Here is a 46,278-nt window from a genome sequence, read left to right on the forward strand (position 1 = left end):
GCGCCGTCGCGATCACCGGCGATGCCGAGCTCGGCGCCCGCGTCCTCGACTCGATCAATTTGGTCTGAGCGGCCGATGTGTGTCCGCCGATCGGCCCGGCGTGGGCGTACAGTTGGGCTTCGACAAGATCGGCCCCGGCCCCTGTGGTCCGGCGGGCCGATTCTCGATCGGCAAGAGGGGATTCGAGTGGACAGGCCAGCGTGGGCGCCCGAGGGCGTGGATATGCAGCGGCCCAGCCCGGCCCGGATGTACGACGCGCTGCTCGGAGGTTCCCACAATTTCGAAGTGGACCGGTGGGCCGCGGCGGAGGGGCGCAAGCTGGTGCCGGATCTGCCGCGGCTGGCGCTGAGCAACCGCGCTTTCCTGCGCCGAGCGGTCCGATTCATGATCGACTCCGGGATCCGGCAGTTCCTCGACGTCGGATCGGGTATTCCCACTGCCGGGAACGTGCATGAGGTCGCGCAGGACATCGATCCCTCGATCCGGGTTCTCTACGTCGACATCGACCCGGTCGCGGTCACCCATTCGGCCACCATCCTGCGCGGCAACGACCGCGCGGGCGCCATCGAGGCGGATCTGCGCAAGCCGGAGGAACTGCTCACCCGTGCTCGTAAGACCGGCCTGATCGACTTCGATCGACCCGTCGGTCTGCTGCTGGTCGCCGTGCTGCATCTTCTGCAGGACGAGGAACGTCCGCGCGAGCAGGTCGCCGCGTTGCGGGCCGCCGTGGCGCCGGGCAGCTATATCGCGATCTCGCATCTGTCCTCGGCACACCGGCCGGAGGCGGCCGCCCGGATTCACGAGGAATCGACCAGCGGCGTCGGAATCCGTTTTCGCGACCGCGCATCCATCGTCGATATGTTCACCGGCTGGGAACCGGTCGAACCGGGCATCGTCGAACTACCGCTGTGGCGCCCGGAATCCGAGCGTGACCTGCACGAAGCGCCGGGACGCTCGCTCGGTTTGGGCGGCGTGGGGCACAAGGTGTGACGGCGTCCACGGGATAGGCAGGGGTTGCAGGGTGGGTTCGCAGGAGTTGGCGGCGCGGTGGGCCGACGCACTCGACGGAGTGGTCGCGCCGACGCTGACGCGAACCGAGATCGAGGCCCTGCTCACCGGCCTGTGTGAGGAACTGCTCGGCGCACTGCGCGGCACCGTCGGCCTCGATGCGGCCCGGCTGGCCGCCTCGTCGCTGGTCGCCGCGAATTATCGCGACGATGCCGCGGTGAGCCGATCGGTCGCGGTGATCTGCCGCGATATGGTCGCCGAAATCTGCCCGAACCCCGGCGACCCTGGCTACGAGACCGTGCGCGACCGCGCCGTCACCGTGGCCGGAGAATTCGCCGCCGGATTCACCGCGGCACTGCGCGGCGCCGCCCTGGCCGAGCAGGAGACCACGCTGAGCGCCGCCCTGGCCGCGGTCCGGGAGGAACAGGCGCGGCGGCAGCTGTCCGAGGCCCGGTTCGGTGCCATCTTCGCCGGCGCCTCGGTGGGAATCGGCACCATCGACGCCGAGACCGGCAGGGTCCGCGACGTGAACGCCGCCTTCGCCGAGATGCTCGGGGTGCCGATCGACCTGATCATCGGCCGGTCGGTGGCCGCGGTGCTCGGCGAGGACAACATCGGTGAGGCCTACACCCAGTTCCAGCAGTTGCTGACCGGCGTCCTGGACCGGTTCCGGATGGAGACCTCGCTCACCCGGCCCGACGGCCACCACTCCGATATCGACCTGTCCATGTCGGTGGTGCGGGACGCGCGCGGCAACGCGCGCTTCCTCATCGGGGTGGCCGTCGACATCACCGAACGCAAGGCGCTGGCCGACCGGCTCTGGTACGAGGCCCATCATGACGACCTGACCGGGCTCGCCAACCGGCTGCTGTTCTTCGACCGGCTCACGCGGGCCGAGCCGCCCATCGGCCTGTGCTATCTCGACCTGGACGGGTTCAAGGAGATCAACGACGATTACGGCCACACCATCGGGGATCGCGTGCTGCGCACGGTCGCCGAGCGGCTGGGAGCGGCCACCGAGCCCGACGGCCTGGCCGCACGGATCGGCGGCGACGAGTTCATCGTGCTGATCGAGCAGTGCGAGGACGAGGCGCGACTGGTCGACATGTCGGCCCGGCTGCTGGCGGCGCTCGGCGAACCGGTGGAGGTGGCCGGCGGATCGATCACGGTGGGCGCGTCGATCGGAACCGCGCTGGTCACCCGGCAACCCGAGGCGGTCGACGATCTCATGCATGCCGTCGACACCGCGATGTACCGCAACAAGAGTGCGCGGCAGCGCCCCGGCAGCCGGTCACGCCTGCCTCAGTGAGCGGACAGCGTCGAGTGGGCTCGATCCGCGAGTTCGTACCGGTCTCGCTCGTCGCCGTACGCGGCGAGGAAACCGGAGCAGTCGGGGCATTCGGCGAGGATCGGATGCCGGCAGTCGAGGATATGGGCGAGGAAGCGATCGGTGGCCTCGAACAGGTCGATACGGCGGCGCAACTGGGCCCGCTCGTCGGTGATCAGGGCGCGCCGCTCGTCGCGCCCGGAGAGACCGAGCTCCCGGATCCGGCGCAGCGACAACCCGGTGCGCTGCAGGGTGCGGATCAGCCGCGCCCGGTCGAGCGTCTGCTCGTCGTAGGCGCGATGCCCGGAGGGACTGCGGGCCGGATGCAGCAGCCCGACCGATTCCCAATGGCGCAGCACATGCGCCTCGACGCCGACCGCCACGGCGGCGTCGCCGATCTTCAGTCCCTCGTCCATCGCCGGCCCCTTTACTTCATGTCGACCTTAAGTTTTATCGTGCCACAACACGTGGCGACGATCCCGTCGTTCGCGGCCCACCCACAGAACGGACGAATGACATGCCGGATCCGGCGAAGACCCCGAGTGTGCTCGAATGCTGCACTGTCGCAGTGGGTTCCGTGCGCGGCCTGATGCTGCCCCGCCGGCTCGATCGGCGTTTCCTGGCCTCGATCCCCGACGCCGGGCTGCCCGAACCCCGGGGCACCGTCTCGGTGCGCGCGCTACCGCAGGCGCCGCGGTCGGTGCCGACGGCGGCGGTCGTGGAGGGAACGTTCACCCCGCGCCGGATCGACAACGCGCTGACCGCCTTCGTCGTCGAACATCCGCAGGCCCGGTTCGTGGTCGATCCGGGCGTCTGTCTGGACGCCGAGCGGCGTGCGATCGCGCAGCTCCCCGCAGTCCTGCGGGTCGCGGTGCGGCCACCGGCCGCCACCGTGGCGACCGTCGACTCGCTGCGTGAGCACGATCCCCGGCCGCTGGATTTCGCCCTGCCCACGCACGCGCATTGGGACCATGTGTGCGGTCTGCTGGATCTGCCCGGACTGCCGGTGCACATGCATCGCGTCGAGCAGCAGTGGATCACGACCGGTCCGGTCGCGCCGGTCGGCGGCGTTCGCGATGCGCTGCGGGAGCGGCCGGTGGTCGAATACGACCTCGACGGACCGCCGGTGCTGACGTTCACCGCGAGCCACGATCTGTTCGGTGACGGGTCCGTGGTGCTGGTGGATCTGGCCGGGCACACCCCCGGCAGTATCGGCGTGCTCGCCCACACCCGGCGCGGCTGGGTACTGCTCGCCGGTGATGCCGCCTGGCATCATCTGCAGATCGACAAGGTCCGCCAGAAGGCAAGCTACCCGGGCGGTTTCGCCGATGACGATCGCGATCTGACCTTCCGCACCCTGCACCGGCTGCACCTGGCGCGCACGACGGTGACGGTGGTGCCGACTCACGACCACGCGGCCGCCCAGCGGTTGCGGGCCGAGGAGGTGGGCGCGGCGAACGACAGCTGACGTCGCGGCGTGCGGCCTTCGCTGCGGCCGCTCGCGGGAGATTCGGCACCTTCGAGCGGTCCAGCGAGCCCCGGCTGGCTATGGACCGGCGGGCCACTCGCTCGCGACCATGGCCTCATGACCTCCTCGGCGTATGTTCCCGCTCTGGCCGGCCACGAATTCGCGGTCGACACCACCTATCTCGACACCGCCTCGTACGGCATTCCGCCGGCCCGCGCCTTCACCGCGGTGCGGGCGGTCCTCGACGGGTGGGCGAGCGGACATCGCGCACCCTCACGCTACGACGATCGGGTGGATCTGCTGCGCGCCGCCTATGCCCGCCTCCTCGACGGCGCGACGGCAGCCGATGTGGCGATCGGCAATTCGGCCGCCGCCCTCATCGGACCGGCCGCGGCGGCACTGGCTCCCGGCTCCGAAGTACTGGTCGCCGCAGGCGATTTCGCGTCCGTGCCCAATCCGTTCCGCTACCGCGGGGATCTGCGGGTGCGCACGGTGGAACTGGAGCGACTCGCCGAGGAGGTACGGCCGGACACCGCGCTGGTGGCGTGCAGTCTCGTCCAGTCCGCCGACGGCCGGACGGTCGACGCGGCGCGGTTGCGCGCGGCCACCACGGCGCACGACGCGCTGCTGCTGTTCGACGTCTCGCAGGCCGCGGGCTGGTTGCCGCTGCGATTCGCCGATGCCGACATCTGGGTGTGCGCGAGTTTCAAATGGCTGCTCGGCGCCCGCAGCGTCGGGCTGCTGGCGATCCGGCCGGAGATCGCCGACCGGGTCCGCCCGCAGGCGCCGGGCTGGTACGCGGCCGCCGACCGCTGGGCGGAAATGTATGCGCCGCAACGGCTTGCCGACACCGCGCGGCGGTTCGACGCCACACCCGATTGGCTCGGTGTGGTGGGTGCGCTGGCCGGGGCGGAGCTGCTGGAGGAGTTGACCGTTCCGGCGATTCAGGCCCACGATCTGGCGCTGGCCGACCGCTTCCGCGCCGGCCTGGACGACCTCGGCTTCACACCCGTTCCCGGACGAGCGCCGATCGTGTCGATTCCGGGCGCCGCGGCCGCCGCGGACGTCCTGGCCGAGGCCGCGGTGGTGACCACGGCCCGAGCGGGTGCGCTGCGGGTGTCGTTCCACGTCCACAACGACTCCGACGATGTCGACCGCGCTCTGAAAGCCTTGGGCGACAGTCGAAGTTGATCGGCCGGGGGGTCAGAAGGTTCGGCGCAGGCGTCCCGGTGGCTGCCGTGATTCGGCACGCACGCGATCGCGCAATCCGCCCGGAATGCGATGGATGATCGCCGAGCGGTCCGCGGCCGCGAGTTTGCGGCGAATGGTCGCGACCTGGGCGTCGACCGTGCGGACCGACGTCCCGCGGCGCACGGCGACCGCACTGTTGGTCCACCCGGCGGCCACCAGAATCGCGATCTCGCGTTCGGCGGGTGAAAGTTCCTGCCACCGGGCGTCGTCCGGACCGTCCTCGGCGTCCTCGACGATCTCCAGCCGTCCGAGGAAATACCGCTGCAGTTCGTTGTCCTGCGGCCGCATCCGCCCACCGCGACGCACCGCGGCGGCGTAGCGCTGGGCGCCCAGCACCGCGGTCGCGGCCGTACGCGCGGCCAGCGATCCCTCCGCCACCAGCGGCACCCGGTCCGAGGCGATCCCCATCGAACGATGCAACGCGGCGGTACCGCCCTGCAGGTAGGCGATCTCCCGCGCGGCGGCGGCGAGTTCGCCCGGACGCGCGCCGGATTCGATACGCCGCGACAGGATCGTGGCCAGCGCGACGGTGCAGAAATGGATGATCCAGCCCGCGGTCCAGGTATCCCCGCGATCGAGATGCGCGGCCACCGCCGCCCGGCCCCGGCGCACGGCGTCCGCGGGGTCGCCGTGACGGATGGTGGCGACCAGTTCCGCGAACTCGGCCCAGGACACGGCCCACGGCGCATCGGTTTTCGCCGCGTCGTGCAGATGGCGGCGCACCACCCGCCCGGCGACCTCCGGGGTCGCCAGGCTGGCGGCCGCGAGCACGGTGAACAGATCGCTGCGCTGGGTGCCGCCGCGATCTCCGACGGCCGCGAACTTCCGGCGGGCGCGCGACAATACCTCGATCGCGCGCAGGTCCAGGCGAACCAGGAACAGTTCCAGCCCCCAGGTGAATTCGACCTGGGCGGGCAGGCCGATGTCGTCGGCGGTGTGCTCGCGCCACTCCCCGCGCAGCACCGGATCGGTGAGACATTCGGCGGCACATTCGTCGAGGAGCCGGGAGGTGTAGTCGAACCGGCCCTGCCACACCGCGATCCAGCCGATCAGGGCCTTGGCCGAGATCCGCAGCGACGACAACGCCGGATCGTCGCCGATCGCCGCGAGGGCGCGCTCCGTGAGCCCGGTGACCGCGCGGTTGGTGCCGGTGAGAAACGGCACCCGCAACGCCATCACCACGGTGGCGATCTCGAGTCCGATCACGGCCTCGCCCGGATCGGCGAGGCTGGTCTCCACCGCGAGCAGCACGTCGTTCCAGGCCGCACGGACCCAGTCGATCCACTCCATCTCGTCCGGGCCGTACCACATCGCTTGTCCGGCAACGACTTTGTCGCGGAAATAGCGGCGATGGCGGGCAGGCACGCCCAACGGTGCGGCCGAACCGTCCGGCCGCTCCTGCAGCCGGGCGCGGGCGAACGTCCGCACGCTCTCGGGCAGGAAATAGCGCACCGAGGTGGCCGTCATGCGGGTCGACACGAGCGACCGTTCGACCAGTCGCTCCAGCGTGGCGGCGATGACCGGCTCGGGCAACGCCTCGTCGGCGCAGACCTGCGCCACCGCGCTGTATTCGATTCCGCCGCTGCGGGTTTCCTCGTCGCCGGGGTCGAATCCGGCGGCGAAGACCGACATCCGGTCCAGCAGCAGGCGTTCGGCGTCGGTGCACAGCCCGTAGGACCAGGCGATCACGTCGCCGACGTTGCGATGACGCTCGTCGGCGCCGGCCCGCACGCCCGACGACCAGCGCATCCACGCGTCGGAGTCGGTGCCGGTGAGATCGCGCAACACCTCGGCGACCGGACGGTAGCGCAGCCGGGCCGCGGCGAGCCGGATGAACAGCGGATTGTTGTCCACGTGCCGGCAGATCCGGGCGGCCAGTTCCAGAGTGGCGGGCTCCGCGCCGATCGGCCGGCCGGTCAGTTCCGCGCGCCGCCGGAACAGTTCCAGCGCATGGTCGTTGGTGAGTGGCGGCACCGGCACCAGCCGCTCGTCGGTCCAGCCGATCGGTTCCCGGCTGGTGGCCACGACGGTGACGTCCGGATTCACACTCAGCAACTCGACGATCAGCCGCGCCACCGGATGCAGGACGTGTTCACAGTTGTCGAGAACCAGGATGGTGCGAGCGGGGCCGAGCGAGGCGAAGGCGTCGAGCAGGCAGTCCTCGGCGCTGCGGCCGGTGGGATCGGTCGGTGCGACGGTTCGCACGATCTCCTCGGCGACCGCCTCGACATCGGCGCCGGTTTCCAGCCGCGCCAGCCGCACCCACAACACCTGATCGCGACCGGGTCGCTGGGACCTGCGCAACGCCTCGGTGGCCAGCGTCGTCTTACCGATCCCACCCGGCCCGAGCAGAGTGATCAACCGGGGCCCACCAGGGTCGAGCAGTTCGGCAATGCTGCGCAGTTCCGCGGTCCGGCCGACGAATTGGGATATCCACGGTGTGGTCACGACCGCGCCGTCTCGCGCCGGGCTCGCGCCTCGGATCGCATCCGCTCCCGGGCCTCGGCGGGCAGATGCCGGGCGATCTGGCCGCGAGAGGTGATCTGTAACTTCTGCCGGACCATCGCCACCTGCGCATCGACCGTGCGCACCGAACTGTGGCGGCGCACGGCGATGGCGCTGTTGGGCCAGCCCGCGGCCGCCAGCACCGCCACCTCACGTTCCGCCCGCGACAGGCTCTCCCAGCGATCCGATTCGGGCCGCGGCGCCGCCACCGCGGCCACCGGCGGTTGTGCCGTGGCGACACACGGCTGCTGCGGCAGCGCCGACCCCTCGGCGCGGCGCACCTCGAGCCGGCGCAGCTGCAGATGCCGGGCCGCGAGCCGATTGGCCTCGACCGGATCACGCCGATGCAGTTCGGCGCGCGCGACGAGACGCACACATTCGGTGAGATACCACCGCGCCGAGGTGGCCGTCAGCCGCACGATCACCAGCGAACGTTCCACCAGCCGATCCAGTGCCGATTCGATCGACGCGGCCGGCAACGCGTCGTCGGCGCAGAGCGCCACGATCGCCTCCCGATCGGCTCCGCCACCCGCGGAACCGCCCGGAAACACAGACATGCGTTGCAGCAGAAGAGATTCCGTCGGCGTACAGCGACTGGTGGACCACGCGATGTTGGCGCCGATATCGCGGTGGCGCGCTTCGACCCCCACCCGGGCACTGTCGGACCACTGCAGACGGCGGTCGTAGGCATCGCCGCTCACCTCGTGCAAGACGGTGGTGGGCGGATTGTGCCGCAATCTGATCGCGGCGAGCCGCAGGCCGAACGGATTGTGGCTCATATGGGCACAGATCCGCCGGAGGATATCGTCGTCCGCACCGCCCGCGGGGCGGCCGGTGAGCTCCATACGAATGCGCAACAGCCGCAATGCCTGTGCGGGATCGAGCGACGGCACCGGAACGAGTTGTTCGTCGATCCAGCCGATCGGCTCGCGACTGGTGGCGACGACGGTCAGGGCGGGGTCGGCTTCGAGCAGGTCCGCGAGCTCGGTCGCGAGGGCGGTCACGAGGCGATCGCAGCTGTCGAGGACCAGGACGTGCGGGGCGCCGTCCGGCCGGGGCGCGAAATCGCGGAGTTCGGCAATCGCCGTCTCGGCGTCCAGTTCCGCCAGCGCCAGCCAGCGCGTGGGTAGTTCGACATCGCGGCGCAGCGTTTCGATGGCCAGCCTGGTCTTGCCGATGCCGCCGGGACCGGTCAGGGTGATCAGCCGCGCGCCGCGGGCGATCAGCGCCGCTATCCGCTCCCGCTGCGCGGACCTGCCCACGAACTCACTGCTGGTGGCGGGCAGTACACCGATACGCGATCGCTGGAACATAGTAGGAACAAGTTAGCCCACCGCGCCCCCGTCGCGTGTCCGGATTCGATACCGCGATCTGCGGCTACCCCATTCGGGCGACCGGCGTGGCCTGCTGATAATGCATCTGCACGACCGCACTGTCGAAGGTCATGATGTCCACCAGCTGCAGTCCCGCCGTGTCCAGTGGTTTCGGGAACAGCGGCACGCCCCCGCCGAGCAGCAGCGGATGCACGAACAGCCGGTATTCGTCGACGAGATCGTGTTCGAGGAAGTACGAGGCGGTCTGGGCGCCGCCGAAGACCACGACGGGTCCGGTGGAGGCCGCCCGCAGCGCGCCGATCTCGGCGATCGGATCGGCACCGACCACTCGGGTGTTCCAGCCCGGATCACGCAGCGTGTGGGAGAACACGAGTTTCGGCGTCCGCTTCCAGCACCGCGCGAATTCGACGTAGAACGGCGAGATGGCCGGATCGGCATCGGCATAAGGCCAGAACGCGGCCATGATCTCGAATGTCTTGCGCCCGTACACGAATACCTCGGCCGCCCGCAGTTCGTCCAGGAAGGACTCACACAGCTCTTCGTCCACTACCGGCCAGTGAATTTCCTGGTCGGGCCCCTCCGCGTATCCGTCGAGCGACATCTGCATCCACAGTGTCACGCCTGCCATCGCTCACCCATCTGCCGTTACCTGCCGACGAGTGATTGTTCCCCCGGGTGGGGGCGGCGCGCATCGGTAATGTTCGGGCGCACCTACTTAAGTAGGTCGCGCCCGATACCCGGAGTTGCGGATCAGAGCAGTTCGCCGTCGCGGCACAGACTCGACGAGCGCCAGGTCGGCGCCGGACCCTGGCCCTCGAAACGCCACTGGGAGATCGGCCCGGCCGCGCGCCAGTAGAGACCGCCCGAGGCCGGAACCGCCTCGTACACATCCTCGGTTCCCGCGATCAGCTGATCGCCCACGCAGTAGTCGTTGTAGGAGGTGCCCGGCTGGCGCGCGCCAGGACTGAAGCGGCCGGCCGGATTACCGAGCGCGCCCGGATTGGCCACGGTGTCGGCGCGGTGGGACGGACCGTCCGCATTCCATCGGGCGGCGCCGAAAAGGTCACTGCGGCAACTGAATGCCCAGCCGCCGGCATGCACCTGGGCCCCGGGGGCGAAGGCGGCGCCGGCCCACAGACAGTACGAACCGGGTGCCTGCGCCGCGGCCGGACCGGCGGACAGACCCACGACCGCCGCGCCCGCGACGGTCGCGGCCAGCAGCAGGGATCGGGCGGTGCGGGCAAAGGTCGCTGCGGTCATCGGTGTGTCTCCGTTCAATCGTGCACTTCCGACGCTGATGGTCGGAAGTATCGGCCACACCGATAATGTACCGTTGAACAACGGCACGTTATATCGTGAAAACTTCCCAGGGTTGGGGGGGAAAGATTGTCGCGACGAACGCTCAGGAGTCGGCGAGCGCTTCGTTCAGCGCGGTGTCCTGGTCGAGGTACCGGGCCACGAAACGGCCGATCAATTCGGCGCCCGCCTGCGCCGGGACGGTCCGGATCACCTCCGAGCTCGCGGCCAGCCCGGCCACATCCGCGGGTGCGCCCGCGGAGTCCTGGAAGCCGGCCCACACCGTGCGCTGGAACAGGTCCGCGAAGCGACGCGCGATCCGGTCGCATTCGGTCGCCAGCCGCTCGAACTCGGCGATGATCTCCGGCTCCGGCACGCCCGCGGCGGCCAGCCGGTCGGCGGCCTGCAGCAGCACCGGATCGGCGGCGCGGTAGGTGCTGGCGTCGACCGGTTCGTAGAGGCCGAGCGCCACGACCCGGGCCAGCCCGTTGGGTACTTCGTGTAACCGCTGCGCCAGATCGGTCGCGGCGATCGACGCACCGGCGGGCGTTTCGGCGCCCGACGACACATCAGGCTCCGCGACGCCGAGGATGTCGCCGAGATCGTCACCACGGTCCCAGGCGTTGAGCAGTTCCTTGATGCCGTTGAGCTTGATGCCGCGGTCGAGCAACCGGCTGATGGTCCGCACCCGGTTGAGGTGTTCGGCGCTGTAGAAGCCGGTACGACCCTTGACCTGCGGCGGCGGCAGCACACCGCGCTCGTGGTACACCCGCAGGCTGCGCACGGTGGTCCCCGCCTCACGCGCGAGCTCGTCGATGGTGTACTCGGTCCGGGTCGTCATACATCAAGGAAACCACACCGAAACATGCGCGGATCGAAAGCGTGCGGCGGCATGCCGGTTCCCATCTTTGGCGGTTCGATTGCGATCCGCGGGCGTAGCCGACCTATTCTGCTGTGCATGGACGATATGGCGGACGCGCGCCCCAGCGCCGCCGAGCGGGAGCGCGCACTGCAGGAATTGTCACAGCAATTGGGCGCCGGCAGATTGACCCTGCCCGAATTCGACGAGCGCACCGCACTGGCCACCCGGGCCGATACCCGCGTCGAGCTGGCGGCGCTGTTCACCGATCTGCCCGTCGTGACCCCCGATCCGCCCGCCGCACCCGCGCCCGCCAATCCGCTCCCCTCCCTGGCCGTTCTGGCCGGTGCCATCACGGTCTTCGCGGTGGTGTCGGCGTGGGCGGCCGGAAATTGGCTGTGGCTGTTGCTGATCGCCGCGGCGCCGGTGGCCGTCGTGCTCTGGCGCGTGCGCGGAGTCGCCTGAGCCGGTTCACCATCGGGTGCGCGGACGCACCTGATTGGCCAGATCGACGAGCCGGTAGCGATGCAGCCGGCCCGGCGCCGTGCGGGCGAGCGCGCGCAGGGAGGTCTCGAGCCCCAGCTGCAAACCGGATTCGGTGAGTGCGAAGCCGAGCAGGGTCGCGTCGGACCGGCGCGGCTGCCCGCCCGCGCGCAGCCATTCCAGTGCCGCGCCCACCACGACGACCTGCAACTGCAGTGCCCGCGGCTCTTCCGGCAGGGCCTCCAAGCGCAGAGCGGCCGCGGCGAGATCCTCCTCGGTCACCTCCGCCACCGGCCGGGACACGAGCAGCAGTCCACCGGTCATATGAGCCAGCGCGTAGTGCCGGGAGGTCACCGGCACCCGGTCCAGGACCGCGACGGCGTCGAGCAGTTCGCCGTCGGCGGCCAGTCGCCGCGCCAGTCCGAACGCGGCGCTGACCACGCCGTGATTGGTGCGCCAGACGGTGCGGTAGAAGTCGACCGCGGCGCGGTGCCAGCGATCCGGATCGGCCGGCAGTTCGAGGTGTTGCAGGACCAGTTCGGCGGTGGCCGCCAGCGCGAGGGCCGGGGCGATCTCCCCGGGCAGCATGGCGTGCGCGGTGTCGAACTGGGTGTAGGCGTGCTCGAAGGCGCCGTCGAGCAGATCGGCGATACCGCGGTACCAGGTCAGCCGCCAGTCGGTGTCGTAGTCGATCATCAACTCCCGCAACAGGGCTCGCGCCGGCTCCACCTCCCCCAGATCCAGATGGGCGCGCACCGCGGTGAGGGCGCCCTCGAGTTCGAAGGAGCCGGTGTCCGCGAGGACGCCGGAGGCGATCCGATCCCGGATGCGCCGCAACGTATCCAGCGCGTGCCGCGGATCTCCGTGCAACAGCGTCGACATCAGTTCGGCACTGGGATCGGTGCTGTCCATCAGCGGAACCGGCAGGGCGGCCACCACCGCGCGCGCATCGAGGGTCGGCATCCGGTGGCGGCCGTCGACGATGCCGTCGGTCTGGCCGATCAAGGTCTCGATGCCGAAATCGCCACGCATGGAACCGAATTCGACCGATGCCTGGGGATGCTCCCGATCGGTGTCGGTGGCCAGCACCATCCGGAGCACGCCGGTGAGCTGGCAGTACATCGAATAGGTGGAGGGGAACCGGCGGGCCGGGTCGGGATCGGTGGCGCGGCACAGCAGCCGATACAGCGACGGATAGCGAACCAGCAGCGGATGTGCCTGCGGCTCCGGCATTTCCGGTAGCTGATGGCCGCGCTCGTCGCGGGGCAACTGCATCACCAGTGCCGCCAGGGTGCGGCCGACGGTGTAGATGTCGGAGGCGACGGTGGGCCCGGTCTCGGTGATCTCGGGCGCCTGGAAACCCGGTGTGCCGTAGATACTTCCGAACGACTCCATGGCCGCCACCGCGCCGAGGTCGATCAGTTTGACCTCGTCCTCGCTGACCATGATGTTGTCGGGTTTGAGATCGTTGTAGGACAACCCGAACGAATGCAGGTAGTCCAGTGCCGGCAGCACCTCCATCACGTACGCGATCGCCTCGGCCACCGGAATACGCTGCGGCGCACGCTGATCGAGTACGCGCTTGAGCGACTGACCGCCGACGTACTCCATCACGATGTAGCCGTCGGCGACATCACGGCCCGGGCCGCGGTGTTTGACGAAGTTGTAGATCTTCACGATGCCGGGATAGGCGACCTCCGACAGGAACTGCCGCTCCGCCAGCGCGACCACGTGCGCCTCGAAATCCTGCGGATTCTGCAGGCCCTTCAGTACCACCCAGCGATCGCTGACATTGCGGTCGACGGCGAGGTAGATCCAGCCCAGACCGCCGTGCGCCAGACAGCCCTGCACCTCGTACTGTCCGGCGACGACCTCACCCGGTTGCAGAATCGGCCGGAAGCTGTAGGGCGAACCGCATTTTCCGCAGTCCCCCGCCACCTGCCCGGGCCCCGCGTCGCCCGCGCGCCCGACCGGCGAGTTGCATTTCCAGCAGAATCGCTTCTCCTCGGGCACTTCCGGGTCGTCCAGTACCGCCGCGCGCGGATCCACCGAGACCACCCGCGGCATCTCCACCAGGCCGGCGCCCAACCGGCGTGGACTCGGCCGCGAGCGCGCGCTGCGCCCGGACCCGGCCTCGGAGCCGAGCGTATCGACCTCGACTTCCGCGGTCACCGGCCCGGAGGGCGGATCGGACGCGAAACCCGTTGCCACACCGCCATTTCCGACAGCGTCGCCCAGCAGGTGCCGCCCGGACGGTTCGCCCGGAGATTCCACCGCGAGGCGCAGTCGTTGCGAGGGTTCTCCCCCACCGTTGCGCCGCGTCGCCCACGGATGCGCATCCGGTCCGCGCACCTCACTGCGGCGGATGCGGCGATTCGCCCACGGATGCGGAAGGGGCGTATCGGGTCGCTCCGGCATGAGAAACCTCCCGAGGCCGCTGATGAACCGGGGCCTCATTCTCGTTCCCCGGCCACGGTACCGCGCCCCCGAGCTTCCCAACGCCGGGAACAGCTCCGCCCCGGTGGTACCGGGGCGGAGGGTGCGACTACTTCTCGGCGTCGGGCGCTGATCCCGGCTCCCCGGATTCGGCTGCCGACTCGGCCGCCTCGTTCTGTAGCGGACGTTCCGCCAGCACCGGGAACTGGCCGGTGTAGCCGAGGCGTTCGGTGGCCATCGCCAGCACCTTGCGGCGGGCCAGGAACCAGCCCGCGACCAGCGCCGGCAACATGACGCACACCATGGCCAGCACGGCGAAGCGCTGCACGTCGTCGTCACTGGCGGCCATCAGGACCACCACCGCCGCCAGGAACACCAGGGTCGCGATGCTGGTGTACGGGGCGCCGATCAGCCGGAACGACGGACGCTCCGCCTTGCCGATGCGCGACCAGCGCCACAACTGCAACTGGCACAGGATGATCGCCGTCCACGCGAAGATCGTGCCCAGCGCCGACATGTTCAACACGATTTCGAACGCCTTGTCCGGCACCATCGCGTTGAGTCCCACACCGATCAGCGCGATGCAGCCGGTGGCGAGGATTCCGACGTACGGCACACCGGAACTCGACATGCGTGAGGCCAGCTTGGGCGCGCTGCCGTTCATCGCCATCGAGCGCAGAATCCGGCCCGTGGAGTACAGCCCGGCGTTCAGGCTGGAGAACGCGGCGGTCAGCACGACCAGGTTCATGATGGATCCGGCGCCGTTCACCCCGAGTTTGGAGAAGAAGGTTACGAACGGGCTCTCACCGGCGTGGAAGTCGGTGTAGGGCAACAGCAGTCCGAGCAGGACGAGCGAACCGACGTAGAACAGCGCGATCCGGGCGATCACCGAATTGATCGCGCGCGGCATGATTTTCTCGGGGTTCTCGGCCTCACCCGCGGCGGTGCCGATCAATTCGACTGCCGCGTAGGCGAAGACGACGCCCGTGGTGACGGTGACGAGCGGCAGGAGTCCGGTCGGGAACAGACCGCCGTGCGCGGAGAGCAGGCTCGGACCGGTGGTCTGGCCGTCCAGCTCGAAGCGGCCACCGAGGATGATCACACCCACGATCAGGAAGGCGACCAGCGCGATCACCTTGATCAACGCCGCCCAGAACTCGAGCTCACCGAACCAGCGCACCGAGATCAGGTTGATACTCACCACGATCGCCAGCGCGACCAACGCGATGAGCCACTGCGGAATGCTGCGGGTCCCTCCCCAGTAGTGGACATATGTCGCGATCGCGGTGATGTCTACGATCCCGGTCATACACCAGTGGAAGAAGTACATCCAGCCGACGCCGAAAGCCAGTTTCTCGCCGTAGAACTCGCGCGCGTAGGAGACGAACGATCCCGAGGAGGGGCGATGCAGCACCAGCTCGCCGAGCGCTCGCAGGATGAAGAAGACGAAGATTCCACAGACGGCGTAGACGAGGAAAAGGCCCGGGCCCGCGTCGTGCAGGCGGCCGGCCGCGCCGAGGAACAGGCCGGTGCCGATGGCACCGCCGATGGCGATCATCTGCAGCTGGCGGGGGCGCAGCGATTTGTGATAGCCCGCATCCTCGGCATGCAGCGCGTCCGCGGGCGCCGTCGCCTCCGAGGGAGGTCGAACAGTTGTCATGGGGGAGGACCTTTCACGTGACGGCGATCATATCTATGGGCAATGTACCGTCATTCAACGGCACGTTCAATACGTGGGATAGGTTGTAACACAACGGAAATCCCGCCGCCGAGGTCGGCGGTAGACCATACCGATAGGTATCGGTACGCTGGATAACGACAACGGCCGAGAAAGGGCGAGGATATGGCCTGGTTCGAGCGGGAATTCATCGCCGTCCCGGACGGCCGCAAGGACCAGCTGGTCTACAAATGGCCCGATCTGAACATCCGGCGCTACAGCCGGACGATCGTCAACGCCGATCAGATCGCACTGTTCGTCAAGTCCGGCCGGGTCGTCGCGACGATGGGACCGGGCCGCCATCGCGTCGACGCCGACGAACTGCCGGTGCTGGGCGCACTGGTGGACTCGGTCACCGGCAACAACTTCTACCGCGCGGAGCTGTATTTCGTCTCCACCCGCGAATTCGCCGGCGTCAGATTCGGCGGCCGGCTCGACGACATCGTGGACCCGGCCAGCGAGCAGATCGTGACGCTGCGGGTCTTCGGCGAATTCGCCTTGGCCGTGCGCGATCCCGCGCAACTGATCACCTCCCTCGTCGGCACCACCGATCTCACCGATCCTGCCGGAATTCAGGCCTGGTGCGCGGATTTGCTGCTCAAGTCGATGAAGATGACCGTGTCGCACGGCATCTCGCAGGGCGACTGGCAGGTGCTCGGCCTCTCGGCGCAACTGCAGTCGATCGAGTCGGCGGTGGTGCGTCAGACCAATCTCACGCTGTACGAGTACGGAATGCGGATCTCGCGCATGGGGAATTTCGACATCACCCTGGCACCCGAGGACGCCGAGCGACTCAAACGACTCGCCAAGGATGTCACCTACATCCGGCTCGCCGGCGATTTCCAGCGTTACGCCGCGGGGGAAATGGCCCTGGGCGCGGGACAGGGTCTGGCGCATTCACACGGCGGCGGTGGCGAAGGTGGATTCCTCGGCGCCGCACTGGGTCTCAACGCGATAGCGGGCATGGGACAGTCGTCGACGGTGCCGTGGGCCGCGCAGCAAACCCCGCCTCCGCCCGCGCCGCCGTTCGGTCAGCCGGCGGGCCGGCCGGCCCTGCAACCGCCACCGGACTCGAAGACCTCGGCCTCACTGCCGCCGACCCCTACCGCCGAACCCGGCGCATCCGCGACGCCCGGCTCCCCCTCGGGCGTCGGATCGGGGCCTTCGTCCACAGCGCCACAGCCCGTGGACGACGCCACCGCCTCGGACCACGTGACCTGCGCATCCTGCGCTACCGACAATCCCCGCGCCGCACGATTCTGTATGCACTGCGGGACACGGTTGGCCGCTCCCCCACGCCACTGCACCGAATGCGGCACCGAACTCCCTCCCACCGCCCGTTTCTGCGGCGCCTGCGGAACCCCCGCATAACGACGCCGCCCACCCGGATTCGGGTGGGCGGCGTCGGCACAGATTTCCGGAGCGGGTTCGGGTGTGCCGGTCCCAGTCGGCGCACCCGAACCCACCGGCAGGTCAGCTGGGCACCGTCGCCGTCGTTTCGGCGCTGCCGACCATGCTGCGGACCTGGCGTGCGGCCACCGACAGGGTCGCCAGGTCGTGGGCTTCGGAGGTGAAGATCTCCCCGAGTGCCGCGCGGGCACGGCTGAGGCGGGAACGGTTGGTCGATTCCCAGTAGGCGATCTTCTCCTCGGGGGTGTCGACCGGTTCCGTGGTGGTCAGCACGTCGGCGGTGAGCGAGCGCAGCGAATCGTAGAGATCCTCGCGAACCGCCAAGCGCGCCAACGTCTGCCAGCGATCGCCACGGTCGAGTCCGGCCACCGCGGACAGCAGCCGCTGGATGTCGAAATGGGCGTCCAGCGCGTAGTAGAGCGCGGCCACCTCGTCGGCATCGCGTTCGCAGATGTCGGCGATATCGAGCACGTCCAGCAGCGGGAACCGATGGATCAGCAGGAACACCTCCTCCGCCAACTCCCGCGGGGCGCCGTGACCGATCGGTCCGCCGGAGCGCGACATCAGATCGTCGGCGAGCGCACCGGGCCGCCAAGCAGGCACCCGCGCCGCCAGCGCGCGCACCCCGTCGCGGTAGCGCGCGATACCGGCGCCGACCGCGATCGGCTGCGGCCGGTTGGTCAGCAGCCAGCGCGCCGCCCGGTCCAGGGTGCGTTTGGTCTCCATCTCCAGCTCGTTGCGCGCCGCCGCCGGCATCGGCGTGGTGCGGATGCGCTCCCACAGTGCGCGCAGATCGAAGATCTCCACGGCCGCGGTGAAGGCGCGTACCGCGTCGTCGGTGGTGGCGCCGGCCTCCTCGGCGAGCCGGAAGGCGTAGGTGATGCCGCCGTAGTCGACCATATCGTTGACCACCATGGTGGCCAGGATCTCCCGGCGCAGCGGATGGCGGCCGATCGCGGCGCCGAAGCGTTCCCGCAGCGGTGTCGGGAAGTAGCCGGGCAGCAGGGCCTCGAACGCACTGCTGTCCAGCAGATCACCGCTGAGCAGATCCGACTTGAGCGAAAGCTTCACGTGCGCGAGCAGATTGGCGAGTTCCGGTGAGGTCAGCCCGGCGCCGGCCGCGGCGCGCCGGTCCAGTTCGGCATCCGAGGGCAATGCCTCGAGCTGCCGATCCACGCCGCGCCGCGTCTCCAGCTCCGCGATCAGCCGCCGGTGCACCCCCACCATGGCCGCCGCGTTCGACCGCGACAGACCCATCCGGAAGTTCTGGGAGATGTTGTCGCGCAACACCAGTGCCGAGACCTCGTCGGTCATCTCGGCCAGCAGGGCGTTACGGTCCGACTCCGCCAGATCGCCGGCGGAAATCGCCGCTCCCAGCAGCACTTTGATGTTCACCTCGTGGTCGGAGCAGTCCACGCCGGCGGAGTTGTCCAGGGCGTCGGTATTCATCCGGCCGCCGAGTTTGCAGAACTCGATGCGCCCGAGCGCGGTGGCGCCCAGATTGCCACCTTCACCGATCACCTTGACCCGCAACAGATCCGCGTCGACCCGTACCGCGTCGTTGGATTTGTCGCCCACGTCGGCGTGCGATTCGGTACTGGCCTTGATGTAGGTGCCGATTCCGCCGTTCCACAGCAGATCGACCGGCGCCAGCAGGATCGCCCGGATCATCTCCGGCGGGGACAGCGTGCTCACGCCCGGATCCAGATCCAGCGCGGCGCGGATCTGCGGCGTGATCGCGATGGCCTTGGCGGAGCGATCGAAGACGCCGCCGCCCTCGCTGATCAGCGACGTGTCGTAATCCGCCCACGACGACCGCGCCAACCCGAACAACCGCTTCCGCTCCGCGAACGACACCCCCGCCACCGGATCCGGATCGATGAAAATATGGCGATGATCGAACGCCGCCACCAACCGGATGTGCTCCGACAACAACATCCCGTTACCGAACACATCCCCCGACATATCCCCGACACCCACCACCGTGAACTCCTCACGCTGGGTATCGATGTTCATCTCCGCGAAATGCCGCTTGACACTCTCCCACGCACCCTTCGCGGTAATCCCCATCGCCTTGTGGTCATACCCCGCCGAACCACCCGACGCGAACGCATCCCCCAACCAGAAGTCGTACTGCTGCGCGACCTCGTTGGCGATATCGGAGAACGTGGCGGTGCCCTTGTCGGCGGCCACCACGAGATAGGTGTCGTCACCGTCGCGGCGCACCACCCGCTGCGGCGGGATGACCTCACCACCGGCGTGGTCGACATTGTCGGTGAGGTCGAGTAGTCCCGAGATGAAGGTGCGGTAGCAGGCGATGCCCTCGGCCTGCATGGCCTGGCGGTCGGTCGCAGCGTCACCGGTCGCGGCCGGCGGGCGTTTCACCACGAATCCGCCCTTCGCGCCCACGGGCACGATCACCGCGTTCTTCACCGCCTGCGCCTTCACCAGACCCAGAATCTCGGTCCGGAAATCCTCCAGGCGATCCGACCAGCGCAGCCCGCCGCGCGCCACCGCACCGAAACGCAAATGCACGCCCTCGACCCGCGGTGAATACACGAAGATCTCGAATTGCGGCCGCGGACGGGGCAATTCGGCGATGGCGTGCGGGTCGAATTTGAACGACAGATGTCCGGGCGGATTTCCGTCCTCGTCGCGGCGGAAATAGTTGGTGCGCAGGGTCGCTGTGATCAGCCCGAGAATCGCCCGCAGAATCCGGTCGGTGTCGAGGCTCACCACGGCATCGATTTCGTCCTGCAGCCGCGACGAGATGGCCGCGGCCCGCGCGGTCGCGACCGGCCCGAGGTGTTCGGGATCGAAATAGGCGGCGAACAATTCGGTGAAGGCGCGCGCGGTGCTCGGCTGCGCCAGCAGCACGCGGGTGATGTTGGCGAACGTGTAGGCGAATCCCGCCTGCTGCAGATATTTCGCATAGGCGCGCAGCATCGCGATCTGGCGCCAGTGCAATCCGGCCCGCAGGACGAGTTCGTTGAGTCCGTCGACCTCGCCGTCGCCGAACCACATCGCCGACACGGCCTCCGGCAGGCGTTTGCGAATACTGGTGTCCGGCAGGGATTCCAGCGCCACGGCGCGGTCCAGATCGGCCTCCGGATCGCCCTCGCCGCTGCCGCGCAGCGTATTCGGCGCGACCCGCAGGCCGAAGTCGTAGATCCACCGGGTGCTGTCACCGGGCAGTTCGAGCCGGTAGGGCTTTTCCTCCACGACCTCGATGCCGAGGCTGTGCAGCAGCGGCAGCACGCGGCTCAGCGACACCTCGGTCCCGGCGACGTAGAGCGTGAAGCGCCACTCGCCCGAGGGGGCGCCGGCGGTGCGGTAGAGATCGGTATCGATCTGCCCGTCGGCCAGGCGCTGCAGCCGGCACAGGTCGTCGAGCGCCCGCGCGGGCTCGTATTCCTGCTGATAGGTCGCCGGAAACGCGGTCGCGTAGTCCTGGACGACCGGCGCGGCGATCTCGGCGAGGCCCGCGGCCTCGCTGACCAGCCGGTCGCTCCAGCTGCGGGTGGTCGCGAACAGCAGGTCCTGGATGCGTTCGCGGTTGGATTCGGTGATATCCGCCGGTTCGGCGTCGGCTCCGCGGTGCACCGTGAAATAGACGACGGCGAGTTCGGATTCGGTGACGCGCGCCGAGTAGGCGATCTGCTCGGCATCGAATTCGCGGCGCAGGATCTCGTGCATCCGCACCCGCACCTCGGTCGAGTAGCGGTCGCGCGGCAGGTACACCAGGCAGTACACGGCGTTGCTGCCCACATCGCGGCGCAGGAACAGCCGGATCTGGCGCCGCAGTCCGAGATTCATGACCGCGGAGACGGTTTCGAAGAGGCGGCGCGCGTCGGTGGAGAACAGTTCGACGCGCGGGAAGGTCTGCAACATCTCCAGCAGCGCCTGGCCGGAGAACGAATTCAGTGCCAGGCCCGCCCATTCGATGACCTGGTGGACGCGGCGGGAGATCACCGGGATGTCGAGGATGTTCTCGTGGAAGCCGCTGACGGTGAAGGTGCCCACGAAAACGTGTTCGCCCACCACCTGACCGGCGACCGAGGGCGTGGTCTCGGCCGCGTAGTCGGCGACGCTGACCACGTACACATCCGGCGAGCCCGGCAGCAGCGAGTCCAGGGAACCGTTGGACAGCCGCAGGATCTGCTCGGAACCGGTCGCGGGAGCGCCCACGTCCACACCCGAACCGTTGCGCAGCACGCCGAGTCCGGTGCCCGAAACCTGTTGCGGCTCCGGACCGTCGGCGCCGGGGTGAACCCGATAGTAGCCGTATCCCAGCAGGGTGAAGTGCCCGGAGGTGAGCCAGCGCAGCAACTGCGCGCATTCGGCCGCCTCGGTCGCGGACGGTTGCGGTACGGAATCCAGCCGCGCGGCCAGCGTTCCCATCGTGCGGGTCATCGCCTCGGTGTCGTGGGCGACCTGACGGATCTCACCGAGCAGGGGTGGCAGCGCCCGCTCGATCCGGTCCAGCACCGCGTCGGAATCCCCGGCACCCAGCTGCACATGGATCCACGACTCGGTGACGACGTTGCCGCTGCCCTCCGATCGGCTCGCCGAATTCGCCTGCGCCACATCGAATCCCTCGCTGGGCGCGATCGCCCGCAACCGGCCGCGCCGATCCCGCAGGACGTCGAAGACCGGATGCACCACCTCGGTCACGGTGGCGCCCAGGCGCTGCAGCGCCGCGGTGAGCGAATCCACCAGCAGCGGCATATCGTCGTTGACGATCTGCAGCGCCGGCCCCAGATCGCTGCCGTCTCCGGCGCGATACAGCCTGGTCACCGCGGTTCCCGGCCGCCGCCCCGCGGCCAGCTCCAGATGATGCCGGAAGATCTGCTCGGCACGGTCGGTGATCGTCGGCGCCGCGGCTCCCGGCTGAATCCAGCGGAAGTACACCGCCTCCAGATCGGTCGGATCATCACGGAATCGCTTCCATGAAATCGTCTGCTGGGTTGTTGCCACCATCGACCCGTGCCTTCCCGCGATCGGAATCGGTACCGCAGTATTGCGGACTGTCTGTAACGTGCCGTTAAATAACGGCACGTTCTTCAGTGTAACAAGGATTGCGCGCCGCTACCCGGTTTCTCAGCGAACCAAACCGGATCGGAACAGAAATGTCTGCGCGCCTGCACGATTCGCGAACGTCGCCGTCTCGATGCGCAGACCGGTGCGGGTATCTGCATACCACACCGTTGCCGAAGGACCGATGGCGACGAACACCGTGCCGTCGGCGATGACGGTGCCGCCGGCCACGCGCCAGCCGTTGACCACCGCGGTCAGATTCTGCGGTGGATCGGCACGCACGGTGAAGGTCAGTTGCCGGCCGTCGGTGATACCGCCGGACAACAACGGGTGATCGGCCGCGATCACACAGTTGTCCACCGCGGGTCCGCTGTCGACATGCCGGCACGAGGAAGCGGCCCGAACCAGATCGGGCAGCGCCTCGACGGGGGTGAGCTGCCCGATCATCGGCGGTGCGTTCACCGCACAGGAACGGATGACCACGACGGCCACCACCAGCAGCGCGGCGATCGCGGCGATCGCGACCTTCCAGCTGACCTCCGGCGCGGCGATTGCGGCAGCGCCCTTTTCGGCCTCCGCGGCCGCTTTGGTCGCGCCCTCACCCACCTTCGCCACCTCGGCGCCCACCTTCTCCGCCGCACCCGCGGTGCGGGCGACCAGGCGCCCGGCTTCCAATGCGGTGTGCGCGGCGTCCGCCAGCAGCGGGTGACCGGTGGCACCGCCGTCGACACGGGGTTCGGGACCGAGCGGCAACGGGGCTCCGCAATGGCCGCAACGAGTTTCGTCTCCGCCATTGCGATGGGAGCAGTACTGGCAGATCGAATGCGGAGGTTTCAATGTCCCGTGATCACAATCGAGGAGATGGCGGTGGTGTTGATCGAGGGCTCGCCCTTGGACTGCTGAATCGTCAAGGTGATCTTCGAGGCGCTGACCGCGGGAGACATCTTGGTGACCACGAGACTGCGCTGATCCAGCGTCTGCTGCGTATAGCGCGTCGCGGTCGGATCGTCGAACAGATACGACACCCGGCTCACCGTGCGGTACTTGTTCCACTGGTCCGCACCGTCGCTGCCGACACTGTCCCAGCCGGGGACGATCCCGATGGAGTCCACCTGGTATTTCTTGCCGAGGTCGATCGTCATGACCTGCCCGTCGATCTTGAACGCCCGCACACAGGACCACGCCTTGCCCGGTTCACCGGAAAAGGCGTCCATCGCGTCCGTACTGCCGGCCGGGCAGCGCGCCTGCGCGGATCGGACCTTGATGGGGGCGCTGTTCGACTCCGAGGGGGCCGATTCAGGGCCCGCGCCCGGCTTCGACGACGTGGGTGCGGCGGCCACCGGAGTGACCACGGCCAGCTGATCGGGGTTGCTCTTCTTACCGCCCGTGGTGACCAGCACCAGCACGAGCACGAGGGCCAACACCGCGGCGACGGCCAGGGCGACCTTCGGTTTGCGCAGCTGGGCCAGCACTACCTGCGGAAATTGCGGCCCATCGGCCGAGGTGCGGCCGGCCGCCTTCTCCGGGGCTTCGGGGGCGGCGCCGGCCCGCTGTTCGGATTCCTCCGCCGCCGCGCCGAGCCGGGCCGAACGCTCGGAGAAATCCGAGGTGAATTCGAGTTGGCTGGACCCGGCGGGCGATTCCCCGCTGAGCAGCGCCATGATCCGGTCACTGGCCTTCGGCCCGGAACTCACCTTGCGCACCGACGGTACCGAATCGGAATCCGCGACGGAGTCAACGACATTCGGGTGTTCGGTAGCCGACGGACCGGCGGCCGGGCCATCGTCGGCGGTGAATTCGGGCGATCCGAAGGACGGGTCGGAGAGCAGCGTGTCCAGGACCGCGCCGCGATGGCGAAGGAAGAGATCTCCCTGGTCCTCGGCGGGCATATCCCGGATGGTAGCGACAATCACATCCGGGCCTCATCGGCACTATTCCCGCTGGGGAGAACAGTTTTCGCCGATTCAGTCCGGACGTTCGGTGACGAAGTACTCCGGCGGCACATCGAAGACCCGGGCCAGCGCGATGATCAGATCCAACCGCGGGATCGCTTCCCCGTGCACCAGCCGGTACAGCCCCGACTGCGACACCGGCACATCCGGGTACGCCAGTTCCAGGTGCTGCGCCAGCGAATACAGCGTCAGCGACCTGGTCGAGCCGTCCTCGGTCGACACCACGGATTCCGCGATCAGCTCCGACAGGCGGCGGGAGAAGATCGCCGCCGCGCTCTGCCGGGGTGTTAGCGAGTCGTCGCCGTCCGGAGGCTGAATATCACCATCGGTCTGGGAGTCCGCCACCACATTGATCAACATTACCGTCCCGATTCGTCAGTCGGCACCAGGACCACCTACCTGCGGGGCCGTGATCGCCGGTCTATCGCCTGCCGCCGCCGGGGGCGCCGGATTGTCGTAATAGCGGGTCTCGCCGCGCGGCTCGATCAGATCCACTCGCACCGTGCGCATCGGAATGCTGACATCCACCGACGTCGCGGTGACCTGGTTGATCGCCAGATCCACGGATCGGCGGCGCGAGGTCCCCGGATCGTTGATGGTCACCGTGGTCTGTGCCGTCGAGGCGCGCGGCGACATCTGGTCGAACACCGCGATGGTGGCCGGGCTGCCGGCGGCCCCGGCCTCCGCGTCGGCGAGTCCGGATTCGGGTGCCAGCCGCAGCGAGGAGGGGTCACCGACCGCGGAAACCAGCTGCGACCAGCGGTGCGGCCGGGCCGAATGCACCTCGACGTCGGCGCCGACCACCATCGCGCGCAGCACGATCTGCTGGGCCACCGGCAGATCGGCGTGCACGTCGATGGTGCGCCGGCGCGGGTTGTAGCGCGCCGGATCGAACAGCGGCAGGGCGAGCGCGTGCTGCGGCCGGCCGCTGATCGATCCCAGGATCTGCCCGTTGGGGCCGATGGTGATCGGCAGTTCCGCGAGCAGCTCCGCGGAGGCCACGTCGTTGCCGGTGTCGTCGGGCGGCAAGGCGGAGACCGGGGTTCCGGTCGGCAGCGTCGCGAGCAGCGCCGTCGACTGCCGTCCACCGAGCCGCCGCAGATAGTCGACCGGCGCCGAGGTGACCGGCGGGCCCACATAGCGCACGATGCCGCGCGGTCCGAGCGCGCCGCCGGCCAGGCTGACCACGAGAGTGGTCCGGCCGCGATTCCAGTTCCAGCAGTCGTCGAGGCCCGCACCGTGCAGCCGGGTCCAGTCGATGGAGAAACTGGTCACGCAGCGCCCGGAGGCCGGTGATTCCAGCTGCCCCCAGCGCTCCCGCAACTCCGCCGGTTCGACCCCGGCGTGCAGCAGCCGGGTCGCCTCCCGCAACGCGTCCGCGGGCAGGGCGTGTGCCGAGATACCCCGCTCGCGCAGCCGGGACGCGATCCGATGTGCCGCGGTGGCAAGGGCTTTCGGGCCGGTGACCTCGGCCGGTCCGCGGCGGGCCAGCGCGGTGAGATTGCGCTGCTGATCCAGGCGCAGCACCAGCCAGGTCATCCGCTCCCCCACCACCGGATGGGTTCCGATCAGCTGGTCGTAGAGCATGCTGTAGCTGGTGGCCGGACGGACTCGCTGGCCGGTGGTCACGATGTCGATGTCGACGGCGATCCCGTACTGGTCCAGCATCGAGACCAGCGTGTCGATCGGTACGACGTCCTCGGTGTAGAGCGTCTCCTCACCGATCACGGTGGGGAGATCCAGGTCGGGCGCCAGCTGGATCATCGCGACCAGCGTCGACTCGTCGGTGTGGATACCGCACACTCCGGCGGCGACCTCCACGTCGTGGATCTCGCGCGGCCGGGCCCGCTCCCGGGCCCGCGCCGCCATACCGGCCCGGTACGCGCACCAGTCCAGGAACCAGCGCACCGCGGTACGCCCGTCGACGCGGACCAGTACCGCGGTCGCCATCGCCACCACCACCAGGGGGGCTACCCACAGCGGCGCGCGCCCCCACAAACCGACCAGCACGAAACTGGCGGCGATCGAAGCCGTCACGATCGGCCCGCCCTCCGGACTACCGATTCGGATGTTCGCCACGCTCAACGGCGTCTCCCGATCACCGTGCCGGCGTAGCTCGCTCCCACCCCGGCCACGACCGCGGCCAGGATGACGATGCCGGCCACGATCGCCGGACGGCGGTCGGCCGCGCGCGCGGGCGGCGGCACGATGAGTTCGGTGGAGCGGAACAGGCCCGCCGGCTGTCGCGGTGCGGTCCGAAGACTCAGTGCCGCAAGCGGATCGATCATGCCCGCACCGACCGAGTTGTCGATGCCGCGAGCGGGTGCGTGCGCACTGGCCTGCAGACGGGCGGCGATCTCCTGCGGCGTCTCGTTCGGGTAGCGCGAACGCAGCAGCGCCGCCACGCCGCTCACATAGGCCGCCGCGAAGGAGGCGCCGCCGACGGCGACCAGTTTGTCGGGCGCGCCGACGCCGTTGATCAGGCCACCGCCGCCCGGACCGAGCGATTCGATTCCGGTGCCGGGCGCGGCAATCGAAACCCACGGTCCGGCAAGCGAATCCGCCATCGGGGTGCCGGTGGCGGTGGTGAATCCGACGGTCAGCACATCCGGGCCGAACCATCCGGGTGACGAAATCGTCTGCACCGCACCCCAATTCCGGGAATCGCGCGGGCGACTCGGATCGATCGGCGGATTCTGCTGACATCCCGAGCTACCGGTGTTGCCGGCCCCGGCCACGATGAGCGCGCCGCGCACGTGTACGGCGAATCCGATGGCCGCCGAGAGCATCGACTGGTCGAGTTTCGAATCCGCGGGCACACAGATCGGCAGCGACACCGTGATCACCCCGGCGCCGAGGTTCGCCGCGTGGGTGATGGCACGGGCCATATTGCGCAACTCGCGGGCCGGCGCCGCGGTGGCCTCGTCCCCCTGCGGCTGTTCCGGACTGAAGGCGCCCGACCGGTAGCGGATCGACACCAGCCTGGCGTCCGGTGCGACACCGCTGAACCCGTCGGCGGAATCCGAAGTGGCGCCGATGATTCCGGCGACCAGCGTGCCGTGCGCATCGCAGTCCGACAGCCCGTCGCCCCCGGCGGCCACATAGTCGCCACCACCGGTGAGATTGGGCAGCCGCGGGTTGGGGCCGACGCCGGTATCGACGATCGCGACGGTCACCCCGCCACCGCGGCTCAGGGCCCGCGCCTGGCGCAGATCCAGCGCCTGTTCGGGCGGCGGCGTCTGCTTCACGTCGCTGTTGGGCAGCAGGCCGACGGCCAGGCAGCCCTTGTCCTGTTTGGTCGGCACCTCGGGACCGGGCGGACCGTCGGGCGGCGCCGCGCCGACCACCACGTCCGGCGGGTCCAACGCGGCGGCCGGACCGGCGCCCAGCAGGAGGAGCACCGCGACCAGCGCCGTGCTCGCGGATCGGATCGGACGCATCAGATCTCTCGCATGGCGGTGTAGATGCCCATGATCCAGAACGCGATCACCGGGACGATCACGATCAGGGCGTACTCGATCAGATCGATGACGCGGCGGGTCACCGGCGACAGCCGCGTACCCGGAAGCCGAAGCGCCGCAACGCAGGCCGCCACCGCCGCGGCCACCGCGACGAGCACGACCACCAGCCGGGCGCCCGGGGTGTGGTAGGCACCGACCAGGACGAATCCGAGACCGGTCAGGGTGATGGCGGCGGCCGAGACCAGTGCGAGGGCCTGCACGCGATCCGGGAACCAGCGCGAGCGCAGCACCAGAATCCCGGCGACCGCCACGGCCAGCACGATTTCGCGGATCCCGCCCGGGCTCGCCGCGGCGGTGACGACCGTCGACACCGACAGCAGTACCGCGACCGCCGCCATCAGTCCCCGCAGGCTCGTCACGGCCAGCCGGGCGCGGGCTTCGATCCCGGAGTGGGCCCGGCGCCGATCGCGCTCGTCCTGCTCCTCGAGTTCGGGATCGGCCTCACGGGCGGCCTCGGCGTCGAAGATGTCGGTCAAGGTCGACGGCGCCACCTCACTGCCCGGATCGGGCAGATCCGGCGGGCGGATGCGCGCGATCACGACCGCCAGCCGGGGCGCGGCCGTCAACACGATCAGGCCCGCGAAGACGAGACCGGCGGTGACCTGCCGCAGCGCGATATCGAGATAGGTGGCCGGGACCGCGGCCGCGGTGATCACCACGCCCAGCACGGTGACCGACATCAGTGTGGCGATCCCGAACCGGGTCACGCGCATCATGGTCGCCGCCGATACCGCGGCCACCACGGCCCCCGCGGCGATATTGGCCGCGGCGAACGCGCCCGGCTCGCCGTAGGCGGGCGGCACCAGCATCGCCCCGCCGGCGGACAGCAGCGGCACGGCAGACAACGCCAGGCCCAGCGAAATGCCCGGCGCCACCCGCCGCCCGCGCACGACCAGCGCCGCCACCCAGTACGCCACGCCGAGCAGCAGTGCGGGCAGCCCGCACCACCACACCGAACCGGTCTCGGTCCACGACCAGGCCAGCATTCCGGCCGCGGCGACCGCACCCACGCCCAGCGCACTGACACCCACGATCGCGATGGTGCCGCGGTCGAATTCGGCGAATTCGCGTTCGTTGATCATCGCCAGGGCGTCGGTGATGTCCTCGACGACCGGGGTGAACATCTCCGCCGACTCCACCGCGGTGAGCATGAGCACGGTGCCGTCGACCACGTCGTGATCGGCGAGGCTGCGCCACCGGGGAATCGGCGGCTCGCCGGGCCGGGCCAGACTCCACTGGCCGCTGGGCGGAGTGAAATCCACGTTCTCGTCGTCGATCGCGCGCGACAGGACGCCGAGCAGATCGTCGATGAAGGTCTCGATGGTGAATTTGGTCGGCACCACCACATCGACCTGGTAAGTGGCGACCATGATCGCGATCCGGGCCCGCGCCACCTCGGCCGTGGGCGCCGCCGCCGCGGGGGCGGTCGCGTAGGCAGCGGTCATCGCCACCCTCCGCGATCGCCGCCGGCCATCGGCGAACCCGGGAAGCCGTCGGCCAGCGCGGCGGCGAGTTCCTCGAACGCCAGGCCCGTGTCCTCGTCGAGCAAGCGAAGGTCGATCTCGCCGCCCTCGGACAGATGCGCGTCGTAGGGCAGTTCGAAGGTGGGCCGCTGCGCGGTGGCGAAGAGCTTCTCGATCTGGTCGACCTCGACGGTCGGCTTCACCGGATGATGGTGGACGATCGCGACGATCGATTTGGCGATCAAATGTTGCATCCCATGCGAATTCAGCCAGTTGAGGGTGGCGACCGCGCCCTTCACCCCGCCCACGGTCGCGGGCGTCACGACCAGCACCGCGTCACTGGTGTTCAGAACGCTCCCGGTGGCCGAATCCAGTACTCCGGTACCGCAATCCACGAGCATCAGGTTGTAGTGGCGGCGCAGGATCTCGACGGCGGCGGAGTATTCGCCACCCGAGAGCGCCTCGACCGACTCGGTATTCCACGGCGAGGCCACGACGGCCAGATCGGCGTCGTTGATCGAGGTGAACGAGTGCACCGCCGAGAACGCCTCGAGATTCGGCGAGCGAACCAGATCCCGGAGCGTCAGACCGTAGGGATGCGGCCGGGTCCGGGTCGGCAGATCGCCGAAATCGGGATTCGCGTCGATCGCCACCACCCGGTCCGGGCGCAGGCGGGCGAAGGTGGAGCCGAGCGCCGCGGTCACCGTGGTGCGCCCGACGCCGCCCTTCACACTGATCACCGCGATCTGGTAGGTGCTGTTGAGCTGACGGCGGATACGCCCGCGACGATCCTGCTTCCGTTGTTCGGACGGCGACAGGCCGAGATTGAAACCGACCTTGTTCAGCGCGCCACGCACGCCGCTGGTGGACTTCAGCTGGGCGCGATGGGCCGCGGCGATATCGGCCAGCAGCTCCGCGGAAGTCAGTGCGGCGGGCAGGATCTCGACGCGCTCGGAACTCTGCACCCCTCGCTCGACGCGGTCCGGGACCCGGGCGGCGGCCGGTGATGTCCCGGAGTAGGAGGCGGGCGCGGCGGTCTGCGGCGAGGTCGCGGCCTGCTGCCACGTCGCCGGCGCGGCCTGGGTTGCGGAATGCCAGCTGGCAGCGGATGTTTCGGCTGGTGGGGCCGTACGGGAGCTCGGGGCGTCGGCGGTGGGTGTGGGCGGTTCGGCACCGGCGCGCATTCCGGCCGACTGCGCCGGCCCGGGCTGTACCGAACCCGGCTGCGCCGCTCCCGATGGCGCGGCGCCCGATGGAGTCACTCCTTGGTGCGTGGATCCCGGGTGCACCGTACTCGGAGCCACCGGCCCCGTCTGCGCCGGTCCCGTCGCTGCCGAGCCGGACTGCGCGGATCCGGTTACCGCCGAACCCGGCTGCACGGATTCCGGTGGTACCGAACCCGGCTGCGCGAAACCGGTTGCCGCCGAACTTGTCTGACCGGGACCCGCTGGCACCGCGCCCGGCTGCGGTGCGCCGGTGGCTCCGGAGCCGACAGCCGCCGATCCGGTCGGCGCCGCACCCGGTCCTACCGGGGGCGCGGCGGGGCGTGCGGGGTCGGCGGGCATCGTATTGCCGGCCGGTTCACTCGACGGCTGCATTGCGGCGCCCGCGGCGGAACCGGCCGGCGCGGGCGCATTTGCGGCCATCGAGGTCGAGGCCGGTGACGTCGAGGCCGGTGACGTCGAAGCCCCGGAGTCACCGGTGGGCGCCGGGCCCGGCTGATCGGGCACCGCCGCGAAGAAGGCGTCGTAACCGCCCCGAGCCCGGACGGCCTCGGCCGCATGCCCATTCGTACTCGGTGCTCGGTTCATGTCCCTCATCCTCTCCAAAAACGCCCGGCCGGCACTCTCATTCGGCGCGACTGGTTTCGAACCAGCTGCGGCCGGGTAGAAGGTCGACCAGTGCCGCGACGCCGGCGTGCAGCGCCGCGTCGTCCCCGGGCGCGTACGTCGCCCGAATCCGCCCGTCCAGCGCCATACTCGGAGTCACGACGATCCGGCCCGACACGGTGTCGAGCACGGTCATACAGACCTCGGGTCGCGGCGTCGTACCGTCGTGGTGCTCGGTGACGACGATCTCCGCGCGCCGCACGATCTCGTTCATCACCCGGGCGAGCAGGCTCGCCGTCCGCGATTCGGCGCCGAGTTCGACCAGTGCCCGGCGTCGTTCGGCCGGCTCGGCCGGAACCTCGGTGAAGTCCTCGGCCCACGCCGACAGCGGCGTGAACTCCAGGGCGTCGGCCGGTCCCAACGCCGCCGACAACGCGCCGGTCAGCGCGTCCAGGCGGCGCTCGCCCGCGGGTACCGACTGGATGACGACGTGGTCGTCGGACCGCACCGCGAGCACCTGGGTCTCACCGGAACGAACCAGCGACAGCCGCAGCATATCCTTCGGGCCGCCGTCCAGGCCGGTATCGATGATCCGGGCGACCAATTCCACATCCGGCCGGTACAGGCATCGCAGCCAATGCTCGATGGTCGGGTGCACCCGGCCATCGATCACCATCCCGGCCTCGATCAGCTGATCGGTGACCACGGCATGCACCCGGTCCCGATCCTCGACCCGGTAGATGTTGGGCATCAGTGCCAGCACCGGAGGATAGGAGTCGATGCCGACCAGATGCCGAAGCACCAGGGCGGCATCGACATTCAGATCGATCGCTACCGGATCCTCGATCGCATCATCCACGCATGCTCGCGGCACTGGCCTTGTCGGCAGTCTGGACCATACCCTGGCTACCGGCGGCGAAGTGGATCTGCGTGTTCAGCTTGACCAGGTTCGCCTGGTGGGCCGCCAGCAACTTGTTCAGATTCCCCGAGACCTCCTGGTATGCCTCCGAGGTAGCACCGCCGAGGAGGCTCGCCAGCGTCTGCTGCAGGTTTCGCAGGTGGTTGACATTGTCCTCCATCGCCTGACCGAGTCCCTTGAGCGTTGTGTGGTGCTCATCGACGTGGGCGAAGTTGAAGTACATATTTCCGGCCATGATTCATCGAACCTTTCGTATTGTCGAAGAATGAGATCTGCTGGGCACCAGGGGTTTACGTGAGCGAGGTCAGGGAGATCTTTCCGGACGAGGCCGGGCCGGAACCATCGGTGGCGTTGAGAACGCCGTCGCTGCCGTCGTGGGCCATGACCTTCTGCGCGGCGTCGAGGTCGTCGTAGTCGACCTGGCCACCGCGCTTCTGGATCTGGGTCTGGATCCGATCCAGTTCCCGCCAGAGGTTCGTCCCGCTGGTGTGCAGATCGGCGAGGGTGCTGTCGATCGCCGTACCGGTGTGCTGACTGCGCACCGCGGTGTTCAATCCGTGCCGAGTCGCATCCAACGTCCGGAGCTGATTCTCCAGCTCACCGGCCGCCAGGGCGGTCTTGGTGGCGGCGGTGTTCCAGTCGTCCGATGTACCCTGCATCACATTGGGATTGGTCATTTCTCATTCCTTTCGAGGTTCGATTCACAGTCGGCTCCGCACCTGGCGGAGACGTTGAGGGGAGGCCCGTCGGCTCCCGGCGTACTAGTCGCGGCTCCGGTATTCACCGGGGACATCCATCGAGACCGGAACCGGCTCGTCCTCGACGCGTTCGAGTACACCGAAGGCGGGCACCAGTTCGGGTACGGCGTCGATCGCGTGGTCGTCGTCGGCGTATTCGATGACCCCGACCACGGGCGCCTGCTCGAGCACCGGCACCTCGTCGTGCTCACCGGGTACGAAGACCTTCGAGGGCTTCTTCTCGTCGTCGCGACGCCGGCGCATCCGCGCTTTGGGCGCCACGGCTCCCCGCGGGACGTTCCGCGGCGGCACCGGCCCGGTGGACGGTTCGGTGGGCAGCGCGCCGAATGCCCGCGCGCCCATCGGGTTCCAGTTGGCCGGCATCCGGAATCCGGCGCCGGAGGCGGGCACGGCACCCAGCCCACTGCGGGCCATCGAGAACGTGACCGCGCTGCCCACACCACCGTTGAGCCCCATGAGGGTGGTCGAATACGGTGACGTTCCGTAGAAGCCGTGCTGTTCCTGGGTCAGATAGTTACCGTCGCCGCCGGAGTTACCCAGCGAATCGGTCATCGACGACATGGCGTCGTTGACGTCGGAGACCGCGTTCTCGGCCTCGGTCCCGCCCGGTGGGGTCTGGGTGGGATCGACGCCGGTATCGGCCGGGTCGGTGGAGCCGCCACCGGGTGACGTCGGGTCGTGGCCGCCACCCATGTCTCCCGACCCGTCGCCGGGACCGCTGCCCGGGCCGTCGCCGGGACCGCTCGGCCCGCCTCCGGGACCGCTCGGCCCGGTGTGGCCTGCGGGACCGCCACCCGGGGTCTGCGGCGGATCGAAATACGTCGTGCCGGAAGGCCCGCCGAATTCACCACCGTCGCCGGCGATCGTGGGCGCCACCGTCGGCGGCGGCAGCGCGCCGATCAGGCCGCTCGAGATCCCCTGGTAGGTGTACATGGTTTCGGCGGCCCGCTCCCACATGAAGGCATAGGCCAGCTCGTTCGCCGCGATGAGCGGTTCCGTGGCGCCCATCGACACACTGCTCGTCGCCGCCAGTGCGACGCTCATGGCCCGGTTGGCGAGGATCATCGGCAACGGCGGCATCGCCAGGCGCGCACCGTGATTGGCGGCCGCGGCGGCGCCCACGATCATCGAGGTCTGCTTGGCGACGACCGCCTGTTGCCGATACCACTCGGTGTGCCGGCTGAACGCGGTGTGCGCCTTGGTGCCGGCCTCGCCTTCCCAGGCGACCTGCATGACACCGTTGGAGCCCTCGAAGCCGGTCGCCGCCGCCATCAAGGCTTCCGAGACCGCCTCGTACGCGATCGAGGTCGCCTCCATGGGCTCGGGCCCCGGCCCCGCGAACAACCGGGCGGAGTTCACTTCCGGTGGGAGCGCGGCGAAGTCGAACCCCTCGATAAAACTGACGGCGGCACCGGCCATGCCGGCCAGCGAGGCCGCGGCCTCCGCACTTGCCTTCACATCACCGGCGACCTGGCCGAGTCCGGCGGCCGCGCCGGTCACTGCGTCCATCGCGAACTCCCGAAGGGTGGGTCAGATGTAGACGATGCCGGGCTCGGCCGACTTGACCCGGGCCCCGCCCGCCGAATCGCCGAATTCGTATCTGTGGATCGACTCGGGCAGTTTTCCGTTGCCCTCGTGGAACTTCGAGATGCCGTTGTCGGTGATGTTGTAGTAGCCGGACTTGTAGCTCTTGAAGGCCGCCGACAGGCCGACGCTGACCGGGTCCGCACCGGCCGGGATCGGTTCACTGGCCACCGATGCCAGGCGCATGAGTTCGGCCAACGTCGAGGCGGTCGCGGTATTGGTGGTGTACACAGCCGCGATGACTTCCGGACTGAACTGGAGATACATGGAGGTCTCCTAACGAGTGCCGCCGACTCTGGTGTGAGCGGTTACAGAAAGAACGCTATGGCATTCCCGCCCTTGGGAATGTTGTGCGGGATAGGCCACATCTTCCGGTCTATTCCGGCCGTGGCACCCATGCGGCCTGGACCAGATCCCGGCGCGACTGCAGCGGCTCGACGAAGATGCCCCGGCCCACCGGTTGTTTGGTCGCCTTCACATCACCGATCAGCATGCCGTCGAGTTTCGAACCGTCCATGATGAATCCGGAGCTGTTCAGATTCTTGATCTGGCCGAGAACGTTGTCGTACAGGGCCATATCGGCCTGTGCGATATTGCGCGCGACGATGAGATGGAATCCGGTGTCGCGGCCGTCGACGATGAGGTCCTTCAACGGATCCAGCGGATTGAGCCCGCCGCGCGCCGAGACCATGTGATAGTCGTCGACCACCACGAAAACCTCGGGGCCGTTCCACCACGAACGTTCCCGCAACTGCTGGGGAGTGACGTTGTCCGGTGGGCGCCGGGCACGCATCGTCTGAGCGAAGCCGGGCAGGCTGTCGATGAGATCGCGCTCGCTGGTCAGATAACCGATCAGCTGCTCGTCCGGAATCGCCTCCATATGCTGGCGCCGGTAATCGACCAGAACCACCACCGCCTGGGCGGGGGTGAACTGGGTTCGAATCGATTCCAGCAGCGCGGCCAGTACCGTCGACTTGCCGCAGCCCGGCGAGCCGATGACAGCGAAATGGGTGGAAGTCCCGAAATCGACTGTGGCGGGGCTCAGATCGGATTCCCGGACCCCGAACGGCAGCTGCAGTCGTTGCGCGAGGGTCTGCGGCGCCTGCCGCCCCGTGACGATCTCGGCCATGGTGATCTGGGCCGGCAGCAACTTGACCGCGGGCGCGCGGCGGCCCTCGAACCGCCGCTCCAATTCCGCGATCGCCGCGCTCATACCCTGCGCCGCGGTTTCCGCGTCGCCGGAACCGTCGATGCGGGGCAGTGCGGTCAGCATGTGCAGGCCGTCGGCCGAAATGCCGCGGCCGGGACGGTCGGGCGGAATGGAGGCGACCACCGCGCGGTGATTGTTGAAGACGGTGTCGGTGAGATCGCCGAGCCGCAATTCCAGCCGGGTCTGCAGCAGATCTTTGACATTCGGCCGGATGGCCGCCCATCGCGAACTGCTGACCACCAGATGGATTCCGTAGTTGAGGCCTTGCAGCGCAATGGTTTCCATCACGGGCAGATATTCGTCGAAATACGGCCCGTTGACCGAGAATCCGATATCCCACCCGTCGATGACGAAGAAGACGTCACCGTGGGCGTCACCGCGCGCGGTCAACTCCGCCGATTCCGCCGGGGACTGACGCCGGCGGCGGAATTCACGCATGCTGTCGATTCCCAGCTCGCTGAACAACGTCTGCCGGTGCGCGATCAGATTGGTGATCAACGCGAAGGTTCGCCGGATCCGGTCCCCTTCCCGCGCCGAGGCCACCGATCCCACATGCGGCACCCCGCGCAGACCGGACAGACCGCCGGAGAAGTCCAGGCAGTAGAACTGCACCTGTTCGGGGCTGTGGGTCAGCGCGGTCGCGATCACCAGGGTTTGCAGCGCGGTCGATTTGCCCGACTGCGGTCCACCGACCACGGCGAGGTGACCGCCCGCGGCCGACAGGTCCACCGTCCACACGTCCTGACGCTGCTGACGCGGCTTGTCCACGATCGCCAGCGGAATCTGCAGTTGCCCGGGCTGAACGGCGGTCACCAGGCGTTCCAGGGTCGGCGGCACCCCCAGCGGCGGCAACCACATCTTGTGTGCGGGACGCCCGTGCCCGGCCAGCTGCGCGAGCACGGTCTCCATCAGCGTCACCGCGTCGTTCTCGTCCTCGGATTCGGGCAGGACGAGCCGCGGCTCCACGACCGGTTCCGGGCGGGCGGCCACGACATGGGCGGTGGTGAACCGTTGCGGCGGTTTGTATCCGCCGCCGGGGCGCCGAGCCCGCTGCGCATCGGCCGGGGAGGCCGCCTGCGCGGGGGGGATATAGGGCGAGCCCACATACGCGGCCTGGAAACGCTGCAGATCGCCCGCGCCGACCCGCAGATATCCCGAACCCGGCTTCTTGGGCAGGTGGTAGGCGTCGGCGGTGCCGATGGCGTCGCGGGAATCGCTGGTCTGGTTGGTGCGCAACGCGATTCGGTAGGACAAATGGGCCTCGAGCTCACCCATCCGGTTGGCGGGCACCTTCTGCGAGGCGAGCAGCAGATGGATGCGCAGCGAGCGGCCCAGCCGGCCGATGGCGACGAACAGTTTCGCGAAGTTCGGATGCTGTTCGAGCAGTTCGGCGAACTCGTCGAGGATGATCAGCAGGGTGGGCAGCGGCGCCAGTTGCGCGCCCTGTTCGCGCGCACGCTCGTAGTCGGCGACGTTGGCGAAGTTGCCCGCGTCGCGCAGGACTCGCTGCCGGCGCGCCATCTCGCCGTTGATCACGTCCTCCATACGGGTGACGAGATCGGCTTCTTCCTCCATGTTGGTGACGACCGCCGTCACGTGGTGCAGGCGGTCGAAGCCGAGGAAGGTCGCACCACCCTTGAAGTCGACCAGCAGCAGGTTCAGCACATCCGGTGAGTGGGTCGCGACGGCCGAAAGCACCAGGGTCCGAAGGAATTCCGATTTTCCGGAGCCGGTGGCGCCGATGCACATGCCGTGCGGGCCCATGCCCTCCTCGGCCGATTCCTTGATGTCGAGGTAGACCACCTGTCCGGCGGGGTCGTGGCCGAACGGGATGTTGAGCCGGGCCCGGTCGATGTCGCGGCGGCGCGGCCACTGCCGGTCCGCGCGGATCGCACCGGGATCGACGACCCCGACCATCTCCTCCCACGACGTCCCGGTCCCGGCCTGTTCGGCGACCACCGCCTCCACCACCGTGGACAGCCGGAACGGTGACAGGCCGCGGGCCAGGGCCGTCATCGCCGGGACCGAGATGGTGTCGGCGACACCCACCCGGCGCAGCCCGCGCGCGGTCACCTCGTGCAGTTCGCGATCCTGGGAGACGGTGAATTTCAGTGCGCGCGGCAGACTCTGCTCGGTGCTGCCCAAGCGCACCCAGGTGCAGCCGTCCACGCCCGAGACGTCGCGTTCGCTGGCCGGGCCGCTGATGTCGACGAGCAGGATGTAGTGCGTGCGATCCAGGGTGGGTTGACTGTTGGCCGAGAAGGGGCCGCGGTTGAGTCCGGCGAGGACCTTCGACCGCAGTTCGGCGACCGTGCGATAGACCATCCGGCTGGAGCCGATGGCATCGGTCTCACTCGGATGCTGGGTGTGCGGAAGCCATTTGAGCCAGGCCCACTGCGGGGCGTCGGGATCGGCCAGCACGGCGGCGATGGCCACCTGGTCCGGCCCGTGCAGCACCGCGATCTCCGCGATCATCGCGCGCACGAGCCCGGCCACCGCGTCCTGATCGCCGTCGAATCCCACCTGCGGCGCCGAGAGCAGATTGATCGCGACCGGCATACCGCCCACGGTCGAGTACGCCTTGGCGAACCGCGTGACCTCGACGACGCCGACGGGATCGAGATCGGAGGTCGGGGCGGCCTCGGGCACGATCACCCGGACCTGATTCGCGATGCGCCCCCGGCCGATTCGCACCCGCAGGAACTGCGGGCTGGCCACCTGCACCTCCCACATCCGCTTACCGCCGACCAGGCGGGCGATCTCCGCCGGGCCGGGGTGGGTGTGGCGCAGATAGGTGTAGAGCTCGGCTTCGGCGGTGTGTACCGTCTTGCGGTTCTCGCCGATCGACCGCAGATAATCCTTGCGTTCCTCGTTGAGCGAGGCGGCGCCGCCGGAACCGTTGCCGCCCATGCCGCCACCGATCATGCCGAACATCGACACCAGCATCATGACGGGGAAGAACATCATCATCGGGTTGACGGCTCCGCCACCGCTGCGGAACATCATCACCATCATCCCGCCCATACCGGCGACCATGACGACCGGCATGATCATCCGAATCCGGGACGGCGGAACAGGTTTGGGCAATTCGGTGGGCGGCTGCAACCGCAACTCCGTGACCGCCGGCGCCTTCGGCCCGCGTTCGGCGCGGGCCGGGCGGACGAAGCGGCGTGTGCTGGTCATGGACCCCCACCTTCCGACTGCTGGGGCAGACCGACCGCGGACTTGTCGGACGGAATTCCGTCGTGCTGGACGCGGGCGTCGCGCTGGGACAGAACCGGGCCGACCGCGAACAGCGACACCACACTCCACGGTGCGGGCAGTGGCGCCCGCAGGCCGAGCGCGGCCAGGGTCTGATCGCCGATGGCGCCCGGAGCCACATCGATGCCGTAGCGCACGCCGCTGTCGGAGATCCAGTACAGCGACTCCCGCAGCGGCGAGGCCGGATCGGCGCCGGTGACCTGGACGAACCGGCCCGTGCCGCCGGGCAGATACGCGGTGTCGGCGGTGGCCCCGTGCGAAGCCGGCGCGGTGACCAGGCCGACGATCCGGCTCTGCTGTTCGGCGGTCAGCGGGAGCCGTCGCCCGTACAGCACTCGGGTGCTCGCATTCGGATCACGGCCACCGCGCGACCAGTGATAGCAGGTCACGCCGTAGCGGTTCGCGTCGACGACCTGGACGGCGCGCGCCGGGTAATCCTCTGTGCCGGGCCAGGTTCCGGGTCGCAGATTCGCGGCGACCACGTCCGGGCCGACCGCCATGGTGGTGGCCGTGCCGTGCGAATCGGCGTTGCGGACGACGGCCGCCAGCACCGCGCTGATCTGCACCAGGCCCGACTGCGAGGCCAGATAGTAGGACGAGGGGCGGTCGGGGCTCGACACGCTCAGCACCGATCCGACGGGAACCGACAGGCCCGACGAGAGCGTGGTGACCCCGCCCGCGCCGGGTACGTCGGGCACTCGCAGCGGAGGCATCTCGGGTATCGCCTCGATCAGCCCGCGCGAGGCCTGCGGAATCGGCATGGTGGCGTCGATACCGAGGGCCAGGGTGACCGCGGAGTCGCGCAGATCGATCGCCGCGCGCACCACCCCCTTGTCGCGGTCGTCGTAGACCAGCCAGGTGATCGAACCGTTGCGCAGCAGTCGCGCCTGATCACCGGACAGTGCGTGGGTGGTCTCCTCGTCCACGGTCAGCGGGCCGCCGATGGCGGTGGTGACCACCGCGGAACCGGCGGTCGTGGGCAGGCCGGTGGTCCGGTCGATCGGCGCGTCCGCGCCGGTGCGGGTGGTGTCGCACACCGTCCACGAGGAGTCGGTGTCGGTGCTGCCGACGATGCTGTCGGGAGCGCCCGGAATTCCCACCCACGGGCCGCGCGGATACTTGTCCAGCTCCTGCTGGGAGACCGGCACGGGGTTGGCCGCCTTACCGCTGATCAGCCGCGCCGAGGTCAGATTCAGCGCCGGATGCAGCCGCCCGCCGACCTTGACGTAGAGCGCGCCGGTGTTCTTGTCGGCGACGATGTCGGCATTGCCGACCTGTTTGGCGGGCTTGAAGAACGCCATCACCGCGGCGCCGGCGACGACGACACAGGCCAGCGCGATTCCGATCGAGAGCGCGGTGGATCGGCCGCGCTGCGGATCGTCGATCATGGAGACCTCGCGCCGCACCAGCGCGTGCTCGATCCGGCGCAGCAGGAACCGCCACCCCGATATCTGGTGCTTGGTCACCACCCGGAATCGCGCCATGGCGTCAGCTGGTCGCGGCCGGCGCCAAACCCGACAGCGCGGCGGCGATGTCGAAGGCGTCGATCGTCATCAATTCCTCGTTGGTGAGTGCGGCGATATCGACGTTCTCGCGGGTGAAGCGGTAGTCGCGTTCGGCCTCGGCGGCCTCGACGACATTGCGGATGAACCGGCCGTTGCCGGCCAGATCGATCAACCGGCGTCCGTTCTTGGTCTGCGAGGCGAGCTGATCGCAGCGTTCCCGCAGCACCTCGCGCGCCTGTTCGGACAGCAGCGAATCCTTCTTGCGCGCAATGTGATCGGCGATCTGGACCAGTTCGTCGCCACCGTAGCTGGAGAAGCGGATGCGTTTGGTGAAGCGCGAGGCGAGACCGTCGTTGGAGGCCAGGAACCGGTCGATCTGATCCTCGTATCCGGCGATCACCACCACCAGCTTGTCGCGATCGTTCTCCATCCGCGCCAGCAGGGTGTCGACGGCTTCCTTACCGAAGGCGTCACCGCCGGACAGGCCCTCCTGGATCAGGGTGTAGGCCTCGTCGATGAACAGCACACCGCCGAGCGCGGAATCGATCAGGGCGTTGGTCTTGGGTGCGGTATGGCCGAGGTGGGTGCCGACCATGTCGTTGCGCGACACCTCGATCACTTCCGGATTCTCGACCACGCCCAGGCCCGCGAAGATCTTCGCGATGACGCGGGCGATCGTCGTCTTACCGGTACCGGGCGGTCCGGAGAAGATCAGGTGCTGCGATTTGGATTCCACCGCCAGCCCGCGCTTGGCCCGGACCTGATCCATCAGCACGCCGGACTTGAGCCGGTCGACCTGTTCCTTGACCGAATCCATGCCGATCTGGGCCTGCAGCAGGTCCGAGGCCTCCGACAGCAGCGCTTCGCGTTCCTGTTTCGCCGACGCCGCCGCCGCTTCGGCGGGATCGTCGCCGGTGGTGGGATCCCACAGGTCGGTGCGCGAGGCGAGCAGATCCGGAGTGGTCACCTCCAGCCGGTAGGTCTTGTCGCGAACCGCGCGCTGCCACTCCTCGCGCTCGGACCACAGCCCGGATCCCTGCAGCCCCTTGAGAATTCGATCGGCATTCTCGTGATCGCCGTTGTGCCGGTACAGCATTCCCAGCAGGAAGTGCGCATCGGCCCAGATATAGGAGAGGTTGCCCGAGGAGCTGTCCTCCACGATGCGTTGCGCGCGCGGCATCGCCTCGCCGAGACGGCCCAGATGCGCCAGCGCCTGCGCCGCCATCAACTCGGCCGCGATGTCGAGCAGGCCGTCCTCGATGACCGGTTTGGCGGTGCGGGCGGCCAGCACGTCGGACCAGCGCTTGGTCCGGAAGAACAGCGACATCCGCACGAAGTCGGCGACGTCGTCGCTGGGCACCTGATCGAGTATGGCGGCCGCTTCCTGCCATTCCCCGCCGTCGGCATAGGAGCACGCCTGCGCGATCGCGATCTGATCGCGGTCGGCCATCGCCACTCGCAGGCCGTACATGCCGATTTCGACCTGACACCACAGCGACCGGTCGACCAGACCGGCGCGCTGTTGATCCCGATAGAGGTTGTGGACCGATCGATAGGCGCCGTAGATCACCTCGGAGGTGATGTCGCCGGCCATGGCGCGACCCATCCAGGCGTCGCACATATCCGGATCCAGATCGGTCGCGGCGCGAAAGGCCGCCATCGCTTGTTGTTCGTTGCGCACGCCCCCGGCGACCAATCCCAGAGATTGAACACCCGTATAGAACGCGTCCTCGGCCGCTGACACCTGGACATCCCTTTCGACGCTCTCGCCTGCCCGAACCATAGACAGTCCCCGACCCGGGCGAAGATCGCCATTTCCCAGCCATGGGAATATGCGGAATCGCACGCTCGGATGCCCGGCCCACCAGGGCGCGACCTGCGTGAACAGGGAACGGCCACTAACCAACACGGTGGGCCGCTATTGAATGTACCGTTATTCGACGGTATGGTTATTCGTGTGGATCGGCAGTCCTCATCCTGACGATCCGCGCTTCGGAACGAGTGCTCGCACACCGCGATCCGGCCACGGGCACTCGTTCCGAATCAGCACACGACACAGACCATCACATCACCCGCACCACGACGGCCTCACTGGGCATGCGCGACCATTTGACCGTCGAGCCCGAATAGGGCGCCTCGATGACCATGCCGTTGCCCGCGGCCAGCTGCACGTGTTCGGGTCCGCGCGCGCTGAACGACCCGGCCGGGAAGACCAGATCCCCCGGCCGCACATCCTGCGGCGGAATACGCACGCCACTGTAGATCTGCTCGTAGGTGGTGCGCGGCAGGACGACCTTGCCATCGGTCGCCTCGGCGATCGCGTACTGGGTGAGCCCGGAACAGTCGAATCCGCCCCCGCTCGGACCCCCGGCCCCACCGCCGCCCCACACGTAGGGAAGACCCAGATACGCGCTCGCCGCACTCACCGCCTTACCGCCCGCCGTACCGTCCGACGGGACCGGCCGGTGCATCGCCGGCAATGCCCGGGCCGTCCGCGCCACCGACGTGGTCCGCGGCCGCGGCCGGCGCGGGCGGCGCCGGCCCGGATTCGAGGTGAGCCGCCCCCGAACGGTTTTCGGCGTCGCGGGCGGCACGATCTGCGCCGCGTGCCGATGCGCCTCGGCGAGGTCGGTGTCGACCTGGCGGGCCGCATTCGTCACCGCGGTGTGTGCGGCGTCGAGCAGAGCCGGGCCGCTGAAGCGGGTGTCGCCCACGGCCGCGATGGCACGCAGCCGCGTCTGCAGATCGGCGATCTGACCGTTGACCACACTGCGGCCCTTGATCGTTCCGTCGCCGGCAGCGGTGACCGCCTTGTGCACCACCGCATCTCGTTCGGCATGCGCCCCGGCGACCGAGGCGTGCATCCCGGCGGTTTCGTGATAGCCCGCCATCAACGCCCCGGTACGCAGGTCGATGGCGGAATTCGACGGGGCCGCCGAGGACGGCGCCGCCTGCACGGCGGGACTGCCGGTACCGTAGAGCTTCAGCAGGGAATTCAGGACGCTGTCGAGTCCGACGGTCAGTTGTGGCGACATTCGACCGCCTCGCCATCGCTGCGCATCGAACGCCTCCCGATTCGGCCCGGCTGCCCCAGGACCAGCGAAACTCGCGGAACTTCGCGTACCCGAAGTCGTCCACGACTATGCGGCACCGTCGCCGCGATGCGGAAACCGCATGACTTCCCATTTGCGGGAAGGGCCGACAATGAGGACGAACTCGAGGGAGGCGGTGCAGCGGCATGCCGGAGAACACGGCTGGAACCGAAACTATCGGCCTGCCGAAGCTGTTGCAGGACGGCGTCACACCCGCGACCGGACTGCCCGTGGCGGGCAGTAACGGCGTCACCGGCTCCGGCCCGCTGGGGGCGAATGCCTTTGCCGGGCCGCAGTTTCCGGCCGGCGGACCGCAGACCGACACGCGCGTGATCAATGCCCCGCAGACGCCCGGCGCGGGACCGCCGGCCACACCCGGATCCGCCGGCCCACCACCCGGCGGCCCGCACGAGCCGGGCGGGCCCACCAAACCGGGGCCGGGCAAACCGGGACCGACCAAGCCCGACCCCACCAAACCGGACCCCACCAAGCCCGACCCCACCAAGCCCGACCCGACGAAACCCGACCCCACCAAACCGGACCCGACCAAACCGGCGCCCACCACTCCCCCGCCGGCCAATCCGGAGAAGCACTACTGGACCGTCGAACTCGACCCGCCCCCGGGTGCGAAACCGGCGGTCAAAGCCATTGTCGCCCTGGCCCGTACGGCGATCCAGACCGCGGTCGACCTGCTCGGTCGCGGCATGCCCGTGCCACCGCCGGAGGTGGCCAGTCTGCTGAAGCCGGTGGTGTTCACCAATCTGGGGAAGAGTGACACCACCGTCGGCTACCGGCAGGCCATGGCCGCGGTGAACGCGCGGCAGACCTCACTGCTCGAATACGACCAGCAGATCGCGCGAACCTCGGTCCTGGTGGCCGCCAGCAAGGACGAGACACTCGCCAGTATCAAGAACATCGTCGCCGAACTGCAGGCCGTGGTGAAGGCGGTGCCCGCGAAGGCGACCACCGCCCAGCAGGCCGCCCTCATGCAACAGATCAGCGCGGCGGTGGCACAGGTCTACCGCCTCGTCGACGCGGTCTACGCCGACAATCAGTCCCGGGCGGGCACCAGCAGCGGCTCGGGGTCCGGTTCCGGCACCGGCAGCAGTTCTTCCAGCGGTTCCGCCTCGGGTGGTAGCTCGGCGTCGGGCGGGGGTGGCGGTCTCGGGGACATCCTCGGCCAACTGCTGCCCATGGCCGCGATGATCCTCCCGATGGGAGCGATGGTGGCGGCGCCGCTGGTCACCCAGGCGATGCAGAAGAACCAGAAAGACAAAGAGGCCGAACTCCATTCGAACGGCGAGGTCACCCCCGGCACCGGTGCGGCACCGGCGGCCACGGACCCGAACGCGGCCGTGCCGAACGCCGCCGGACCGGCCGCCGCTCCCGCTGCCGTGGCACCCAACGGCGCGCCGACCGCTCTCGCCCCAGGCGCCGCGGCGCCGGGCACCGCCGCGCCCACTCAGCTGGCGGGCCCCACCGGCCAGACTCCCGGTACCCCGCCGCCGATCACGGCCCCGGCCACCGGTGCGTCGGCCAAGGATCGGACGAAACCACCGACCGCCGCGCCCGATCCGAATGCCGCGACACCGCAGGAGCCGGAGAACGCGAGCGAAGTCGCGCCGTAACGCGCGATCGGGCCGGGCGAGTTACCCGAGCGGTGCCGGTGGACGAGCGAAACGTCCACCGGCACCGCCTTTTTCAGGGGCGTCCGGTCACATCGGGTGCGGCTGTGTCCGGAGCCGAGACCGCACCGGGCGGCGGTCCGCCCGCCGTCGGCGGTGCCGATATCGTGGAAGGCGCGACCTGGGCGGCGGGGGCGGCGACCGGACCGCTCGACGCGGCCGCGGGGCGCGAAACCCGCTCGTCCACACCGGTGGACACCGCGGCCGGGGCGGGGACGAAGCGCGGATGCTTCACGATCTGCTCGTGGGCATAGACCGCGTCGCGCAACTGCTGGCGCGAGGCCTCGCCGGCCAGCAGCAGAACCAGTTCGTTGCAGCGACGTTCGAACACGAGGGCGCGCAACGCCGCGGCCTCGTCGTCGACCCGCAATTCGCCGACGTCGACCCGTCCGACGTCGACCCGGTGCGGCAGCATGGCCGCGGTGAGCAGATCGTCGGCATCGCGTAGTTCTTCCCACCACGAGGCCGGGATCGGGCGGCCGGACCCGAGCGCGGACAGGATCCGGTCCCGGATGCCGCGCGACTGCGCCGCGTCGGGCCCGCCGGGAGCGCTGCCGGCGACCAACCGGTGGGCCTCGGCGGCCAGTTCCTCACAGTGCGCGCGGATCTGCGCATCCGGAACGGCCGCAACGTGTTCCAGGGCCTCGACGGATCCGGCGAGGGCCAGCCGGTCGGCGGTGTCGGGGGTGAACACACGCAAATCGACGTCGTAGGAGGGGCCGACCAGATCCTGCATGGCCACACTCGGGAACCGCTGCCGCAGTCCGTGGTCGATCGATCCGGACGAGACCAGCGCGGTCAGCTCCGCACCGGCCTTGCGGCCCCAGGCCAGACCGAATTCCGCCAGCACCCGCGCCGGATCCGAGACGCCTTCCCACGGCGATGCGGGGTCGCCGGAACCGTCGGCGAGCACGTCGTCCCAGATCCACGGTGAGGACACCTCGCGCGGCAGATACAGCCCGGCCGGGAACCAGCCGCGGCCCTCGTTGGAGGTGATGAACACGCCGGCGCCGGCGGGGCCTCGCAGGACCGCCACGGCCCAGTGCAGGCCCAGCACGGACGAATCCACCGCCGCCAGCACCGCACCCAGCAGGGTGCGGGCGATCAGCAGATCGTTGTCCACGGCGTCGCCGACAACGTAGGCAGGTTCGGCCTCGGCGTCCTTGGCCTTGGCGACGGCGGCCGCGAACGGGGTCGGCACCGGAACCGGCGGCAGATCCCCGGCGGCGGTGGTGCCGTTCGGTCCCTGCCCGCGCTCGTCGGGCCCGAAACCGGACGGCGGGCCGGCCGGACCACCCGGAGGTACCACACCGGACGGCGGGGTGGTGCCCAGCGGACCGGACGGACCCCCGGCGGGGCCACCGCCCG

General features: G+C 69.1%; 33 protein-coding genes and 1 pseudogene. 8 read left to right on the forward strand and 26 right to left on the reverse strand.

The window, feature by feature from the left end:
- Positions 1-186: 186 nt before the first annotated feature.
- Both NK1_RS29565 and NK1_RS29570 read left to right on the forward strand, forming a co-directional pair.
- On the forward strand, positions 187-990 hold the full coding sequence (locus NK1_RS29565) for an SAM-dependent methyltransferase (RefSeq protein WP_245660927.1): 804 nt from the start codon (positions 187-189) through the stop codon (positions 988-990).
- Between the two features lie 31 nt (positions 991-1,021).
- Positions 1,022-2,317, forward strand: a complete 1,296-nt coding sequence (locus NK1_RS29570; protein WP_063014020.1) for a sensor domain-containing diguanylate cyclase — start codon at positions 1,022-1,024, stop codon at positions 2,315-2,317.
- Here the strand turns inward: NK1_RS29570 and NK1_RS29575 are convergent.
- Entirely contained in the window at positions 2,311-2,751 is a 441-nt protein-coding gene (locus NK1_RS29575) for a MerR family transcriptional regulator (RefSeq protein WP_063014022.1), read from the reverse strand. The two genes, NK1_RS29570 and NK1_RS29575, sit on opposite strands and share 7 nt — an antisense overlap.
- Positions 2,752-2,903: 152 nt before the next feature.
- Here NK1_RS29575 and NK1_RS29580 point away from each other — a divergent pair, with 152 nt between their 5' ends.
- Both NK1_RS29580 and NK1_RS29585 read left to right on the forward strand, forming a co-directional pair.
- The gene (locus NK1_RS29580; protein ID WP_245660929.1) at positions 2,904-3,803 is read left to right on the forward strand and encodes an MBL fold metallo-hydrolase; all 900 of its coding nucleotides are present in this window, start codon (positions 2,904-2,906) and stop codon (positions 3,801-3,803) included.
- Between the two features lie 117 nt (positions 3,804-3,920).
- On the forward strand, positions 3,921-4,994 hold the full coding sequence (locus NK1_RS29585; RefSeq protein WP_063014026.1) for an aminotransferase class V-fold PLP-dependent enzyme: 1,074 nt from the start codon (positions 3,921-3,923) through the stop codon (positions 4,992-4,994).
- Between the two features lie 12 nt (positions 4,995-5,006).
- Here the strand turns inward: NK1_RS29585 and NK1_RS29590 are convergent, their stop codons facing one another.
- The 5 genes from NK1_RS29590 to NK1_RS29610 all read right to left on the reverse strand — a co-directional run bounded on the left by NK1_RS29590 (position 5,007) and on the right by NK1_RS29610 (position 11,030).
- On the reverse strand, positions 5,007-7,502 hold the full coding sequence (locus tag NK1_RS29590; protein ID WP_063014028.1) for an ATP-binding protein: 2,496 nt from the start codon (positions 7,500-7,502) through the stop codon (positions 5,007-5,009).
- Positions 7,499-8,872 carry a LuxR C-terminal-related transcriptional regulator gene (locus NK1_RS29595; protein ID WP_063014030.1) on the reverse strand — a complete coding sequence of 458 codons (1,374 nt, stop codon included), beginning with the start codon at positions 8,870-8,872 and terminating at the stop codon, positions 7,499-7,501. The genes NK1_RS29590 and NK1_RS29595 overlap by 4 nt, the downstream gene beginning before the upstream one ends.
- A gap of 64 nt (positions 8,873-8,936) precedes the next feature.
- Complete coding sequence (locus NK1_RS29600) at positions 8,937-9,521, reverse strand: dihydrofolate reductase family protein (protein ID WP_036498827.1); 585 nt, start codon at positions 9,519-9,521, stop codon at positions 8,937-8,939.
- Between the two features lie 122 nt (positions 9,522-9,643).
- Entirely contained in the window at positions 9,644-10,153 is a 510-nt protein-coding gene (locus NK1_RS29605; protein ID WP_063014031.1) for a hypothetical protein, read from the reverse strand.
- Between the two features lie 142 nt (positions 10,154-10,295).
- Positions 10,296-11,030, reverse strand: a complete 735-nt coding sequence (locus NK1_RS29610) for a MerR family transcriptional regulator (RefSeq protein ID WP_063014033.1) — start codon at positions 11,028-11,030, stop codon at positions 10,296-10,298.
- A gap of 117 nt (positions 11,031-11,147) precedes the next feature.
- Here NK1_RS29610 and NK1_RS29615 point away from each other — a divergent pair, with 117 nt between their 5' ends.
- Complete coding sequence (locus tag NK1_RS29615) at positions 11,148-11,513, forward strand: DUF1707 SHOCT-like domain-containing protein (protein WP_036498834.1); 366 nt, start codon at positions 11,148-11,150, stop codon at positions 11,511-11,513.
- 6 nt (positions 11,514-11,519) lie between these two features.
- Here the strand turns inward: NK1_RS29615 and NK1_RS29620 are convergent, their stop codons facing one another.
- Together NK1_RS29620 and NK1_RS29625 are read right to left on the reverse strand one after the other, a co-directional pair.
- Positions 11,520-13,949, reverse strand: a complete 2,430-nt coding sequence (locus NK1_RS29620) for a serine/threonine-protein kinase (protein WP_063014035.1) — start codon at positions 13,947-13,949, stop codon at positions 11,520-11,522.
- 127 nt (positions 13,950-14,076) lie between these two features.
- A complete protein-coding gene (locus tag NK1_RS29625) occupies positions 14,077-15,627 on the reverse strand; it encodes an amino acid permease (RefSeq protein WP_063014037.1) in 1,551 nt (516 codons plus the stop codon).
- Between the two features lie 183 nt (positions 15,628-15,810).
- Here NK1_RS29625 and NK1_RS29630 point away from each other — a divergent pair, with 183 nt between their 5' ends.
- Complete coding sequence (locus tag NK1_RS29630; RefSeq protein ID WP_063014039.1) at positions 15,811-17,055, forward strand: SPFH domain-containing protein; 1,245 nt, start codon at positions 15,811-15,813, stop codon at positions 17,053-17,055.
- Between the two features lie 102 nt (positions 17,056-17,157).
- Here NK1_RS29630 and NK1_RS29635 read toward each other — a convergent pair whose 3' ends face one another.
- From NK1_RS29635 to NK1_RS29670, 8 genes are all read right to left on the reverse strand, one after another.
- Positions 17,158-22,074, reverse strand: coding sequence for an NAD-glutamate dehydrogenase (locus NK1_RS29635; RefSeq protein ID WP_063014041.1), 4,917 nt, complete (start codon positions 22,072-22,074; stop codon positions 17,158-17,160).
- Positions 22,075-22,194: 120 nt separating this feature from the next.
- Positions 22,195-22,884 (reverse strand): hypothetical protein, encoded by a 690-nt coding sequence (locus NK1_RS29640; protein ID WP_063014043.1) that lies wholly within the window; start codon positions 22,882-22,884, stop codon positions 22,195-22,197.
- Between the two features lie 80 nt (positions 22,885-22,964).
- Positions 22,965-24,020 carry a hypothetical protein gene (locus tag NK1_RS29645; protein ID WP_063014045.1) on the reverse strand — a complete coding sequence of 352 codons (1,056 nt, stop codon included), beginning with the start codon at positions 24,018-24,020 and terminating at the stop codon, positions 22,965-22,967.
- Positions 24,021-24,095: 75 nt separating this feature from the next.
- Entirely contained in the window at positions 24,096-24,431 is a 336-nt protein-coding gene (locus tag NK1_RS29650) for a helix-turn-helix domain-containing protein (protein ID WP_223273873.1), read from the reverse strand.
- 27 nt (positions 24,432-24,458) lie between these two features.
- Positions 24,459-26,120 (reverse strand): type VII secretion protein EccE, encoded by a 1,662-nt coding sequence (eccE, locus tag NK1_RS29655; RefSeq protein WP_245660931.1) that lies wholly within the window; start codon positions 26,118-26,120, stop codon positions 24,459-24,461.
- Between the two features lie 44 nt (positions 26,121-26,164).
- Positions 26,165-27,523: a type VII secretion-associated serine protease mycosin gene (mycP, locus tag NK1_RS29660; RefSeq protein WP_063014049.1), complete on the reverse strand. Its 1,359-nt coding sequence runs from the start codon at positions 27,521-27,523 to the stop codon at positions 26,165-26,167.
- Positions 27,523-29,049 carry a type VII secretion integral membrane protein EccD gene (eccD, locus tag NK1_RS29665; protein WP_063014069.1) on the reverse strand — a complete coding sequence of 509 codons (1,527 nt, stop codon included), beginning with the start codon at positions 29,047-29,049 and terminating at the stop codon, positions 27,523-27,525. Before eccD ends, mycP begins: the two co-directional genes overlap by 1 nt.
- The gene (locus tag NK1_RS29670) at positions 29,046-30,251 is read right to left on the reverse strand and encodes a CpaE/TadZ family protein (RefSeq protein WP_084461770.1); all 1,206 of its coding nucleotides are present in this window, start codon (positions 30,249-30,251) and stop codon (positions 29,046-29,048) included. Before NK1_RS29670 ends, eccD begins: the two co-directional genes overlap by 4 nt.
- A gap of 292 nt (positions 30,252-30,543) precedes the next feature.
- Here NK1_RS29670 and NK1_RS34790 point away from each other — a divergent pair, with 292 nt between their 5' ends.
- Complete coding sequence (locus NK1_RS34790; protein WP_157104496.1) at positions 30,544-30,789, forward strand: hypothetical protein; 246 nt, start codon at positions 30,544-30,546, stop codon at positions 30,787-30,789.
- Between the two features lie 126 nt (positions 30,790-30,915).
- Here the strand turns inward: NK1_RS34790 and NK1_RS29675 are convergent, their stop codons facing one another.
- The 9 genes from NK1_RS29675 to NK1_RS29715 all read right to left on the reverse strand — a co-directional run bounded on the left by NK1_RS29675 (position 30,916) and on the right by NK1_RS29715 (position 43,168).
- Positions 30,916-31,755 carry an ESX secretion-associated protein EspG gene (locus NK1_RS29675; RefSeq protein WP_063014051.1) on the reverse strand — a complete coding sequence of 280 codons (840 nt, stop codon included), beginning with the start codon at positions 31,753-31,755 and terminating at the stop codon, positions 30,916-30,918.
- A complete protein-coding gene (locus NK1_RS29680) occupies positions 31,748-32,050 on the reverse strand; it encodes a hypothetical protein (RefSeq protein WP_143860641.1) in 303 nt (100 codons plus the stop codon). The genes NK1_RS29675 and NK1_RS29680 overlap by 8 nt, the downstream gene beginning before the upstream one ends.
- 55 nt (positions 32,051-32,105) lie before the next feature.
- Entirely contained in the window at positions 32,106-32,492 is a 387-nt protein-coding gene (locus NK1_RS29685) for a hypothetical protein (RefSeq protein ID WP_063014053.1), read from the reverse strand.
- Positions 32,493-32,576: 84 nt separating this feature from the next.
- Positions 32,577-34,082 carry a PPE family protein gene (locus NK1_RS29690; protein WP_063014055.1) on the reverse strand — a complete coding sequence of 502 codons (1,506 nt, stop codon included), beginning with the start codon at positions 34,080-34,082 and terminating at the stop codon, positions 32,577-32,579.
- Positions 34,083-34,103: 21 nt separating this feature from the next.
- Entirely contained in the window at positions 34,104-34,424 is a 321-nt protein-coding gene (locus NK1_RS29695) for a PE domain-containing protein (protein ID WP_036508131.1), read from the reverse strand.
- A 109-nt stretch (positions 34,425-34,533) separates the two neighbouring features.
- Positions 34,534-38,550: a type VII secretion protein EccCa gene (gene eccCa, locus NK1_RS29700; RefSeq protein ID WP_063014057.1), complete on the reverse strand. Its 4,017-nt coding sequence runs from the start codon at positions 38,548-38,550 to the stop codon at positions 34,534-34,536.
- Positions 38,547-40,112, reverse strand: coding sequence for a type VII secretion protein EccB (gene eccB / locus NK1_RS29705; protein WP_063014059.1), 1,566 nt, complete (start codon positions 40,110-40,112; stop codon positions 38,547-38,549). The genes eccCa and eccB overlap by 4 nt, the downstream gene beginning before the upstream one ends.
- Before the next feature lie 4 nt (positions 40,113-40,116).
- Positions 40,117-41,877 carry a type VII secretion AAA-ATPase EccA gene (gene eccA, locus NK1_RS29710; protein WP_036508126.1) on the reverse strand — a complete coding sequence of 587 codons (1,761 nt, stop codon included), beginning with the start codon at positions 41,875-41,877 and terminating at the stop codon, positions 40,117-40,119.
- 319 nt (positions 41,878-42,196) lie between these two features.
- On the reverse strand, positions 42,197-43,168 hold the full coding sequence (locus tag NK1_RS29715) for a C40 family peptidase (RefSeq protein WP_063014061.1): 972 nt from the start codon (positions 43,166-43,168) through the stop codon (positions 42,197-42,199).
- 203 nt (positions 43,169-43,371) lie between these two features.
- On the opposite strand from NK1_RS29715, the gene NK1_RS29720 reads away from it, so the two are divergent.
- Positions 43,372-44,853, forward strand: coding sequence for a hypothetical protein (locus NK1_RS29720; RefSeq protein ID WP_063014063.1), 1,482 nt, complete (start codon positions 43,372-43,374; stop codon positions 44,851-44,853).
- Between the two features lie 73 nt (positions 44,854-44,926).
- Here NK1_RS29720 and NK1_RS35200 read toward each other — a convergent pair.
- A pseudogene (locus tag NK1_RS35200) lies at positions 44,927-46,278 on the reverse strand (hypothetical protein); the annotation flags it as partial.

The organism is Nocardia kruczakiae NBRC 101016 (assembly GCF_001612965.1).
Classification (GTDB): domain Bacteria; phylum Actinomycetota; class Actinomycetes; order Mycobacteriales; family Mycobacteriaceae; genus Nocardia; species Nocardia kruczakiae.

Coding starts and splice junctions, on each gene's coding strand:
- eccCa (WP_063014057.1), bottom strand. CDS start 38,550: ATGACCAGCACACGCCGCTTCGTCCGCCCGGCCCGCGCCGAACGCGGG.
- NK1_RS29645 (WP_063014045.1), bottom strand. CDS start 24,020: ATGCCCGCCGAGGACCAGGGAGATCTCTTCCTTCGCCATCGCGGCGCG.
- NK1_RS29585 (WP_063014026.1), top strand. CDS start 3,921: ATGACCTCCTCGGCGTATGTTCCCGCTCTGGCCGGCCACGAATTCGCG.
- NK1_RS29615 (WP_036498834.1), top strand. CDS start 11,148: ATGGACGATATGGCGGACGCGCGCCCCAGCGCCGCCGAGCGGGAGCGC.
- NK1_RS29605 (WP_063014031.1), bottom strand. CDS start 10,153: ATGACCGCAGCGACCTTTGCCCGCACCGCCCGATCCCTGCTGCTGGCC.
- eccB (WP_063014059.1), bottom strand. CDS start 40,112: ATGGCGCGATTCCGGGTGGTGACCAAGCACCAGATATCGGGGTGGCGG.
- NK1_RS29625 (WP_063014037.1), bottom strand. CDS start 15,627: ATGACAACTGTTCGACCTCCCTCGGAGGCGACGGCGCCCGCGGACGCG.
- NK1_RS29620 (WP_063014035.1), bottom strand. CDS start 13,949: ATGCCGGAGCGACCCGATACGCCCCTTCCGCATCCGTGGGCGAATCGC.
- NK1_RS29630 (WP_063014039.1), top strand. CDS start 15,811: ATGGCCTGGTTCGAGCGGGAATTCATCGCCGTCCCGGACGGCCGCAAG.
- mycP (WP_063014049.1), bottom strand. CDS start 27,523: ATGCGTCCGATCCGATCCGCGAGCACGGCGCTGGTCGCGGTGCTCCTC.
- NK1_RS29610 (WP_063014033.1), bottom strand. CDS start 11,030: ATGACGACCCGGACCGAGTACACCATCGACGAGCTCGCGCGTGAGGCG.
- eccD (WP_063014069.1), bottom strand. CDS start 29,049: ATGACCGCTGCCTACGCGACCGCCCCCGCGGCGGCGGCGCCCACGGCC.
- NK1_RS29600 (WP_036498827.1), bottom strand. CDS start 9,521: ATGGCAGGCGTGACACTGTGGATGCAGATGTCGCTCGACGGATACGCG.
- NK1_RS29680 (WP_143860641.1), bottom strand. CDS start 32,050: ATGGCCGGAAATATGTACTTCAACTTCGCCCACGTCGATGAGCACCAC.
- NK1_RS29685 (WP_063014053.1), bottom strand. CDS start 32,492: ATGACCAATCCCAATGTGATGCAGGGTACATCGGACGACTGGAACACC.
- NK1_RS29720 (WP_063014063.1), top strand. CDS start 43,372: ATGCCGGAGAACACGGCTGGAACCGAAACTATCGGCCTGCCGAAGCTG.
- NK1_RS29595 (WP_063014030.1), bottom strand. CDS start 8,872: ATGTTCCAGCGATCGCGTATCGGTGTACTGCCCGCCACCAGCAGTGAG.
- NK1_RS29670 (WP_084461770.1), bottom strand. CDS start 30,251: ATGCGCGCCGGTGCCGAACCGCCCACACCCACCGCCGACGCCCCGAGC.
- NK1_RS29695 (WP_036508131.1), bottom strand. CDS start 34,424: ATGTATCTCCAGTTCAGTCCGGAAGTCATCGCGGCTGTGTACACCACC.
- NK1_RS29715 (WP_063014061.1), bottom strand. CDS start 43,168: ATGTCGCCACAACTGACCGTCGGACTCGACAGCGTCCTGAATTCCCTG.
- NK1_RS29575 (WP_063014022.1), bottom strand. CDS start 2,751: ATGGACGAGGGACTGAAGATCGGCGACGCCGCCGTGGCGGTCGGCGTC.
- NK1_RS29690 (WP_063014055.1), bottom strand. CDS start 34,082: ATGGACGCAGTGACCGGCGCGGCCGCCGGACTCGGCCAGGTCGCCGGT.
- NK1_RS29635 (WP_063014041.1), bottom strand. CDS start 22,074: ATGGTGGCAACAACCCAGCAGACGATTTCATGGAAGCGATTCCGTGAT.